The following is a 55,095-nucleotide window of genomic DNA, read 5'->3' as shown; positions in this document are numbered from 1 at the left end:
GAGCATGGCGTCTCTCTGACAGCGCCGTTCGGCTGGAGGCTGCCAGCTTGGCAGGCCATTCGCGGAACGACGGCGCGATGAGTATCACGGGCAAAATGACGATGAAATTCACAAGCTCTGTAACCAGCCAGAACCAGAATCCGGAAAAATAGGTTTGCCCAAGCGAAAATCCTGCAGCAAAGCCGCCGACAAGCCCGCTGGCGAGGGCCGCAACGCTGCAGATCGCGAACATGATGATGACGGACTGAGGCTCGCGAAGGCGCTGGTGACCACGGCCGGCGAGACGATAGAGCAGACTGCCGGCAAAGACACCGGTAACGTTGGCGCCGGTAAGCCAAAGGGTCTTGGTCAGGGTGCCGCCGGTTATCATGTCGGCGGCAATGTAACCGGCAATGGCTCCCGCCCAGCCAAACGCGGTAGCAAAACCGGGGCGCCGGACCATCACGCCCAACAGGACGGCGTTTGCGGGCCACAACAGGGCAAGCAGGCCCATCGGACGCGTCAGAATACCGAGGAGAGCCGCGACGAAGACGATACCGGCCAGAATAATTGCATCCCGGGCGGTTCCAGTCAGAGTGCCCTGTGACGATTTCCAGTTCTGGGCGATCAGTGGAGGCATGGCAGCCATATATACGTTGGCATAGTATCGTCGCTCTTGTGCGTATTTGTTGTACGCAACGTCAGTTTAATCAAACAGTACCATTAAATTCTAGGGGTATTCTGCACTCCTGTCGTCACCCGCGATTGGATTGCAGGCATGCACGCAGTGCATGCAATAGTAACTCCCCGCGCTATCCTGCGTCAGGCCGGCGGGCTGGCTTGGTGCTTTTCCGCGTCCATCATCGCCTCGATGTCGGCTGCGTTCTGGATGATCAAGGTTTCAAGCGTGCCCCTGCGGCCCCGGATGGAAATGTTGTAGCTTTCCCGGTCACTGACGTTCAGCCCGGCATATCGGACCAGGTCGGCGGAAACGGCAAGCTGGGCATCATATTCCTTGGCAAAGCCTTCCAGGCGGCTTGCCGCATTGATCGTGTCGCCGACAGCGGTCAGCGACGAGGCCTTGCCATAGCCGATCTGGCCGATAATCGCCGGGCCTGCATGCATCCCCATGGCGATGCGCAACGGCTTGTCCAGTTCGCTCATGAAATTGCGGTTGAGGACATCGATTCCCTTGGCGATGCGTGCGGTCGCGGTCAGCGCCTGTGCGCAGGCCTCCTCGATGCTGTTGTTCAATCCGAAAAGTGCCAGCGCGCCGTCGCCGATGAACTTGTCGATCACGCCGCCCGACTCTTCTACCGCTTCCCCGATAGTCTCGAAATAGCGGTTGAGCAGGAAGACCGTATCGAAGGGCAGCTGCTTTTGGGCAAGCAGCGTGAAATCGCGCAGATCGCAAAACAAGACGGCGATATGGCGTTCACGGCCGGCTGCCTGTTGCTCGGTCGGTTGAGCCTTGAGGCCGATATTGTCGCCCCCAAGAATGGGCGAAATGGACAGATTGTGGCTCGGCCGCAGCTGGCAGGCGAGGCGCACATTGTCGGGCGCGCGGATACGAGTCAGCGTTGCCCGTTCGGCGTCGCCGGCCGGTGGCTGGCGTTCCAGACCTTCGGTTACGCGCACCCGGCAGGTCGAACAGCGGCCGCGGCCGCCGCAGATCGACAGATGCGGGATACCGGCGGCGCGGCTTGCCTCCAGTACGCTGAAGCCTTTTGCCACCGAAATGACCCGGTCGGGATAGGTAACACGGATTTTTCCCCGTACCGGAATGGCGCGCAGGATCAAGGTTCCACCGATCATCGCGAGCAGGCCTGCAACGATGGATGTCCTGATTTGTCCGAGCATTTCGGGTGGGGTGCGGTGAGGCATAAACCAGGTTGTCGATGGTAGGCCCACCTCCAGCGACCGGGCGCTGACGGCAAAGCCCAGGAGAGCCAGCAGTGGAACGAGGATGGCGAAGGAATAGAAAAACAGGAAATAGCGTGGATACCAGCTGCGGCCTCGCATCCAGAACCAGGCACCCAGGCACCCATGCGCCCAGGCGAGAATCAAAGCCAGCGATTGCCGTGTCGCGTTGTAAGAACTCGACCAGAGCGCGGGTAACACTTGATAATAGCCGTCGCCGTAGCCCGTAAGCATCCACTCGACCCGGGTGCTCACTACATGGCTGACGATGAGGAAAGGGAAGGTAAGGCCGAAGATGATTTTCAGCGCCTCGCGCATTGGCATGCGTAAAGTCTGGCGGCGATAGAGGCTTTCAAGCGCAAGCACGAAATGGACGAGCAGGGATCCGTAGAGCAGCACCGTGCCCGGCCAACTGCGCCAAATCATGTTGAAAATCCGGCGCGCGTCTTCCATGGTGTCGATGGAAATAAGGCCGAGGGCGTGGTTGGAGAAATGCGTCAGCAGGAAAAAGCCCAGGCAGGCGCCCGTCAGCAGATGCAGCCTTTTGCGGGTTCGTGAGGAAGCGATCTTCAAGCAGGCATCCGGTGTTGGCGGCCAGGCCGCATCTCGTCATATCCTCTTATTGACGAGTTCGCGGTGAGGGGCAACGCACGTTTTTGTGGACGCAGCGTCGCAATTTCGTGTCCAATCCGGTGCCTGGCGGCACTGCCGTAAAATCCCGCCGTATTTGTCAGGGTTGAACGGCGATCAGCCGCCTCGCATTTCCAGCGAGGCGGCTGATACGTCATGCCCAGAAGGTTTATTCGGCGGCCTGACGGGCCATCGGGTTGTTCGGATGGGTGGTCCAGTTGGCGTAGTTCGGATCGACGGTCTTGCCAGTCCGTTCGTCCAGCACGCCCGGCTCAAGGCCGACCATGGTGATGCAGTCCTGCACGGGACAGACGTTGACGCAGAGATTGCAGCCGACGCATTCGTCTTCCATCACCTCGAAATGTCTCTTGCCATCGACATACTGGGTGATCGCCTGGTGCGAGGTGTCCTCGCAGGCGATGTGGCAGCGGCCGCATTTGATGCAGGCATCCTGGTCGATCCGGGCTTTGGCGATGTAGTTGAGGTTGAGATACTGCCAGTCGGAGACGTTCGGCACGGCCCGGCCGCAGATGTCATCGAGGGTGCGATGGCCCTTGGTATCCATCCAGGCGGAGAGGCCGGTGATCATTTCCTCAACGATCTTGAAACCGTAGGTCATCGCCGCAGTGCAGACCTGCACGTTACCGGCGCCGAGAACGAGGAATTCGGCCGCGTCCCGCCATGTGGTGATGCCGCCGATGCCGGAAATCGGCAGGCCGTAGGTTTCCGGATCACGGGCGATCTCGGCCACCATGTTGAGTGCGATCGGCTTGACCGCCGGGCCGCAATAGCCGCCATGGCTGCCCTTGCCGTCAATCGACGGTTCCGGTGAGAACGTGTCGAGATTGACCGAGGTGATCGAGTTGATCGTATTGATCAGCGACACGGCATCGGTGCCGCCGGATTTTGCCGCACGCGCCGGCTTGCGGACGTCGGTGATGTTCGGCGTCAGCTTTGTGATGACCGGCATGCGGGTGTACTGCTTGCACCAGCGCACCACCATCTCGATATATTCCGGCACCTGTCCGACCGCAGCGCCCATGCCGCGTTCCGACATGCCGTGCGGACAGCCGAAATTGAGTTCGATACCGTCAGCGCCTGTCTCTTCCACCAGCGGCAGGATCGATTTCCAGGCATTTTCCTCGCAGGGCACCATGATCGATGCGATCAGGGCGCGATCCGGCCAGTTCATCTTCACCTGCTTCATTTCGCGCAGGTTGGTGTAGAGGTCGCGGTCGGTGATAAGTTCGATATTGTTCAATCCAAGCAGGCGGCGGTCGGCGCCCCAGATCGCGCCGTAGCGCGGGCCGTTGACGTTGACGACCGGTGGGCCTTCTTCACCGAGCGTCTTCCAGACCACGCCGCCCCAGCCCGCCTTGAAGGCGCGCTCGACATTGTAGGCCTTGTCGGTCGGCGGTGCCGACGCCAGCCAGAAGGGGTTCGGAGACTTGATGCCGACGAAATTGTTGCGCAGATCAGCCATTGTTCATTCTCCCCTTCACGCGACGGCAACGGCCGGCTGCGAAGCAGCGGCGAGCACGTGGTTGATCGATTCGGCGGCGTCGCGGCCTTGTGCCACGGCGGAAACCGTCAGGTCTTCGCCGCCAAGAACGCAGTCGCCACCCGCCCAGACGCGGTCGAGCGATGTGCGGCCTTCAGCATCGACGACGATGCGGCCGGACTGCAGGGTGATGATGCCGAGGCCGTCAGCCTCGAAGGTCTGGCCGATGGCTTTGAGAACATGATCGGCTGTGAGGACGCCGGTTTCACCGGTGGTCGTCAGGCGGCCGTCGGTGATGCTCGTATAATCGAGTTCGATGCCGGCAACCTTGCCGTCGCGGGCAATGATCCGCTTGGGCTGCAGCCAGTGGCGGATTGTGACACCCTTGGCGGCGGCGAGATCCTGCTCGAATTCGGAAGCGTTCATGTGCTCCTTGCCGCGGCGATAACAGATGGTCACTTCCTCAGCACCGAGCAACTTGGCCTGTACGGCCGCATCGACGGCCGTCATGCCGCCGCCGAGCACGACGACACGGCGGCCGATGGCGATGTCGGCCTTGGTTGCTGATTGCCGCAGCGCTGCGATGAAATCGACGGCATCCTCGACGCCTTCTGCGGTTTCACCTTCCGCCCTGAGCGCATTGACGCCGGCAAGGCCGAGGCCGAGGAAGACGGCATCATGCTTGGAGAGCAGGTCGCTCAGCGAAAAATCGCGCCCGAGCATCTGGTTGTTGCGGATTTCGATGCCGCCAATGGCAAGCACATAGTCGACCTCGGCCTGGGCGAAATCATCGACCGCCTTGTAGGTGGCGATACCGTATTCGTTGAGGCCGCCGGCTTTTTCGCGGGCATCGTAGATGACGACGTCATGACCCTTGACGGCCAGACGGTGGGCGCAGGCAAGGCCAGCCGGACCGGCACCGATCACGGCAATGGATTTACCCGTCGGTTCGGCGCGCTGGTAGAATTGGCGGTTTTCGCGCATGGCAATATCGGTGGCATAACGCTGCAGTCGGCCGATCTCGACCGGCCGGTGCTCGGCCTCGTTGCGCACGCAGGCCTGCTCGCAGAGCGTTTCGGTGGGACAGACCCGGGCGCACATGCCGCCGAGAATGTTCTGGTCGAAGATGGTGTTTGCCGACCCGATCGGGTTTCCAGTCGATATCTGCCGGATGAACAGCGGGATATCGATGGAGGTGGGACAGGCCGTCATGCACGGCGCATCGTAGCAGAAATAACAGCGGTCGGAGGCGACCAGTGCTTCATGCTCATCCAGCGGTGGGTGCAGATCGGAAAAATTTCTCTCGTATTCGACGGGAGACAGGCGCCCGCTCAGTATTCCAGTTTCAGTCGTTCCCATTGTTTGCTCCCAAATGTCGTGCCTCAGGATGTCGAAACGGTAACACGCTTTATTTTTTTATCAAACGGTAAAATTTTAAAATGAAAATAGCAGGAATCCCAGCGCCGTAGGGGTTTGAAAGGGTCTGTCAGGGAAGGTGCCAAGGTCTGTGTTTGACAGACGCCGGGAAAAAATGTCAGCACATCGCACAGGGAGTACGGACAATGGCGCGCAGACCGGACGGCAATAACAGGCTCGATGACGCCGCGCGTGCGGGCTGGCTCTATTACGTTGCCGGGCGCACACAGGACGAAATCGCGGCCACGATGGGTATCTCGCGCCAGTCGGCGCAGCGGCTCGTTTCGCTGGCCATGGCCGAACGCCTGATCAAGGTCCGCCTTGATCATCCGATCGCTGCCTGCCTCGAGCTCGGGCTTCGCCTCAAGGAGAAATTCGATCTGCGGCAAGTGGATATCGTGCCGAGTGATCCCGGTTCTTCATCGACGACGGTCGGCATTGCCGAGGCGGGGGCGGCCGAGATCGAGCGCTGGCTGAAATCGGCCGATCCGATCATTCTGGCAATCGGCACGGGCCGAACGTTGAAGGCGGCGATTGATCAGTTGCCGGCGATGGAATGTCCGCAGCATCGCATCGTGTCCTTGACCGGCAATATCGGCCTCGATGGATCGGCTGCCTATTACAACGTCATCTTCTCGATGGCGGATGCGGTGAAGGCGCGGCATTTTCCGATGCCGCTGCCGGTTCTGGTCTCTTCACCGGAGGAGCGTGCGCTGTTGCACAATCAGGCGCTGGTCAAATCGGCATTGCAGCTGGGCTCGGAAGCCAATGTCGCCTTTGTCGGCGTCGGCGAACTCGGCCAGCAGGCGCCTCTGTGCGAGGACGGTTTTCTTGCGCCGGACGAAATGGCGCGGCTGATGGAAGAAGAAGGGGCCGCAGGCGAGATCTGTGGCTGGATGTTTGACCGCGACGGACAGCTCTTGCCTGGCAGCATCAACAAGCGCGTCGCCAGCGTGCCGTTGCCGTCGCGCGATTCGGCGACCGTCATCGGTATTGCCAAGGGGCAACGGAAGTACGTGGCGCTCAGGGCGGCACTCCGGGGGCGCGTGATCAACGGTTTGATTACGGACGAGTCGACTGCTGAGTTTTTGCTCGCCAACTGAGCGAATAAACAGAAATTTTCCTGAACAAAATCAAGTGAGCCATCGGACGTTTCTGCACTGCAGCAACGAATGCCGATTGACATTTTTCGTAGTTGTGTGAGTAATTGCCCACGAGCAAGGCAAATGCTCACAACTCTTCTGGGAGGAAGATATATGAACTTGAAAACTTTCCTGCTGGGCACATGCTCGGCAATCGTCATCGCGGGTTTCGCCCAGGCTGAAACCCTCACCATTGCCACGGTGAACAATGGCGACATGGTCCGCATGCAGACGCTGACGGACGATTTCACCAAGGCCAATCCGGACATTCAGCTGGAATGGGTCACGCTCGAAGAAAACGTGCTGCGCGAGCGCGTCACCACCGATATCGCCACCAAGGGCGGCCAGTACGACGTGCTGACGATCGGCACCTATGAAGTCCCGATCTGGGCCAAGCAGGGCTGGCTTCTGCCGCTCGACAATCTCGGAGCCGATTACGATGTCGATGACTTGCTTCCGGCCATCCGTTCGGGCCTGACCGCGGACGGCAAGCTCTATGCGGCACCGTTCTATGGCGAAAGCTCGATGGTCATGTACCGCAAGGACCTGATGGAAAAGGCGGGGCTCACCATGCCTGATGCTCCGACCTGGGAGTTCATCGGCGATGCTGCCCGCAAGATGACCGACCGTGCTGCCGGCATCAATGGCATCTGCCTTCGCGGCAAGGCTGGCTGGGGTGAGAACATGGCGTTCCTGACCGCTACGTCGAATGCTTTTGGCGCACGCTGGTTCGATGAAAACTGGAAGCCGCAGTTCGATCAGCCGGAGTGGAAGAACACGCTCGACATGTATGTCAAGCTGATGAACGATGCCGGCCCGCAAGGCGCTTCGTCCAACGGCTTCAACGAAAACCTGGCGTTGTTCCAGCAGGGCAAGTGCGGCATGTGGATCGATGCCACGGTGGCTGCTTCGTTCGTGACCAACCCGAAGGACTCGACCGTTGCCGACAAGGTCGGTTTCGCTCTTGCTCCCGATACGGGTCTTGGCAAGCGCGGCAACTGGCTGTGGGCCTGGAACCTGGCCATCCCGGCAGGCACTCAGAAGGCGGAAGCGGCCGAGAAGTTCGTGTCCTGGGCAACCAGCAAGCACTATCTCGACATCGTTGCCGCCAAGGAAGGCTGGGCAAACGTTCCTCCGGGCACGCGCACCTCGCTTTACAACAACCCCGAGTACCAGAAGGCGGCTCCATTCGCCAAGATGACGCTCGACAGCATCAACGCTGCCGACCCGAAGAACCCATCCGTGAAGCCCGTGCCTTACGTTGGTGTTCAGTTTGTCGCCATCCCGGAATTCCAGGGGCTTGGCACGACGGTTGGGCAGCTCTTCTCGGCGGCTCTGGCCGGCCAGATGACGGTTGATGATGCGCTGGCGCAGGCTCAGCAGGTAACCACCCGCGAAATGACACGCGGCGGCTACATCAAGTAGGTTCCTTCCCAAGGACAGGCGGCCCGGACTACCATCCGGGTTGCCAACTTAAACCTGGCGTTATTCGCTGCGAGGCCTGTTGTCGCCGCGCATGACGCCAGGCTTTTCTTAAAAGACGACCAAGGCGGCCGGATTGCTGCCCTCCCGGCGGGGCGGGTGTCCGTACCGGCATCAGAGGGAGGGTGTTGAAATGGCAACGCAGAACACGCGTGCGCTTGCGCGCTGGATGATGGCCCCGTCCGTTGGGCTTCTGCTGATCTGGATGATCGTGCCTTTGGCGATGACGCTGTGGTTCTCGTTCCAGAATTACAATCTGCTCAACCCCGGCAATGTCAGTTTCGCTGGCCTGTTCAACTACCAGTATTTTTATACGGATCCGGCTTTTTTCCAGTCCATCTGGAACACGCTGCTTATCGTGTGCGGCGTGCTTTTTATCACGGTCATCGGCGGCATCGCCATCGCCCTGATGCTCGATCAGCCGATGTGGGGGCAGGGGCTTGTCCGCATCCTGGTGATCTCGCCGTTCTTCGTCATGCCGCCGGTTGCGGCACTGGTCTGGAAGAACATGATCATGCACCCGCAATATGGGGTGTTTGCCGATATCAGCCGGTTCTTCGGGCTGCAGCCGGTCGATTGGTTCGGGCAGTATCCGCTGTTTTCGATCATCATCATCGTCGCCTGGCAATGGCTGCCGTTTGCAACGCTGATCCTGCTCACCGCGCTGCAGTCGCTGGATGGCGAACAGAAGGAAGCGGCCGAGATGGATGGTGCGGGTTTCGTCAACCGCTTCATCTACCTGACGGTGCCGCATCTCGCCCGCTCGATCACGGTTGTCATCCTGATCCAGACGATCTTCCTTCTGGGCGTCTATGCCGAAATCCTCGTCACCACTAATGGCGGCCCGGGCTACGCATCGACCAACCTGCCGTTCCTGATCTACCGCACGGCCCTTCTTGGCTACGATGTCGGCGGCGCTTCGGCAGGCGGCATCATCGCCGTCATCCTCGCCAATATCGTCGCCTTCTTCCTGATGCGCGCCGTTGGCAAGAACCTCGACAAGTAAGGGAGGCAAGACCATGGCCCGTGCCGTTTCGACCAGAAGAACCGTCGTCTTCACCATCGCCGCCTGGATCATCGCGCTGGTGATCTTCTTCCCGATCCTTTACACGATCATCACCTCGTTCAAATCCGAAACGGAGGCGATTCAAGGCTTTAACCTCATTCCTTCGGGCACGGTGGAAAGCTATCAGGCCGTTCAGGCGCAGAGCAACTACTTCAAGTTCTTCCTGAACTCGGTGATCATCTCGGTGGGCTCGACGCTGATCGCGCTGTTGATCTCTGTGCCGGCCGCCTGGTCGATGGCGTTTTCGCCGACCAATCGGACCAAGGATATCCTGATGTGGATGCTGTCCACCAAGATGATGCCGGCCGCAGCCGTGATGGTGCCGATCTACCTTCTGTTCCGCGACTTTGGCCTGCTCGACAGCCGCTTCGGTCTGACGATCATGCTGACAATGATCAACCTGCCGATCGTCGTCTGGATGCTCTACACATACTTTCGCGAAATTCCGGGCGAAATCCTCGAAGCCTCGCGGATGGACGGGGCGTCGCTGTGGGGCGAGATCTGGTACGTGCTGACGCCGATGGCGGTGCCGGGCATTGCCTCGACCATGCTGCTCAACATCATCCTCGCCTGGAATGAAGCGTTCTGGACGATCCGGTTGACCACCACCAATGCAGCGCCGTTGACCGCCTTCATCGCCTCCTTCTCCTCACCGCAGGGCCTGTTCTGGGCAAAGCTGTCGGCTGCCTCGACGCTGGCGATCGCGCCGATCCTGATCATGGGCTGGTTCAGCCAGAAACAACTTGTCCGCGGCCTGACTTTTGGCGCCGTGAAGTAACGCACAGAAAAGACTTGGGAGGCACGCATGGGCAATATCACTCTGAAAAAGGTCAACAAGAGCTTTGGCGCGACGCAGGTCATTCCAGGTATCGACCTGACGATCAACGAGGGCGAGTTCGTCGTCTTCGTCGGCCCCTCGGGCTGCGGGAAATCGACGCTGCTGCGGCTGATCGCCGGCCTTGAAGATACCACGTCCGGCACGATCGAGATCGATGGCCGTGATGTGACCGGTGCAGCCCCTGCCAAGCGGGGGCTTGCCATGGTGTTCCAGTCCTACGCGCTCTATCCGCACATGACGGTGCGCAACAATATCGCCTTTCCCTTGAAGATGGCGAAGATGGATCAAGGGGCGATCGACAAGAAGGTGACGGAGGCGGCCCGCGTCCTCAACCTTACCAACTATCTCGACCGGCGCCCCGGCCAGCTGTCCGGCGGCCAGCGCCAGCGCGTTGCCATCGGCCGGGCCATCGTGCGCGAGCCCTCGGCCTTCCTGTTCGACGAACCGCTGTCCAATCTCGATGCCGCCCTGCGTGGCACGATGCGGCTGGAGATCAGCGAGCTTCATCATCAGTTGAAGACGACGATGATCTATGTGACCCACGATCAGGTCGAAGCCATGACCATGGCCGACAAGATCGTCGTGTTGAGCGCCGGCAATATCGAGCAGGTCGGTTCGCCGCTTGACCTCTATCACCGGCCCGACAACATCTTCGTTGCCGGCTTCATCGGCTCGCCACGCATGAACTTTGCCACGGGTGAATTTGCCAAGCCGCACGACGCCCATACGATCGGCGTTCGTCCGGAACATCTCAAGCTCTCGACCGAGACCGGCACCTGGCGCGGTACCGTCGGTGTCGCCGAACATCTGGGGTCCGACACGTTCCTGCACATCCACGTCGATGGCATCGGCCTCGTCACGGCCCGCGTCGGCGGCGATTTCGCCGTCAAACACGGCGACAAGGTCTTCCTCACGCCCGAAGACGGCCGGGTGCACAAATTCAACGACAAGGGACTGGCAATTCGATGACACGGCTTTTGGGAAAAAACGCGCTGATCACGGGATCGGCGCGTGGTATCGGACGCGCGTTCGCGGAAGCCTATATCCGCGAAGGGGCTACCGTTGCCATTGCCGATATCAATCTTGAACGGGCCAAAGTGACGGCCGGCGAGCTTGGACCTTCGGCCTATGCCGTTGAGATGGACGTGACCAGCCAAGCGTCAATCGATGCAGCGATTGCGGCAGTGGTCGCAAAGGCCGGTGGTATCGACATTCTGGTCAACAACGCGGCCCTGTTCGATCTCGCACCGATCGTCGAGATTACGCGGGACAGTTACGACAGGCTGTTTACGATCAATGTCTCCGGCACGCTGTTCACCATGCAGGCCGCTGCAAAACAGATGATTGCGCAGGGACGCGGCGGCAAGATCATCAATATGGCCAGCCAGGCGGGGCGCCGGGGTGAAGCGCTTGTGGCCGTTTATTGCGCCACCAAGGCCGCGGTCATCAGCCTCACGCAATCGGCCGGGCTCGATCTCATCAAGCACGGCATCAACGTCAATGCGATCGCGCCCGGTGTCGTCGATGGTGAACATTGGGATGGCGTCGATGCGATGTTCGCCAAGTACGAGAACCGGCCGCTTGGCGAAAAGAAAAGGCTTGTCGGCGCCGAAGTCCCCTTCGGCCGCATGGGTACGGCTGAAGACCTGACGGGGATGGCGGTCTTTCTCGCCTCTGCAGACAGCAACTATGTCGTTTCGCAAACCTACAATGTCGACGGCGGCAACTGGATGAGCTGAGCTAAAGCTCGTCGAAAGGAATGAACATGACGACCAAACTCTCGCTCGCCAACCTGAATGCCATCAAGGCGACAGCGGCGACCCCAGCCTATGACCGATCCTCGTTGAAGGCTGGCATCGTCCACTTTGGTGTCGGCAATTTCCATCGCGCTCATCAGGCAATCTATCTCGACGACTTGTTCAACAGCGGCAGCGATCATGACTGGGCGATTGTCGGGGCAGGGGTCTTGCCGTCCGACGAGGCGATGCGGGCAAAGCTCGAAGCGCAGGACTTTCTGACGACGGTGGTCGAGCAGGACAACGACAAGAGTTCGGCCCGCGTCACCGCGCCAATGATCGATTATCTGCGGCCGGGCAACGCGGCAGCGACCATTGCTGCTCTATCGGACCCGGCGATCCGCATCGTGTCGCTGACGATCACCGAGGGCGGCTATTTCATCGACCCGGCATCCGGCGTGTTCAACCCGAGCCATCCGGCCATCGTCGCCGACAGCCAGAGCCCTGGCGATCCGAAGACCGTCTTCGGTCTGATCATTGCCGGGTTGAAGGCCCGCAAGGACAAGGGCATCGTGCCGTTTACGGTGATGTCCTGCGATAACATTCCGGGCAATGGTGAAGTGACGCATGCAGCGGTGTCAGGTCTTGCACGTCTGTCCGATCCGGGGCTCGCCGAGTGGATTGAGGCCAATGTCGCCTTCCCGAACGGCATGGTGGATCGCATCACGCCGGCGACCGGTCAGCGTGAAGTCGGTATCGTCGCTGACGTCTACGGTATCGACGACAACTGGCCGGTATTTTGTGAAGAGTTCAAGCAATGGGTGCTGGAGGATCATTTTCCGGCCGGACGTCCGGCCCTTGAAAAGGTTGGGGTTCAGTTTGTGCCGGATGTTGCGCCCTACGAGCATATGAAGATTCGTATCCTCAACGGCGGCCATGCGGCAATCGCCTATCCGGCAGCGCTTCTCGATATCCACTTCGTCCACGAAGCGATGGAGGACAAGACTGTCTGCGCTTTCCTCGCCAAGCTGGAGGAAGACGAGATCATCCCGGTCATCCCGCCGGTGCCCAACACCGATCTGAATGCCTATTTCAAAAAGGTCGAATCGCGGCTGTTCAATCCAAAAATCGCCGACACCATTCCGCGTCTGGCGCAGGACGGTTCCAACCGCCAGCCGAAATTCATTCTGCCGACGACGGCAGACCGGCTGCGGCTCGGCGAGGATGTCATCGGCCTGGCACTGGTCTCGGCGCTCTGGTGCCGGTATTTTGCGGGTACCACCGATAGCGGCAAGCCGATCACCTTCAACGACGGCAGTGCCGACCGGCTTCATGCGGCGGCAATCAAAGCCAAGGACGATCCACAGGCCTTTCTTGCGCTTTCGGACATCTTCGGCGATGTTGCGCAATCAACGCTGTTCCAGAAGCGGTTTGCGCATGCTCTGCGGACGCTCTGGGACAAGGGCACGCGGGCAACGCTGCAGCTCTATCTCGACGGAAAACTTGGAGAATGACCTCATGACGCTTCAGCCCCCGGGTAACGTCGTGGCCGCATACTGCGGCCACTCTGGCGGGCAAGCTGTGGTTTGACGGACATGATTAAGCATCCGGCAAAACTGGTGATTTTCGATTGCGATGGGGTTCTGGTCGATAGCGAACCCTTGTCGCTTGACGTGCTGGTTCGTGTCCTTCGCAACGCTGGCGTCGATATGGACGCCGAAGAGGCAACCGAGCGCTTTCTTGGTAAAAGCCTGAAGACCATGTCGGATATACTGCACGAGGATTACGGTCTTGCAGTCGATGATCATTTTCTGGAGCAGATGCGGCTTGATCTCTACCAGCGGTTTCGTCAGGAATTGCAGCCGGTTGCCGGAATCGCCACGGCGCTTGATCAGCTTGATTTACCGCGCTGTGTAGCCTCGTCGAGCCAAATGGAACGCATCCGGCTCTCGCTCACGATCACCGGGCTGATCGGCAAGCTCGAGCCCCATCTGTTCAGCTCCAGCATGGTCAAGCACGGCAAACCAGCGCCGGATCTCTTCCTGCACACCGCTGCCGCGATGGCCACGCCGCCGGAAAACTGCGTCGTTGTTGAAGACAGCCCCGCCGGGATCGAGGCGGCCAAGGCTGCAGGCATGCGAGTGTTTGCCTTCGCCGGTGCCTCCCATGCAAAATCCGAGCGGCATCTGGAATCATTACGGCGGCTTTCGCCCGACGTGCTGTTTGACGACATGCGTGAATTGATCCATTTTGTCCGTAAAGAACAAAGGGATGGGAACGCAGGGCTCTGATGGCGGATTTGATCGTTGCTGTCGATGTCGGAACCGGCAGCGCTCGCGCTGGCATTTTCGATCGGCATGGCAAGCAATTGGCCCGCGCGGATTATCCGATCGCCATGAACCGGCCGGAAGAAAATCACGCCGAGCATGATTCAGAAAATATCTGGGCTGCCGTCTGCATCGCCGTGAAGACGGCCCGTGCAAAGGCTGGGGTGACCGCCGAATCGATCGCCGCAATCGGTTTCGATGCGACATGCTCGCTGGTCGTCCGGGACAAGGACGGTGCTCCCTTGTCGGTCAATCGCAAGGGCGAGCCCCGTTGGGACACGATCGTCTGGCTCGATCATCGGGCGCTCAAGCAGGCTGATTTCTGCACGGCCACCGAACATCCGGTGTTGAACCATTCCGGCCGCGTCATGTCTCCGGAAATGGAAATGCCGAAGCTGATGTGGCTGAAGCAGAACCTGCCGCAGCAATGGGAAAAGACGGGCTATTTCTTCGACCTCGCCGATTTCATGTCTTGGCGGGCAACCGGCAATGCCGCCCGGTCGCGTTGCACGCTGACGGCCAAGTGGAATTATCTTTCGCACAAGGACCACGGCTGGCAGGATGAGTTTCTCCAGGAGATCGGGCTCGAGGATTTGCGCGAGCGAGGCGGCGTGCCGGAAAAGACGCTGTCCGTCGGGCAATCGGTCGGACACCTGACGGCGGCCGCTGCGGCGGAGCTGGGCCTGCATGAGGGCTGCGCCGTGGCGACGGGGCTGATCGACGCTTATGCCGGCGCGATCGGCGTGCTTGGCGGATTTGCTGGCGAGCCGGACAGGCTGGAACGGCAACTCGCTTTGATCGCCGGCACCTCCAGCTGCATCGTCGCCTTTTCCAAGGACATGAAGCCGGGTTTCGGCATGTGGGGGCCTTATTACGAGGCGGCGTTTCCAGACAGCTGGCTGATCGAGGGCGGGCAATCGGCAACCGGCGCGCTGCTTGATCACGTGGTGCGCAGCCATAGCGCCGGTGGCGAGCCGGACGCGGAGGTTCATGCGCGGATCGTGCTGCGTATTCAGGAATTGCGTGCAGCCTACGGGAGCGAATTTGCAGCGCGCCTGCACGTTCTGCCGGATTTTCACGGTAACCGCTCACCGCTTGCCGATCCGCATGCGCTCGGTGTCATCAGCGGCTTGACGCTCGACAGTTCGTTCGATGCGCTCTGCCGCCTGTATTGGCGGACCTGCGTCGCAATAGCGCTCGGCATTCGCCATATTCTCGAAATGATGAAGGAGGCGGGGTACGATCTCGATACCCTGCACATCACCGGCGGTCACGTCCGCAATGTGCTGCTGATGGAACTCTATTCCGATGTGACCGGTTGCACGGTCGTTGTTCCGGAAACCAATGATGCCGTGCTGCTTGGTACGGCCATGGTTGCGGCGGTTGCTGGCGGTGTTTATCCGGACCTGCGCGCTGCCGGACCGGCCATGTCTCCCGGTGGTCATGCGCAACACCCGAATGCGGATATGCGGGAAACCTACGATCGCGATTACCGCAAGTTCTTGAGCCTCTACAGGCACCGCGCCGAGCTGGAAACGCTGTAGGCAACGGAGTTTTCAGGCTTCAAAAAAAATCGCAACTGGACGGAACCTTTTCTTTGTGCGTCCGTTTCCATGATGTCTGGATAGAGGTTCACATCGCCCCCAATGGGAACCCCAATAATTATATCCAGCAATCAACTCACACGCCCCCTCGGTGAGTTGTCAATATCAGCCAGTGCCATCCCCCGGCGCTGGCTGTTTTTTTGACCTGTTTTCTGAGGTCAGGATTTGCCGCGGGCCGCTCAGCCTTGCGGTATCATGCTTCGGCGATAATTTCGTATTCCCGGGATGGAATGATCAGGCGGTATTCGATGCGATCGGGTGCCGTCAGGTACGTCGCCTTGCCACCGATCGCCACCGGCACGACACGCTCGAGCACCGTGCGCGCAAATGTATGTTCCTCTACTTCCTGCTGGACGACTGACAGCGGCACATGTTCGACCCAGGCCATCTCGATGGCCGCATTATCATCAAACAGGGTCTCGAAACAGTCGATCGTCAGGGAGTTCACGCCCGCAGAGATGGCACCGTAGGATGCCGAATTGACGATCAGTTCGTGCAGCGCAAGGCCAATGTGCAGCGTCGCATTTGGCGACAGATGGGCATTGATGCCGGTGATCGCGATCGGCACTTGGGAATCGGGCCAATAGGCGCTGACCTGGCGCTCGGTCAACGCAAACAGATAAGCCCCCCGCCAGCTGGAATCGGTGACGAGGTCCTGTGAATAGGATAGTGACTGGATACGCCCGCGAAACTTGGTCAGGAAATAGTCGAGTGATAGGGCCTGGCGTGCAGTCTGCGTGGCAATCCCTTGAATAATGGCGAGCAGGTTCTTGGAGCGATGGCTGAGTTCGCGCAGCAGTGTCTTCAGGATACGTTCGCGATGCCGAGTTTCCGAGATGTCGGTGATCACGGAGAGAATTCCAGTCATGTCTGAAGTCTCGACGCGTTCGATATCGAGCCGGTAGGTCAGCATTCCAGTGGGCGATGGGACGTCGATTTCGGTCGATGCGGGGATTTTGGTTCCGGCAACGCCGCGTTTCAGAGCGGTCAGGCGGGCGCCGTCGTCTGCGCCAAAAACGGTTTCATCTGCGTCGGGCGCGGTTGCCAGCAGCTGCAATTCTTCAGGCAGGTTTCCGGAAAGAACAGTATCGAAATTGTCCGACTGGTAGACATAACCCGAGCCTGATTTTTTTAAAACCAGCTCCATCAGGACCTTGCTAACGCTGGCGCCGGTCTTGATCGGGGCGGGATTGCCTGCAGTGACCACACGAAGCGCCTTCCATTCTCTGATCGGCTCTGTGTGGACTTCCCTGGTTCGGGAAAGCGGCAGATTCGATCGGCTTTCTGACCGGAAATGAAACCGGCTCTATGCCAATAGATGTAGACGGGGTGCCTATTTGCCCCCCGTGAACCTTTTCAGCGAGACTGTTAACCGTGCTTTTTCAGGCGGAACCAGGCTCAGGCCGCAGCCTTGGTGGATTCATTGAAGAACAATGCCTGGCTGATCAACGCTTTGACCATGTCCGGGTTAAACGGCTTTGTGACCAGGAAGGTTGGCTCAGGACGTTCGCCGGTCAACAGTCGTTCGGGAAATGCAGTGATGAAAATCACCGGAATGGCGGTGTTCTTCAGGATGTCATTGACCGCATCGATACCGGAGCTGCCATCGGCGAGCTGGATATCGGCAAGCACCATGCTTGGCCGCGTCGCATTGAACAGTGCAACTGCCTCGTCACGCGTGCGGGCGATGCCGGTAACGGTATGCCCAAGGCTTTCGACCATCTGCTCGATATCGATCGCAATCAGCGGCTCGTCCTCGATGATCATGATGTCGGTTGCCACCTGCCGCGAAATCTCTTCGGACGCGCGCTCAAGCAACTGGTTCATCCCACTTTCGGTAGTATCGAGAACTTCGGCGGCCTCGCTGGTGCGGAACCCTTCAACCGAAACGAGGAGAAAGGCCTGGCGCGCGAGCGGCGAGACCGAAGCGAGATTGATCGAAGCACGCTTTTCCCAGGCAAAGGGTGAAACCGGTTCCGGGATGAGGACCGAGGACGAGCCGAACAACTTGGTATAAAGTTGAAACAGGGCAACCCTGTCATTGCTGGCTTCGGGAAAAATGCTGACATCGGTGATCAACGCTTCCAGAACGGCTGCGACATAGGCGTCGCCCGATGTCTGCGATCCCGTCAATGCGCGGGAATACCGGCGCAGATAGGGCAGGAACGGAGCGATCCGGGTGGAAAGTGACATGTAAAAACTCCCTCAATCTGGCCGAGGTAATGGCCATGACAGCTCGAAAACGCCAGGCGGAAAAAAAGGTTCCTTATCGGCGGAACATTTTTTTTCGCCGCGCATTATGCTGCCAGATGAATATTGAAGGTATTTGGCATTGATGACCGACAAACTTGGGGCAGGGCGCGAGACTACCAGGCCTGCGCGCACCGACAATCCAAACGCACAGATTGCAACAAAGCTTCGTGCGCTTTATCTTTCTGTACAGGAAGAAGCCATTCCGGACCGCTTTCTTGACCTGCTTGAGAAGCTCGACGCCGTCGAGCGCCAGTCGATGCCGGATGTGGCAGAATGAGTGGCGGCATGAAGTCTGAGGAGCCCAGTTTCAAGCGTGAAATGCTCGCGGCCCTTCCGAGTCTGCGTGCTTTTGCCATGTCGCTGATCGGCAGGCATGATCGTGCCGACGATTTGGTTCAGGATACCATCATGAAGGCGTGGGCCAAGCAGGACCATTTCGAGATGGGAACCAACATGAAGGCATGGCTGTTCACCATCCTTCGCAACGAACTCTATAGTCAGATGCGCAAACGCGGCCGGGAGGTTCAGGACAGCGACGGTTACTTTACCGAGTCGCTTGCCCAGCATCCCGCGCAGTACGGCTCGCTTGATCTGCAGGATTTCAAGCGGGCGCTGGAAACGCTGCCGCCGGATCAACGCGAGGCTATCATCCTCGTCGGTGCCTCCGGCTTTTCCTATGAGGAGGCGGCGGAAATTTGTGGTTGTGCGCTCGGCACGATCAAGAGCCGCGTCAATCGTGCGCGTCAGCGATTGCAGGATATCCTCAACGTGACCGGTGTAAACGAATACGGTCCGGATGCTACATCAGCGCCCATGACGTCGCGCGCTTTCATCTCCTGATTTCTGCATCGTCCGCCTGAAAAAAACCTTACCTCCAAAGTTTGGCGGGGCGGGCGATGCACAGTGTCATACGGCATGATTGCGTCGCGGGCAGCAATCGTGCAGAAACTGTGGCGGGCGCGTTGCAGCGCTAGGGCGGTACAGGATTGTGGTGCTGCCTGAGCTGGATATGGAATTCATGAACAAAGAGACGAGCCATCTGCAGCCGGCTGTGGCAGCTGCTCTGACATCAGCCGAAAGGCTTGATGTTCTGCGCGCGGTCGTACCAGATATGGCTGAATCGGATGCTGATTTCAGCGACCTTGCGGAAATCGCTGCCAATCTCTTCGATGCACCCGTCGCATTGGTGACCCTTGTCGATGCTGAAAACCAGTGGTTCAAGGCAGCCAGTGGCGTGAGCGAGACGCAGGCACCTGCGGCTGATTCCTTCTGTGTGCACACGGTCGCCGGGGCAGTGGATGGCGCATTGGTGGTTGCAGATGCAACTGCAGACGTTCGCTTCTCTAATCAGCCGCGCGTTACCGGTGAACCCTTCCTGCGGTTTTACGCAGGGGTTCCGCTGGTCATCAACGACCAATCAGTCGGCACGATCTGTGTATTCGATGTCAAGCCACGCGCCGATCTCGCACCCCATCTTGTTGTTCAGTTGCAACGGCTGTCCCGCATCGCGTCTTCTCTCTTCACCCTGAAGCACGAAGCTCGGCAGCGCGCCTTGAAGGAAGCCGTGCTGTCCCGCGAGGAGCAGCGGCATGCAATGGCGCTGGATGCGGCAAATGTCGGCAGCTGGCTGTGGGATATCCGCTCGGGCAATGTTTCCTGCAACGGGCCAATGCTGCGGATGTTCGGCATGCCATCCGCCAAAAATGTCCAGGCCCGCGATATTTTTAGTGCCATTCACCCCGAGGACCGCGTGGCGACCCTGTCGAAGTTCCGGTCCGCCATGACGCACGACCAGGAATATGACGGCACCTTCCGGGTTGCATCGACGGGACGCTGGCTGCTTGGCCGCGGCCGTGTTCACGAGCGCGATGCCGAGGGCAAGGCGACTGTTTTTCTCGGAATCAATGTCGATGTGACTGAGGAACAGGGAGCGACCCAGCGGACCCGGCTTTTGCTGCGCGAACTCAATCACCGCGTCAAGAATACGTTGGCCATGCTGCAATCCCTGGCGCGCCAGACGCTGCGGCAGACAAGTGACCCGCAAGAATTCATGATCGCCTTTGCCGGGCGGCTGCAGGCAATTTCCGAAGCGCATGGGCTGCTTTCGGACCATGAATGGGGTGAAATCCGCCTGTCGGCTTTGTTGGCCAAACAACTGGCGCCGCATGTCCGGGATTATGCGAAACAGATCGAGGTCCACAAGGACGAGATCCTGCTTGGACCGGATCAGGCTGTTGGACTGGGGCTCGTCCTGCACGAACTGGCAACCAATGCGGCGAAATACGGATCGCTGTCGGTTTATGGCGGCCGGGTGGTTTTAACCGCCCGTAGTGTCGATGAAGAGGGCCGCCGTGTCCTGCATATGACCTGGACGGAGGTCGATGGGCCGCCAGTCGAGGAGCCGAAACGGCGCGGTTTTGGCTCTATCCTGATCGAACGCAGCCTGGACAAGGTGATGGGCAGTTCGGTGAAGGTCGAGTATCTACCGGCAGGCTTGACCGCGATTGTCCGCCTGCCGCTCTGAAAAAATCTTTTGCTCTTTCTCAAGACTGGTCACTGTCGCCAGACTTTCGCATCAGTCCAAGGACTGTACCCACGCCGACCGCAAGACCTGCGGCCAGAAGCGGCTGCTTGCGGAACAGTGTCAACGCTGTGGCAATCGCAAAAGTGGTTTGCGCCTGCGATCGGCGGCGCTTTTCGGCGGCGACGCGCTTATCGCGTGCATTGAGCGCATAGATGAGGCCGATAATGATGAGGCCGATAACGATGGAGATCGCTGCCAGGATGATGGTGGCTTTCAAGGGCGTGTAGAGTGCACTCAAATAAATCGCGCCTGCGACGAGTGCGAAGATGTAGGCAGTGAGGAAGAACAGCGACGCCACAGCCCACATCGCGCCATTGCGCCTGTAGCGCGAGACGGTAGCGCTCACATCCGTCACGACAAGCGCCGAAAGCATTGCGGCCAGAGGACCCATTTTTTTCTCCAGGAGGGAGTTCACAAAGGCAGGATGACAACCGTATTGTTTCGCCAGCCTCTGACAGGAAAGCAGGCGGCCTTTTGGACTGCCGCCTGTCTCAATCGCTTTGTTTATCGGCGGATCATGGAAGCAACCAGCAGGCCGAGGGCCGCAGCGGCGCCCAAAGTTGCAACAGGGTGCTGGCGGACGGTCCGGCGAACCTGTTTCTCTGTCACCGAGTAGCGGCTGCGCAATTCGGCAAACAGCGCTTCGGCATTTTCCAAAAGATCCTGGAGCCCGGCTTCCGCTTGGTCACGTGCATCATGAGCCCGCTCGCGAACGTCCTTGGATGCTTCAGAGGCCCTTGAACGCACATCTCTCGAAGCGTCGGCGCCGCGTTGGGACAGAAGCTTGGCCAGTGAAGCGATCTCGTCACGGATTTCGCTGATCTGATCTTCAATCGGGGCATCGAGAAGGCTGCCATTGCGCTTCCTTGCGCCGGAAAAGAGACCTGTGGCCATGAATAAACTCCTTCGTGCGTCGGAACCGGAGGTTCAAGCCGTATCCCGATGTGCTGTCGTGCCGGCAAGTGACATCGTCACCGTGTCAGCGGTTCGCCACATCAACGCGCAAGTTGGAATTTGGTTCCATAGTTCGAAGTGATCTAGGCTGCCGTATGGGGCAGCACGAACGGGACATTGCCCGGCGGTGTTGCGTTGACCCGCATTGCGCAACCGAACACCGCTTCCATCACCGCATCTGTCATCACCTCGTTCGGATGCCCCGTCGCATGGACCCGTCCGGCCTTCATCATGATCATCCTGTCGGCAAACATCGCCGTCAGATTGAGGTCGTGCATGATGGCGATGACGCCGCCGCCGCGTTCGCAAAAATCCTTGGCCAGCCGCATGATGGTCAACTGATGGCGGATATCGAGGTTCGATACCGGCTCATCCAGCAACAGGAAGGCGGGTTCGCCATGCTGGACCGGTTCCCAGATCTGGCAGAGCGCCCGCGCCAGCTGAACACGCTGCTGCTCGCCGCCGGAAAGCTCTTGGTAGAAGCGACCGGCAAAACCGGACAGGTCGACGGCTTCAAGCGCATCGCGGGCAATCCGGTCGGTATCGGCGGCATCCGCTTTTGCTCCGACCGACAGGCCCATGCGGACGATTTCTCGCACGGTGAACGGAAAGGAAATGACGGTGGATTGCGGCAGTACGGCCCGTTTCAATGCCAGTTCCCAGGGCTTCAACGTCGTGATGTTATGACCGTTGATGCTGACGGTGCCGTCATAGGGGATTTCACCGGCAATGGCCTTGAGGCTGGTGGTCTTGCCGGAGCCGTTCGGCCCGACGATCGCCGTCAACTGTCCGGCCGTAGCCTCGATATTGACGCCGTGCAGCACCTGCGTGCCGGAAAGCCGGACGGAGAGATTACTGGCCTTGATCATGGTCTAAAGCCCCATATGGGAGCGGCCGCGCAGCAGGATCCATAGGAAGAACGGCGCGCCGGCAAAAGCGGTGATGATGCCGATCGGCAATTCGGCCGGCGGAACGATGGTGCGGGCGATCATATCGGCAAAGATCAGCAATGTGCCGCCGAGCAGCGCCGATGCGGGCAAAAGATACCGGTGGTCAGGCCCGATCACCATTCTCAGCACGTGCGGAACGACAATGCCGACAAAGCCGATACCGCCGCTGACGGCAACCGAAGCGCCGGTGGAGGCCGCGACGCTGACGATGGCGATGTTCTTCAGCCGCTGAACCGGAATGCCCATGTGGAAGGCCGCGGCTTCTCCAAGCGTCAGGGCGTTGAGGCCGCGCGCCAAAAAGGGAACAACTGCGAGCGATACAAGAATGATCGGACCGGCCGACAGGATTTTCATCCAGTTGGCGCCGGCCAACGAACCGAGACCCCAAAATGTCAGGTCGCGCAACTGCTTGTCGTCGGCCATGAAAATCAGAACGCCGGTGACGGCACCGGCCAGAGCGCCGAGTGCGATACCGGCGAGCAGCATGGTTGCCACCGATGTCTGGCCGCTGCGGGTAGCAATCTTGTAGAGCAGCAACGTGGTGATGAGACCGCCGACGAAGGCCGCAACCGGCAGTGCATAGAAGCCGAAGATTGCAAACAGCGGGCCGAAAAACGAACTGCCAAGCACGATCAGCAACACGGCACCAAGGCTGGCACCAGAAGAAACGCCGACCAGACCCGGGTCCGCCAGCGGATTGCGGAAGAGGCCCTGCATCACGGCGCCAGAGACGGCCAGCGACGCGCCGACCATCAGACCGAGTACGGCGCGCGGCAGGCGAATATCGAGAATGATGATACGATCGCGCACGCTTAAAGCCTGCTCGGCGCCCTCCATACCCAGGAGCCAACGCAGGACGTTACTGAGTGAGGCATCGGCTGCCCCGGTCATGATCGATGCTGCGAACATCGCTGCAGCGACCACCATGAGCACAAAGATGAGCAACTGGGCGAGCCGTGAACGGTCGCCCAGTTGCCAATCGGATTTCAAGCGTGCCGCAAAAGACTGCGACCGGCCGTCACCCATTACCATTTCACTGCGAGGCATTCGGCTTTTTTCCGTAGATGGCTGCATTGAGTTCGCGCACCGTGCTTGCGGTGCGCGGACCGAAGCCCAGCATATGCAGGCCGTCCATACGGATGACCGTCCTGGTCTTTGCCGCAGGGGTCAGGCTCAGGGCCGGATGGCCAAACAATTCATCGTCGCTGGCGGCATGGCCGCCGCTGCGGGTCATCATCAAGACAACATCGGGCTTTGCTTCGATGATCGCTTCGTCGGTCAGCGGCTTGTAGCCCTGGAATGTGCCGGTGGCGTTGATGGCGCCGGAGAGAGCGATGATGCCATCGGCAGCCGTTCCCGTACCGGATGCCATGATCTTGCCGCCCTGCGTGCTGAGGATGAAGATCACGCGCTTGCGTTCGCCTTCCGGACGCTTGGCGGCGTCGGTCACGGCTGCGTCGAGATCCACCTTCACCTGACCGGAAAGGGCGGCTGCCTTCTCCGGCACGCCGAGGAAGTCGCCGACAGCGCGGATTTTCAGGAGAATGCCTTCACGGTCATAGGTTTCCGGAACGGTCTGGAAGGGAATATTGGCGTCTTTCAGAACAGCCAGTGTTTCGGCGGGGCCACTGCCTTCGACAGCGATGATGGCGCTCGGATTGATGGCGATCACGCCTTCCGGGGATAGTTGCCGCATGTAGCCGACATCGGGAAGCTTGGTAGCCGCTTCCGGATAGAGACTGGTCGAGTCGCGGCCGACGAGCTTTCCTTCTTCACCAAGCGCGTAGATGATCTCGGTGATGGCGCCCCCGACGGAAACGAGCCGGGACGTGTCGGCCTTCTGCATTTCCTGTGCGACGGCGGTACGGACGAACGATGCACCATCCGGCAGGACTGCCGGCAGTACGAAGGGGGTGGAGACCGCGAAAATCGCCAGCGCCAGCTCCCAGGAACGCAGCCGGCGGAAATCATAGAGAGCTTTCATGACCGTTCCTTCAGGCCGCTTCGGTGATGTCGAGCCGTGCGAGATTTTCCATGACGGCGCGCCATTCCTCGCGTTCGGCAAAGCCTTCCTTACGCTTGCCAAAGAACTGGATGACCATGTCGCCCTTGGCATCGAGTGCTTCGAGCGAGGTTACATGGCCGTCGGCGGTCGGCTTGCGAACCGCCCAGACTTCGGCCAGGTGATCGCTGCGCAGGTGCAGATGCAATGTCGGATCCATGATGTTGAGCCACGGCCCCATCGTCTGGATATTGGCGACCGGTCCCGAATGGATCTGGATGATGCCGTGATTGCCGACGAAACACATGATCGGAACTTCGATCCTGGCCGCTTCGCGCAGCATCGCTTCGACAGCTTCGGGCTGCAGCTTCCAGGCATAGTCTTCGCCAACCGATTGCAGCGCCTCGCGGCGGCCGACTTTCAGCTTGCGCAGCAATCCATGAAACTGATGCGTATCGGTCATCTTGCTCCACTCGTCACGCAGCGCCGCCACATCGACTGGCGTTGTTTCGCTTTCGGCAATGCTCTCGACCTTGGCCTCAGGGATAAAATTCTGTGACTGATCCTCAAGCCGGAATGCTTCGACGATGCTGTGATAGGCGTCGAGATTGGAAGCCGGGCGCAGGTGTATCTTGTGGACGGCTGTTCCCTGCTTGTCGAAGAACTGCAGGCTGCGGCGCACGTCGTCACCATCGGTCTTGGTCACGGCAAAGCCATGGGCCCAGGCGCCCGGAAAAATGCGCAGGTCGATATTTTCGCCAAGTACGATCGAGGCGTGTTTGCCGGGGGTGATGTTTTCAAAGACGCCGATCTTTTCGTGAACCGCACTTTCGTTGCGGGTAAGCGCCATCACTTCACCAAGTTCCGCCGCCCGTTCCAGAAAGCGATTGGCGCTGCCATCGATGCGAATGCTGGTCAGGCCGCATTCCGCGGCGACGAGGGCTGCTTCCGAAATGCCAAGCTGAGCCGCGATGTCGCGCTCGCGCATCTTCGGATTGGCGGCCCGGTAGGCGCGGATTTCGGATGGAGTCGAGCGGGATGTCTGGGTCATGTGTCTGGCCTATTTGTTCAGAATAAGTTTGCCCTGGCGGGTGATCTTCATGCGGTAGATCGCGCCTTCATGTGCAATGAGGATTTCGTTTGCGCCCCGGAAAAGCTCCCGGCTTTCAACGATGCGCTGCGTCTGGCCTGCCGGCACGACGGCCGGCGCGGCATCTGATTCATTCGGTGTCACAGGTTTCCGGTCCTGATCATGCGGCCGAAAAACAAGGGTTTTCCTTCTTCTTTAGCCGGGGCATTGTGATTAGTATCTTGACTTCATTACTCACCTTTTATTATGGACGCAATACAGGATTTTTTTAGTCCAGTTTAATCGCCGGGCCGAAATGCGCGGTCGGAGGATCGGGCTGACAGGGGCTGATGGCCGGTTGCGGTACGCCACTCTGTGAGGATGGATAAACGATGATGAAATTTGTTAGACTGCTCTCTCTGGCTATTTTGGCGGCTTCGTGTTCTGCCGCGGCGGCTTTAGCGCAGGATGCGGGCACGTCCGGCAATCTGTCGATCGAGATCAATGATCTTGCGCCATCCGAAAAAGGCTGCAAGTTGACATTCGTGGCAGCGAACGAGCTGCCGCAAGCGCTGTCGAAAGTCTCCTTCGAATTCGTGCTCTTCGATGAAAAGGGCTTGGTGGAGCGGATGGCCGTCCTCGACTTCCGCGATCTGCCCGCTGGCAAGACGAAGGTTAGGCAGTTTGATCTGCCCGGAACGAAATGCGAGGCTGTGAAGAGCCTGCTGATCAACGATGCCCCGGTCTGCGCTGGTGACGGTGTTGCCAAGGACGCCTGCATGAAGGCGTTGAAGACAGGGTCGAAATCCGCTGTTGAGTTGAAGGGCTGATGCGGATTCTGCGTCGGTATCTGTGATGAACAATACGATTAAATGGACCGGAGCGATCTTGCTGTCGCTATTGGCGCATGCCGGCGCGACGCAGCTGTTTGAGCCCAACGAAAAACCGCCAGAGCAGGCACTGATCGCAGGTGGGGAGGCCATGGAAATAGCCGTCCTCGGCAACGCGTTCGAAGAGACCGTCCTGGCAGGTGATCCCAGCGAAGCGATCGAACCGGAAGAGGTGGAACCTGAGCCGGTCGAGCCGGAGCCGATGGAAGTGGCGGAGATAATGCCCGTTCAATCCGAGGTGACTGCGGAGACGCCGACCGATATCGTTCCCACCGAAGCTGACGTCATTCTTCCGGCCGAGGAAATAGTGCCGGCCACTGCCGAGCAGCCGGAGATCACGGCAACCGTTGCGCCGGTGGAGACCGTCATTCCGGAGGAAAAGCCGGAAATAAAGCCTGAACCTGAAAAGAAGCCGGAGCCGAAGAAGGAACCGGACGAGGAAAAACCGAAGAAGAAGCCTGTCCGCAAGAAGGCGGGCGATGCCGGCAAGCAGGTCGAAACGGTGACCAAGGGGCAGGCGGATGGGGTCGAAGGTGCTGCCGCCACCGCCAGTACCGGCAAGAAGGGCAAGGCTGCCCAAGAATTCGGAAATGCGGCTGAGAGCAATTACAAGGGCAAGGTCCGCTCGAAAGTACAGCGGCACTTTCGTTATCCCAAATCGGCAAATCGTGAAGGTTTGGGCGGAACGGTGACGGTGAGCTTTACGGTATCTGCGAGCGGAGGTGTATCCAGCGTCAGGATTGTCAAGGGATCCGGATCACCGGTGCTTGATGACGCTGCGGTGAGTGCGGTGAAAAAGGCGGAACCATTTCCTAAAATTCCCGAGGCCGCCAATCGCGGCAGCTGGCCTTTTGTGATCCCGCTCCAGTTCGGCCGTTAGTGCCACGTAAGCCCGTTTTGTCTGGAACATCACGGGCCTACGCCACATCTGGAATACTGCGGCAAAACGCCCGCGGATAATATGACAAAAAAACTCATCTTTATACTTTACTCTTTTTATCAAGTTAAATAGGGTTCCTGCACGATCAGCCGGACGGCCGATTCCGAAACACGCGGAGACTGACATGGGTGACAAGCGGCAGCAGCTCAAGCCGAAGCAGAAGCAGAGCCGGGAGGCAGGAGCGCGCAACGCGCCGGTTTCCGCCAAGACGCAGGAAACACGGCTTGAAGGCCGCAGCTTTCTTTATGTCGGTGGCCGCGATTGCCAGGTGGCGCATCTGCGCCAGATCGCCAGTTCCCATGGTGCAGAACTGATCCATCATGATGGCGGCCTGCGCGAGGCGGTGTCCCGCATCGACAATATCCTTCCGTCCGTCGACTGCGTCTTCTGCCCGATCGACTGTATCAGCCATGATGCGTGTCTGCGGGTAAAGACCGGCTGCAAGAAGTGGGGCAAGGCCTTCGTACCGCTTCGCAACGGCAGCAAGTCGAGCCTGGAACGCGCTTTCCTGGACCTGAAGGCGAGCCGCAGCAACGCCAGTTGATTTGCGGTTCAGGTCGATATCCGGGCGCATTTTCCTCGCCCGACTCTCTGGAGATTAGACATGAACAACGAGCGTCCCGATCAGTTCACGATGATCGGACTGCACAAACTGGCCTCGCAATTCGGCGACGGGTTGGTTCCGGAACTGTACGAGCTTCTGTCACGCCGTGCGCGCATGATTGAAGACAATCCAAACGTCACGGAATTTCCGGCCTGGCAGGCGCGCCCGCCGGTGCGCTCCGCATTGGGGCTTGCGCCTGAGCCGAGAGACAATATCCTGCCGTTTCCGTCCGGTACGGTGCAGACCAAGGATCAAGCTTGAGGATTCTCGCATGTATTTCGCCATGAACCGCTTTCGGATCGCGATCGGCCACGAGACGGCGTTCGAAGACGTGTGGAAGAACCGGGATTCCAGCCTTGCGGACAATGCGGGCTTCAAGGAGTTCAAGCTGTTGCGAGGCGATACCGTGGCCGATGAAGGCTATACGTTGTTCATCTCCAGTTCGATCTGGGAAAGCCGTGAAGCCTTTATTGCCTGGACCAAATCTGAGAATTTCCGGGCAGCCCATAAAAGTGCCGGCGATAACCGGGCGATGTATCTCGGCCCGCCGAAGTTTGAAGGTTTCTCGGCCGTCGAGGGCGCTTAAAGCAGTTCCAGCAAGAGTGCGGGATGAGTTTGCCGGAATGGCTCAAAAACAGAGGTAGAGCGTTTTGGCACGCACGCGAAGCTCAGCTCACCTTGCGCATGAAGAATGCGCCGGCGGCGACGGAAAGCCAGCCGAGCATCATCAACACGCCGCCCGATGGTGCCGACATCGGGAACAGTCCTTGACCCAGGAAATGGCGTGCCGTCAGGTCGGCGGCGAACAGGGCCGTCCCTGCTGACAGTAGCAAGGCTGCAATCGGGGCCGTCCGCATGAAGGGCCAGGCGGCATAAAGCGCGATCAGGGCAGGGGCGTGCGCCAGACACATCGCAGAAGCGCCGCCCAGCAGGCGCGGATCGGCGCCATGGGATGCGGCAGCGGCGCTGATGACGCCGAAAAGCCCCATCAAGCCAGCGATGAAAAGGGTAACCGGCCGCAATTGCCCGTTCTGCATGTCTATTCGTCCTTGTTCTGCATATGGTGGGCGAGCCGTGTCACCGGCTCCAGAATGATCGTCCGTAATTGCGGATGTTGCACTGTCTCTTCCAGCGCCCGGGTAAAACAGAGCAACCATTCATCGCGTTCCTCGGCACCGATCGCCGCACCGAAATGGCGGCTTCTCAGGCGTGGATGGCCGCGTTTGTCGGTATACAGCGGCGGTCCGCCGAGCCAGCCGGTCAGGTATTCGTAAAACTTCTCCTCGCTGCCGGAGAGGTCGGCCGGATGGATTGCACGGCAGCGGGCAGCTTCCGGCAACGTATCCATCAGTTCGTAGAAGCGGTGGGTGAGCGCGCGGACAGTCCTGTCGCCGCCGATTGCGTTGTATAGTGTCTCGGTCTGGCCGTCCGTCATCATCGTGTCCCTGATTACTGGTGGTTCTAGCGTGCCGTGTTTCGCCGTTCCAACCATTTTTCATGAGGGGGATGGGGTTGCGTCGATTGACCGCGCCGTTTGCGCGCAAACCGATCGAACTTGACAAACCGTCCAGACGGTATGATTATTTATTGATGTCTATCGCTCACCATCGCCGCAAGCAACCGGAACTGGTCCGTCAGCAATTGCTGGAGGTCGCCGCGCGTTTGTCGCTTGAGCAGGGGGCTGCAGGCGTGACACTCGACGCCGTGTCGCAGGCAGCCGGTGTCAGCAAGGGCGGGCTGCTGCATCATTTCCCTAACAAAATGGCGCTTCTGAACGGCCTCTTCGATGATCTCACCGGCAAAATGGAGCGCGCGATCGAGGAAGAAATGCGCAACGATCCGGTCGCTCACGGCCGTTTCACCCGCGCCTATCTGTCGGTCGTTTTTGCGTTGGGGGAGGATCCGGATGCGCAGGGTTGGCAGGTCCTGACCATCGCGCTCTTGTCGGAGCCGCAGCTGCGCGAGCGCTGGCGATTGTGGGTGGCTGATCATGCCGATGAATTCGTCGGCACCGATTCGTCACCGGGTTGCCTTTTGGCGCGGTTTGCCGCCGATGGCTTGTGGCTGGCGGATACTCTCAAGAGCCACGATATCGACCAGCCGTTGCGCCAGGCGATGCGGGCGCAACTCATCGCACTTTCCTTGCAGTAACCGGCTACCGGAGCCTCGAATGAATCCCGTCATGCTTTACGCCGTCCTCGTTGGCGCCATCGTTTTCGAAGTGCTCGGCACCTCGGCCATGCAGGCCGCCCAGCACTTCAGCAAACTGGTGCCGACGCTGATCATGGTGGTCTGCTATGCCATCGCTTTTTACTTGCTCTCCTATACGTTGCGGGTCATTCCGGTCGGGATCGCCTATGCGATCTGGAGTGGTCTCGGCATCGTGTTGATCTCGCTCGTCGGCTATTTCGTCTTCGGTCAGAAGCTTGATCTTGCTGCCATTCTCGGTCTCGGATTGATCATTGCTGGTGTCGTCGTCCTCAACGTCTTCTCCAAATCCACCTTCCATTAAACGTATCGCGTCACCAGATTTTCACTTGCAAAAGTGCTGGACGGATTCTATCGCTTCAAATTGAAAGCGGTTTCAATTTTATCGAGCGCTGATGAACGCTGCGCTGAAGGAAGGATTGGTCATGACCATCAAGGCAGTTGTCTGGGGCGAAAACATCCACGAACAGACCAACGCGATCGTCAGGAGCATCTATCCGAACGGCATGCACAACACGATTGCCGCAGCGCTGAACACCGATCCGGCGATCGAGGCGACGACAGCGACATTGCAGGAGCCGGAACACGGCCTGAGCGTCGAGCGTCTGGCAAAGACCGATGTTCTGCTCTGGTGGGGACATAAGGATCATGGCGCGGTGTCGGACGAAGTCGTCGAGCGCGTTGCCAAGCGGGTCTGGGAAGGCATGGGCCTGATCGTCCTGCATTCCGGCCATTTCTCAAAACCGTTCAAGCGGCTGATGGGCACGCCCTGCGCGCTGAAATGGCGCGAGGCGGGCGAGCGGGAACGCCTGTGGGTGATCAACCCGCGCCATCCGATCGCCGAAGGCCTGGACGAGAATTTCGTGCTCGAAAACGAAGAAATGTACGGCGAGCAGTTCTCCGTGCCGGAACCGCTGGAAACCGTGTTCATCTCCTGGTTTGCCGGTGGAGAAGTGTTCCGCTCCGGTCTCACCTGGCGCCGTGGTGCGGGCAACATCTTCTATTTCCGCCCCGGTCATGAGACCTATCCGACCTATCATGACGCCAACGTCCACAAAGTCCTGCGCAATTCGGTGAAGTGGGCCTACAATCCGCAGGGTACTTACAGCGCCATCCATGATGCGCCGAACGTTCCCGTCGAAAAGGCGCTGGAGCCGATCGTCGAACGCGGCCCGCGCCTGCATCAGGCGGGTGAGCAGGGGTACAAGTGATGAAAACCATCCGTCTTCTCGTTCTCGGTACCGGCGGCATGGCCAATACCCATGCCATGAACTTCGCCGCCATTGATGGCGTCGAACTTGTGGCGGCTGTCGATGTCGATCAGGTTCGGGTCGATGCGTTTGCCTCGCGTCACAAGATCGCCAAGACATTCACCTCGCTCGACGAGGCGATTGCTTGGGGCGAATTCGATGCGGTCACCAACGTGACGCCCGACAAGATTCATTATCCGACGACGCTCAAGCTTTTGGCTGCCGGCAAGCATGTGCTCTGCGAAAAGCCATTGGCCGAGGATTATGCCAAGGCCGACGAGATGGCGTCAGCTGCGGAAAAATCCGGTCTGGTGACAATGGTCAACCTCACCTACCGCAATGTCGCCGAAGTGCAGAAGGCCCGCCAGATGGTTCTCGCCGGTGAGATTGGCAAGGTCCGCCATATCGAGGCGTCCTACCTGCAGAGCTGGCTGGTTTCCAAGGCGTGGGGTGATTGGGCAACGGAATCGCAGTGGCTCTGGCGGCTATCGACCAAGCATGGCTCCAATGGCGTACTCGGTGATGTCGGCATTCATATCCTCGATTTTGCTGGATATGGTGCGGCAACCGACGTGGAGCACATTTTCGCCCGGTTGAAGACCTTCGACAAGGCGCCTGGCAACCGGATCGGCGAATACGATCTCGACGCCAATGACAGTTTCACCATGACGGCAGAGTTCGATAACGGCGCGATGGGCGTGATCCACGCCAGCCGCTGGGCTGTCGGCCATCTCAATGAACTGCGCCTGCGCATGCATGGTGACAAGGGAGCGATCGAGGTCATCCATACGCCGGATGGTTCGACGCTCAAGGCCTGCCTGGGTGAGGACATCGAAAAGGGCATCTGGAAAGATATCGATGCCGGAACCGAGCTGACCAACTACCAGCGCTTCATCGATGCGGTGCGCGCCGGAAAGACCGTCGAGCCGGGCTTCCGCCATGCTGCCGATCTGCAGAAGGTTCTTGATCTCGCCATGGTCACCGAGAAGGAACGCCGCGAACTCGCGGTTTAAGTCCTCTTCACCGCAGCCGTCGAGTTGCGGATGACCAGTTCCACCGGCCAGACCTCGCGCAGGTTTTCGGCCGGTGTTCCCTGCAGCATTTCCAACACCATTTCGCCGATCCGCGCGCCCGCCGCGCGGATCGATGATCGTGTCGTCGACAGCGTCGGCACGAGGTGGTCCGGGCTGATATAGGGAAAGACGTCGTCATGCGCGATCAGCGAGATGTCCTCGCCGACCGTCAGGCCGGCAATGCGGATCGCCCGCATGGCGCCCAGCGCCGACATCATCGATCCGGCGACGACGGCGGTTGGTCTGTCCTTGAGTTTCAGGAAACCCTGCATCAGGCGGAAGCCCATCTCGTCGGTGAACTCGCCATGTCCACAGAGGTCCGGATCGATCGTGACGCCACGGGCGCTCAGCGCCGTCTGATAGCCATCCTGCCGGTGTTCGGCAAAAATCCGGCCGCGATAACCGTTGAGCAGGGCGATGCGGCGATGGCCGAGATCGAGCAGATGGCTGGTTGACTGGCGTACCGCGCCGAAATTGTCGATGTCCAGCCAGCCGAAATTGCCGTCTGAATTGGTTCGACCATGCACGATGAACGGCAGGCGCAACGAATTCAGCAGGGCAATGCGCGGGTCGTCGAGAAACGGCGAGTGCAGGATAATGGCATCGACGCGCTTGCTGGCGGCAAGGCGGCGATAAGTGGCCAATTCCGCCTCGGGTGAATCCACCGTCGAGACGAGAATGTCAATTTCCTCCTGCTGCAGCCGCCCGCCAAGCCCGCCCATGAATTCGCTGGTATGTGGCCCGAATTCGCCGCCGCCCTTCAGTACGATGCCGATGACACCGACCCGGCCGGTCGCAAGTCCGAGCGCGCTGGTATTCGGCCGGTAGCCATATTCGAGCGCTGCCTTCAACACCCGTTCGCGGGTTGCCTGCTTGACCTCGGGATAGCCGCTCAAGGCGCGGCTGACCGTCGTCTGCGACAGTTCCAGCCGGTTTGCGAACTCCTTGAGGTTCATGCGGAATTTCCTGTTGCTTGCGTCTCAGTGTAGGCGGCTTTACGGCTGTGGCAAAGGGGCTATACCGGGCACGCCCTCGCGAACTCGGCGGGAAAAATCCGGGGCGTTGTCTGCTGCCTGCGCTCGCGTACTGATGGCGCCACCCCTCTGGAGTTGCTCCAGCGTAAAGCCGGGTGTGAACCCGTTCACGCCGATAATATAAGAGGGAAGGTAACCGGAAAGGATCAGCCGGTAATCCAGCGGCAGCGCGCCGGAAGCGATGTGATTGATCATTGCGAAAACGATCGTCGTGCAGTTGGCGGTGATCGTGTTGTAATATTGCGGGGTCTCGTTGAGGCCGTTGGCGATATCGACATAGGACAGGAAAAGCGACCGCATTGCCGGCTTTGGAATGTTGAGGCGGTAGAGATAGACGTCTTCCTTGCGGACATTGGTCCGCACCCTGACGATATCGCGCTCGTCGGCGGCAATGATGCTCATCTCGAACTCTTTGAAGAATCCGCCGATTTCCGAAAAGCTCTCCGTCCGCTCCTTGCGGATTTCCACTGAAAACGTGACGAACTGGCCGTCCTCGAAACCGAAGGACACCAGCGTATGGGCAATCGCCGGGCTCGACCAATAGGACAGGAGCAGATCTACGGAGGCCAGCTTGTCGAGGTTGTAGGTGCGGTTTTCCCAGCGCGCCGTGTAGTCCGTCGATGTCCGCCAGTCGAAATTGCGGACATTGGCAAGCGTGACCTCGGGACTGTTGACGACGCCTGCGACGATATGGGCCACCTCGTCTGCCCAGTCTCGGCTGTTGCTGGCCGGAATGGCGTTCCACCAAAACAGGAGAGCGGCGATCAGCAGCGGATAGAGCAGAGATGCAAGACGCGGATGCCAGCGCAGATAGGCGTAGAGTGCGAAAAGCGAAACGAAGGCCCAAACTGCAGCGATGAGTATTCTCACAGGGGCTGGCCCGGGCGCCTGATAGAAGAGCGCCATCGCGCCCCAGATTGCAAAACCAAGAATGGCGAGGGTTGAAATCACCCGGATGATGAAGCTCAAGAGGTGAAAGCGGGGGCGTTGAACAGGTTCGCTCATTGTGCGCCAACTGTCATGGAGGCCTGCATTGCAAGCCCTTTGTGCCATTTCATGTCCATGACAGCCCCCTTCGTTTCCCTGTTCTGCAATGCCAGATTTTCCCGCAAACAGACATCGTTTTTTTATTTTTCCGCATTTTCCGGCGATGCAAGCGCGCATGTCGGCCGTTTCTGCGATGGCGACAGCCTCACCGGATGCGGGCAGTTAAGCTGTTATACCACCATTGTTTTTTGCCTGTTGAATTTTGCAAGAGCCGCATTGTTATTTGTCATATGTTTGAATAGCATCGCGTTCTTGACCAATCGGACAAAAATTGGCTGACGCCGATAAATCTATCACGCAGGACGGGATTTTTTTTAATGCAGGCGGTTTTCGACGGTCACAATGATGTGTTGCTGAGACTGTGGAGCAATGCCAAGACTGGCGCTGATCCGGTCATCGAGTTTTCCGAAGGAACGGCGGAAGGTCATATCGACGGCCCGCGCGCCCGGAAGGGCGGCCTCATCGGCGGATTGTCGGCGATCTATATCCCGTCCGATCACCTCGTCCTGAAGACGCCCGACGAGAACGGTCATTATGCGACCGAGCTGTCCGAGCCGCTGGGGCGGCAGCCGTCTCTCGACATCGCCTTGGAATTTGCCGCCATCGCACTCCGGCTTGATCGGGCCGGTGCCTGGAAGCTTTGCCGTTCGACCGCTGATATCCGCGCCGCGATGGAAAACGACATCTTTGCCGCCGTGCTGCATATGGAAGGCTGCGAGGCGATCGGTGCCGATCTCACCGCGCTTGAAACATTTCATGCTGCCGGGTTGCGTTCGCTTGGTCCCGTGTGGAGCCGCAACAACATCTTTGGCCATGGCGTGCCGTTCGCCTATCCGATGGGGCCGGACACCGGCCCAGGCCTGACGGACGCCGGTTTTGATCTGGTGCGCGAGTGCAATCGTCTCGGCATTCTCATCGATCTGGCCCATATCACGGAAAAAGGCTTCTGGGACGTGGCGAAAACCACCGACCAGCCGTTGATCGCCAGCCATTCCAATGCCCATTCCCTAACCGCCGTTGCCCGCAACCTGACAGATCGTCAGCTGGATGCGATCCGTGACAGCAAGGGGCTGGCCGGCCTGAACTATGCGACGACCATGTTGCGGCCCGACGGGCTGGAAAATGCCGATACGCCGATCTCCGACATGGTCCGGCATATCGATTACATGGTCGAGCGCATGGGCATCGATTGCGTGGCACTTGGATCCGATTTTGACGGCGCAACCATTCCGGAAGGCGTAACCGATGCGGCTGGCAACCAGAACCTGATTGCTGCTCTCAGAGGCGCCGGATATGGTGACGCCGAACTGACAAAAATATGCCGGGAAAACTGGTTGAGGGTTTTGGCTCAGGCCTGGCACGAAGCCGCCTGAACCAAGAAGAGAAAGCCCAGCACGGGCTCCAAAAAGGGAACAGAAAGATGATGCATTCATTGAACAAGCATGTCCGCATGTTGACGGCCGGTGCCGCCATGTCGCTGATCTTGATGGCGGGTGCGCCCGCATTCGCCGAAACACCGGCCGATACGCTGGTCGAAGGTTGGGCGATCGACGACATCATCAGCATGGATCCGGGCGAAGCGTTCGAGTTGTCGACCGCTGAAGTGACCGCCAATACCTATAGCTATCTCGTCCGCCTCGATATCAACGATACGTCGAAGGTTGTTGGGGATCTCGCCGAAAGCTGGACGGTTTCGGATGATGGCCTGACCTACACGTTCAAGCTGAAGCCCGACACGAAATTTGCCTCCGGCAATCCGGTAACTGCCGAGGATGTTGCCTATTCTATCGAACGCGTCGTCAAACTCGACAAGAGCCCGGCCTTCATTCTCACCCAGTTTGGCCTGACCGGCGACAATGTTGCGGAAAAGGCGAAGGCGACGGATGCGAGCACGTTCACGTTCACCGTCGACAAGGCCTACGCGCCAAGCTTCGTGCTCAACTGCCTGACCGCGACGGTCGGCGCCGTCGTCGACAAGAAGCTGGTGTTGGAGCATGTGGCTGCGGTCACTCCGTCGGCCGAATACAAGTACGACAACGATTTCGGCAATGAATGGCTGAAGACTGGTTATGCCGGTTCGGGTGCCTTCAAGCTGCGCGAATGGCGCGCCAACGAAGTCGTTGTCATGGAACGCAACGACAACTACTACGGCGAAAAGACGCCGCTTGCGCGCGTCATCTACCGCCACATGAAGGAAAGCTCCGGTCAGCGTCTGGCGCTAGAAGCCGGTGACATCGACGTGGCGCGCAACCTCGAGCCGGGCGATTTCGATGCCGTTTCGAAGAATGCCGAGCTCGCCACCACCAACGCGCCGAAGGGCACCGTCTATTACTTCAGCCTCAACCAGAAGAATGCCAATTTGGCCAAGCCGGAAGTGGCAGAAGCCTTCAAATATCTGGTCGACTATGATGCGATCGGCTCGACCCTGATCAAGGGTATCGGCGAAATCCATCAGACATTCCTGCCGAAGGGCGTTCTCGGCGAACTGCCGGAAAACCCCTACAAGCTCGACGTCGCCAAGGCCAAGGAACTGCTGGCCAAGGCCGGTCTTGCCGATGGTTTCTCGGTAACCATGGACGTGCGCAATACGCAGCCGATCACGGGTATCGCCGAATCCATCCAGCAGACGCTGGCTCAGGCCAACATCAAGATGGAAATCGTCCCCGGCGACGGCAAGCAGACGCTGACCAAATACCGCGCCCGCACGCACGACATCTATATCGGCCAGTGGGGCCAGGATTATTTCGATCCGAATTCGAACGCTGAAACCTTCACCGTCAACCCGGACAATTCCGACGAGGGCAAGAACAAGACGCTCGCCTGGCGCAATGCCTGGGATGTTCCGGCAGAGTGGACAGCGGAGAGCAAGGCTGCGCTCCTCGAAAAGGACGCAACCAAGCGCGCCGACATGTACAAGGACCTGCAGAAGAAGGTCTTGGAAAAGAGCCCGTTCGTGGTCATCTTTCAGCAGACCGAAGTTGCAGGTGTCCGTGGTAACGTGAAGGGTTTCAAGCTCGGTCCGAGCTTCGATACCAACTACGTCTTCACGGTCTCCAAGGATTGAGCCCGAGATAGACGGTGAGCATTCCTGAAACAGCACCAACGGCCGGGCGCTCACGCGCCCGTGCCAACGGCTGGGTAAAGAGCGTCCTGCGCTTCCTGGTCGTCATCGTCACGACCTATCTCGGCCTTCTCGCCGTGACCTTTTTCATCGGCCGCGTCATCCCGATCGATCCGGTTCTCGCCGTTCTCGGTGACCGGGCGCCGGCGCATGTCGTCGAGCGAACCCGCGAGCTGATGGGCTTCAACAAGCCGCTCTATGAACAGTTCTATATCTATGTCCGTGATGCGCTGACCGGCAACTTCGGCACATCGGTACTAACAACCAATCCGGTCATGGCCGATATTCGCCGCGTGTTTCCTGCCACGCTGGAGCTTGCAACGCTTGGCACCATCATCGGCAGCCTGATCGGCGTTCCGCTCGGTGTGCTTGCTGCCGTCAAGCGCGGCTCGATCGCCGACCAGATCGTTCGTGTCGTCGGGCTCGTCGGCTATTCTGTGCCGATCTTCTGGCTGGCGCTGCTGTCGCTGCTGTTCTTCTATGCCAAGCTGCGCTGGGTCGCCTATCCGGGCCGTATCGATATCGTCTACGAATACAGTTTCACGCCGATTACCGGGCTTTATCTGGTGGATTCGCTTTGGCAGGGGCAGTGGGATGTGTTCCGCGATGTGTTCCGCCACATCATCCTGCCGGCCAGCCTGCTCGGTTATTTCTCGCTTGCCTATATCAGCCGCATGACCCGCAGTTTCATGCTCAACGAACTCAGCCAGGAATATATCGTTGCGGCGCGTGCCAAGGGCCTGTCGGAAACCCGGATCATCTGGGGCCATGCGCTTCGCAACGCGGCAGTGCCGCTGGTGACGGTGATTGCGCTCTCCTATGCCGGGCTTCTCGAAGGCTCGGTGCTGACCGAAACGGTGTTCGCATGGCCGGGGCTTGGGCTCTACATCACCAATTCGCTGCAGAATGCCGACATGAACGCGGTTCTGGGCGGCACCATCGTCATCGGTTCCGTCTTCATCGCCATCAATATCCTGTCCGATCTTCTCTACCGGACACTTGACCCGAGGACGCGCGCGCGATGAGCCAGTCGAGCCTCCAGACCACGCCCATGACCCGCCGCCAATGGCTGATGTCCGACAGGCCGCAATCGCGCCTACAGGCGCGTCTTGGCCGGGCCTACATGACCTGGCAGCGGTTTTCCGCCAACAAGCTGGCCGTTGCCGGTCTCTGCATCATCCTGTTGCTCATTCTCGTCGCCATCTTTGCCGACGTCCTGGCGCCGCACTCGCCAGTCATCGGCGATCTCGGCGGGGCACGGCTTTTGCCGCCGGGAAGCCCCGGCTATCTGCTTGGCACCGACGATCAGGGCCGGGATATCCTCTCGCGCCTGCTGCACGGATCGCGGCTGACGCTGCTGGTCATCGTGCTCGTGGCAATCATTGCGGCCCCGATCGGCCTTCTGGTTGGCGCCATCTCCGGCTATGCCGGTGGCTGGGTCGATGCCGTCTTGATGCGGATCACCGACATTTTCCTCGCGTTTCCGAAGCTGGTGCTGGCGCTCGCCTTTGTCGCCGCCATGGGGCCGGGTATCCAGAATGCCATCATCGCCATCGCCATTACATCGTGGCCGCCCTATGCCCGTATCGCCCGGGCCGAAACGCTGAGCGTGCGCAATTCCGATTATATCGCTGCCGTCCGGCTGATGGGCGCTTCGCCATTCCGCATCGTGCTCCGGCACGTCATGCCGATGTGCACGTCGTCGCTGATCGTGCGTGTGACGCTTGACATGGCCGGCATCATCCTGACCGCCGCCGGCCTCGGTTTCCTCGGCCTCGGCGCACAGCCGCCGCTGCCGGAATGGGGCGCGATGATTGCGTCCGGCCGCCGCTTCATTCTCGACCAGTGGTGGGTTGCCACCATGCCCGGCATCGCCATCCTGATCGTCAGCCTCGGCTTCAATCTGCTGGGCGATGGCCTGCGCGACGCGCTCGACCCACGGGAGAGTGGCCAATGAGCACGATGCTGACGGTTGATGATCTCAGGGTCTCGTTTCCCACCCGCACCGGTGTGATCGAGGCGGTGCGCGGTGTGTCGTTTACGCTTGGGCGCGAACGGCTGGGCATTGTCGGCGAAAGCGGCTCCGGGAAATCACAAACGGGCAGGGCGATCATGGGCCTGACGCCGGCGCATGCGAAGATTTCGGCAAAGACGTTGAACTTCGACGGCATCGACCTGTTGACGGCTCCGCCGAAGGTCCGCCGAAATCTGCGCGGCAACCGCGTCGCGATGATCCTGCAGGATCCGAAGTACTCACTTAACCCGGTGATGAGCATCGGCCGCCAGATCGTCGAGACGCTGCGCACACATGAAAATGTCAGCAAGCGCGAGGCTCGCGACCGGGCTATCGCCATGCTCGAGGCCGTTCAGATCCGTGATGCGGGTCGGGTCTTCGATCTTCATCCGCACGAGGTGTCCGGTGGCATGGGCCAGCGAGCGATGATCGCGATGATGCTGATTGCCGGTCCCGAACTGCTGGTTGCCGACGAACCGACCTCGGCGCTCGATGTGACTGTGCAGCTGGAGGTGCTCGGTATTCTCGACAAGCTCGTTGCCGAACGCGGCATGGGCCTGATCTTCATTTCGCATGACCTTCGGCTGGTCTCGTCCTTCTGCGACCGCGTCATCGTCATGTATGCGGGCAAGATCGTCGAGGAACTGGCAGCGTCCGATCTCGGCAATGCCAAGCATCCCTATACGCAGGGGCTACTCAACTGCATGCCGGCGCTCGGCACCAACCGACATCCGCTGCCCGTGCTCGACCGCCAGCCGGAGTGGGCACTATGACCGCGATCGTTTCCGCTGAAAACCTGACCGTCGCCTATGACGATTTTCTGGCGCTCGACGCTGTCAGCATCGATGTCGCGCCGGGCGAATCCTTCGGTCTTGTCGGTGAATCCGGCTCCGGAAAATCGACGCTGTTGCGCGCTATCGCAGGGCTTTCGCCGGTGGCGTCGGGGCGGATCGTGCTTGACGGCAAGCCGCTTGACGTCAAGCGCCGCGACAAGACGTTCTATCGACAGGTTCAGATGGTGTTTCAGGACCCCTACGGCTCGCTGCATCCGCGCCAGACGGTTGACCGGCTGTTGCAGGAACCGCTGGCCGTTCACGGTATTGCCGATGCCGAAAAGCGCATTTTGCGGGCGCTGGATGAAGTCGGTCTCGGCTCGTCGTTCCGCTTCCGCTATTCGCACCAGTTGTCCGGCGGCCAACGCCAGCGTATTGCGATTGCAAGGGCATTGATCATCGAACCGCAGATTATGCTGCTTGATGAGCCGACCTCGGCGCTCGATGCGTCCGTTCAGGCCGAAGTCCTCAACCTCCTTGAACAGGTCCGCCGCGATCGCAAGCTCACCTACATCATGGTCAGCCACGACCTCGGCGTCGTCACGCATATGTGCGAGCGGTTGGCCGTGATGAAGAACGGCAAAGTCGTCGAGCGGCTGTCGTCTGCCGATCTGGTCGCGGGTCGCCTCAAGGAGGATTACACCAAGAACCTGATGGTGGCGAGCAAGGGGTTTGTGCGCGACGCAAGCATCGCCTGAGTCCCACTCCGGCGCTTGCTGTGCCGGCTCGTGACGCCGCCTCCACACCGGTCGTGCTAGCCTGATGATCTCCGTCTGACCCGCCTTGCGCCGTTTATTAGAAAGGCGCAAAATACCAGTGCTGGGGCATGGTCTACCTTGGAGGGGTATGTCATGAACGATATGAGCCTCATGAATCTGCAGGCAGGAAAGACGACCGTAAGCGCGGCGGCCATTGAAGCGTTTGCGTGGCAGCAGCGCGGAGACGTGCTGGATGCCGGCGACGCGTCCTACGACGACGTACGGGCCATCTGGAATGGCATGATCGACCGTAAACCGGCCCTGATCGTGCGATGCGCCGGCGCTGCGGACGTTGTACGGGCCGTACGCTTTGCCCGCGACAATCAGCTGCTTGTCGCAGTGCGCGGCGGTGGGCACAATATTGCCGGCAACGCCGTCTGTGACGGTGGCCTGATGATCGACCTGTCGCCGATGCAGTCCGTACGCGTCGATGCTGCGGCAAAACGGGCCTGGGTCGAGCCCGGAGCAACGCTGGCTGATGTCGATAGCGAAACCCAGTCCTTCGGGCTTGTGATACCGACCGGGATCAATTCCACGACGGGCATTGCCGGACTGACGCTTGGCGGTGGTTTCGGCTGGATCACGCGCAAGTTCGGCCTGACGATCGACAGTTTTGTTTCTGCCGATGTGGTGACCGCGGACGGCAATCTGGTGCGTGCAAGTGCGACGGAAAACAGTGATCTGTTCTGGGCATTGAGAGGTGGCGGCGGTAATTTCGGTATTGTCACGGCTTTCGAATTTAAGCTCCATCAACTTGGCCCGCAGGTGACCGCCGGTCTCGTCGTTCATCCATTCGCCGACGCGAAAACAGTGCTCGAGCAGTACCGGCAAGCGCTGCAAACCGCGCCAGACGAACTGACCTGCTGGGTAGTGATGCGGCAGGCGCCGCCGCTGCCATTTTTGCCCGAGGAGTGGCATGGCAAGGAGGTGCTGGTCCTTGCCATATGCTACTGCGGCGACGCTGCATCAGCCGATGCGGCCACCGCCCGGTTACGCTCGATTGGCAAGCCGATCGCCGACGTCGTCGGCCCCAGTCCGTTTACCGGCTGGCAGCAGGCATTCGATCCGCTGCTGACACCCGGCGCCCGTAACTATTGGAAGAGCCATGATTTCATCGAGCTTTCCGATGCAGCGATTGCTGTTCTGCTCGATGCCGTCCGCAAGCTTCCGGGTCCGGAATGCGAAATCTTCATCGGCCATGTCGGTGGTGCTGCTGGCCGCATCGCGGCTGATGCCACCGCTTTCCCGCAGCGGAACTCACATTTCGTCATGAATGTGCATGCCCGCTGGCGCGAACCGGCGATGGACGCGGCCTGCATTGGCTGGGCGCGCCAGCTCTTCGAGGCGGCAAAACCCCATTCTGCCGGGACGGCCTATATCAACTTCATGCCGGAAGACGAGGGCGACCGCGTCGCTGCCGCCTATGGCGGCAACTATCAGCGGCTCGGCGAGATCAAACGGCGATACGATCCCGACAATCTGTTTCGTCTGAACCAGAATGTGAAGCCGAAAGGGCAGGCGGGGTAGTCTGAAGGAGACACTCCCTTCTTGAAGTGGATGCGCCAGCTCATCCGACCAACCGGCAGCCTGCATTCTTCGACGGCTGCCGTGCTGTCCGCTCTTTGCGCCTGCCGTCCGTTAACGGCAGTTCTGACACGGCAATTCCCTGTTAAAATTCGAGATAGAAATATCTTTTCAAGAGTGAAGGAAAGATGTTGCAACTATTGCAGGTCTCAATATCTTCTGCGGTTAGGTCTTAGGTTTTGACCGCGTTCACTACAGACAGCCGGCCAAGGGCAATAAACGGAGCTTTGCATTCATCGTGCCAGGCGTTGAATGATACAGGGAAGGCCAGCCCGTCTAATCTTTGAGAGAAGTCCGACATATACAAGGGATTGCCATTATGCCTCGACCTTATGGAGTGCTCCTTGCAGCGGGCGTATGCCTGATCGCTCTTACTGGATTGTCTTTTTCGCCCATCATCATGTCCGTCGCCCTGGCACAGGAGGCTGCCTCTGCGGACACTGCGGCAGCGGCAGACGATACGCCGGCGCCCTTGAGTGAAGATGAGCTTGAGGTACTGGTTGCCCGCATCGCGCTTTACCCCGATGAACTCGTCGCAGTGATATCATCCGCCTCGCTCTATCCGTTGCAGGTCATCGAAGCGGCACGTTACCTCGATGACCTCAAGAAGGATGCCAAGCTCAAGCCGAAGGCGAGTTGGGACGGCAGTATCGTCTCGCTGCTGAATTATCCCGATATCGTCAAGATGATGAGCGAAGATCTGGACTGGACACAGTCGTTGGGCGGGGCGCTGTCCTATCAGCAGAAGGATGTGCTGATCGCCATCCAGCAACTACGCGACAAGGCGGTCGCTAACGGCATCATCAAGAGTGACGACAAGATCAAGGTGAGTGAGGAGAATGACAAAGTCGTTATCGTCTCCGCCAACCCGGAAAAGGTCTACGTCCCGCAATATGCGCCCGAGATGCTGTATGAGCCGGGCTATGCCGCAGCTCCCATCAGTTATTATCCCGATCCCTATCCGAACTACTACTACCCGACAGCCACTTTTTTCGCAGGTGCTGTTACGGGGGCAATCTGGGCCTCCGTGGTCGACTGGGACGACTGGGGTGTCTGGGGCGGCCGTTGGAAAGGTGACGTCGACATTGATTGCAACCAATGCTTCAACAACATCAATGGCCGGGTGAACATCAACGACGTCGATTGGAAGAATGTCGACCGCAGCAAGATCAAGTTCGACAAAAACCAGTTCAACAAATTGGATAACACCTCCTTCAGGAACAGCATCAAGGCGGATGGCGGCAACGACCTCAAGGCAAAGGCCAATGTGATCGGCAACGATCGTGCCGCAAATATCCGCAACAAGCCGGGAAACATTAGCGTTAAGGATGTCCGCAACAGCAAGATCGATGCAGACAGGATCAATCGCGACAAGATCGGCAACCCGGCAGGCAACCGGCCGGGCCAGGCGGTTCAGAACCGCAAGCCGGATGGCGGCAAGCTGAACAAGCCTGCGGGCGACATCAAGAATAAGGCCAATTTCGACCGCCCGGTCTCGCGGCCGAAGCCTGCGGCGCGGGCTGACAATCGGGCGGCGAAACCATCCGCGCTCGGCCAAGTCGACAATGGTCGGCGCACGCAGATGCAGTCCGATCGCGGCAGGCAGGCCATGGGTGGCGGTAACCGTGGCGGCGGCGGGCATCGGCAAATGCCCCGCGGCGGCGGACGTCATCGCTAAATCCCAGGGACAAGGAAGACCGTTATGACCAAGTCAGTCAAAAGCATGCTCCTGGGTTCGGTGTTTGCCGCACTGCTCATGGGGGACGCATCTATTGCTGTTTCAGCTTTCGCCGCAGAACCGTCCGAGGCAAGTATCATTGCGAGCTTTGCCTCTCCGAATGATCCGCCTGTCTTCGATACGCCGGAGCAGGCAGTCGATGCCTTCAAGGCCGCGCTCGCGGCGGATGATTTCGGCAAGCTTGCAACGCTGCTCGGCCTTGATCCGGCAAAGGCAAAGGCGGGTGAAGGGGTGATGGACACCTACGCCGAGATCCGCGATGGGGCAAAGAAACAAGTCGTCATCCAGGATATCGACGGCCGCAAGATCCTCGATATCGGTGAGAGGCTGTGGCCGCTGCCATTCCCCATTGTCAAGGGAACGGACGGCAAGTGGTCGTTCGACACCTATGCCGGGTTTGAAGAAATCATTAACCGCCGTGTCGGAGAGAATGAACTGCAGGCCATTGCGACGATGCGTGCCTATGTTGATGCCCAGCATGAATATTCTTCCGTCGATCATGATGATGACGGCGTTCTCGAATACGCCCAGAAACTGATCAGCAGTGATGGCAAGACCGACGGGCTGTATTGGGCACCGGATGTCGGCGTTGGTGATAGCCCGGCAGGCGACGCGTTTAAAAGTGAGGCGGTGCTGAGCAAGGCGAAAGCGGGCGCAGGATATTTCGGCTATTACTACAAGATTTTGACCAGCCAAGGCCCGAACATTGCCGGCGGTAAATTCGACTACATCATCAATGGCAACATGATCGCCGGGTTTGCGTTGATTGCGTGGCCGATCCGCTATGGCGAGACGGGTATCCATACGTTCGAGGTCAATGCCAATGGCATCGTCTATCAGGCAGACCTGGGGGCTGACACTGCGAAGATGGCTGCAGGGATCAACACGTTCAATCCGGATGACAACTGGACCGTAACGTCAGACTGAACTCCCTGAACCCGATGGCAGACATGCGCGGAGAGACTGTCTCGATGAATGATGTGCAGGTTGACCACCAACCGGAAACGGTCGCTGATTTCCTCGCCTCCCGTGGCGGTCCCTTTTATGAGCTGCAGTCGAGGCTCGGTCTTTTGCAAGAGCGCACCTTGCAAGTTGGCAGACGTGCCGTGATCTTTATCGGGCTCGCCTGGTTGGTGCCGCTTCTGCTCGGCCTGCCGCACAGTCTGTCGTTTGATGCCGCAAACGGCCTGCCATATCTATTGGATGCGGGCGCCTGGGCGAAATTTTTCGTCGCGATCGGTGCGTTCATGCTGGCTGAGCAACAGGTTGAGCAACGCTTGCGGGCGAAGCTGCAGCAGGTGACGGTGGCGCCGATCGTTGCGCCGTCTTCCCTTTCGCAAGCAGCACAAGCCGTCAATCAGGCGCTGAAGCGGCGCGATTCCCGCGTCGCGGAAGCTGTCTGCCTCGTCAATGCAATCATCGCTGCGGGCATTGCGCTTCGGCACCTGCTGACGGTCGACACGTCAAGCTGGGCTGTCGCAGCAGCGCCGGGAGCAAACTCGATCACCCTGGCGGGCTGGTGGTTCGTCATTGTCAGCATGCCCCTGTTCTGGTTTCTCGTCATGCGCGGGCTTTGGCGTCATTTCGTCTGGTCGCTGCTCCTGCGGAAACTGGCGCGACTGGAATTGCGGCTGGTCTCGACGCATCCGGACGGCCGCGCCGGTCTGGGATTTCTGGGGGATTATCCAAACGCCTATGCCACGTTCATCTTCGGCATGAGCTGCGCCGTTGCCGCCGCAGTTGGCCAGAACCTGTTGCATGAAACAGCATCGATGACGAACATCACCATTTTGATGGTTAGCTGGCTGCTGATCGTATTGGCGCTGTTCGCTTTTCCGCTTTCTGCCTTTTCCAAGCCTCTCAGCGATCTCAAGAAGGCGACGCTGGTTGTTCTCGGCGCCCAGGCAACGCAGTATCATCGGCTGTCGGAGCGCAAGCTTACAGGCTTCAACGTTGTTGCCAACAACGTAGCCGAAGCCGAGCAATTTCAGGACGTCGTGGATCCTTCAAAGCAGTTCGATACCACGCGCAAGCTATCAACCTTGCTGATGAACCGCGCCGCAGTGATCCCTGTTTCAGCGGCGGCACTTCTCCCGTTCGCGATCGTCGCATCGACGCGGGTACCGTTCAAGGATGTGTTCGACCTGGTAAAGAAGTTGCTGCTGCTGTGATCATCAAAATTTTAGAGCGGCACATAAGTCCGGATTTCCGCCAATTGATTTAATTGAAGAAAGTCTCCGAGAGCATGTCCGAAGTTCGGACGCGATTAGCGTAAGTGCGGACTGAAGGCGGGGTGACCCCCATATCCAGCGCAAAAGCGTGGAAGTTGAGGTCGAGCCCGGCGATTTCGATGTCGGTGTTCTTGCCGCGGCCAGTTTCCTGATGTTCGATAGTCATGGTCTGTGATTCCTAGTTGATAGAGTTTGGGAGGACACGTTCGTCCACATTGGTTGCGTGCGACGCCGACGATTCCGACACGAAAAAAGTTTTGTCGGAATCTACGTGGCCGCGCGCAAACAGAGTGAAGATCAAGGAGGAGGTCGACACATGAGCAAGAATAAGCGGAGGAGCAGGTGGGACAGCCTGACGAAGAGCATTACTCCCCGGAAGAAGCCCTTGCGGTCTTCCGGAACCTTTCCGAAGTCGAGCTGGATAAGCTTGGCCGGATAGCAAGCTTCATTGCGGGCTCAGGCGGCTATCCGGGCGGCGCTCGTACTCGTTGACCGCGAACTCGATTTCCGCTTCCGGGATCAGGTTAGGGCCTTTGATGACGAGAAGGCCGAATCCTCGATCGAGTCGGTGCTGGACATGCTGCAGAACACGAAGACGATCATCCTCTTCAAGTCGGCAGAAGCAGTCCCGTCAGATCTCCGACACTCTCTCGACGCAATCGTCCAGGTGCCGCCGCCCGACAGTCGCTTGGTGCGTGGCGTGGTTCGCTGGGCATACGGCATCGGTGTCACCGAGCAGCAGGCGGAGTCCCTCGCAAAATCCAACTGGAAGCGCCTGAAGCTTGCAATGACACGCGGTCGGCCAATCTCGCGGGTGTTCGCAATTCTGGAAAAGATGTCGCAGGAGGAGCCGTCAGCACCAAGGCAGACGAAGGATCCCGAAGCGCTCTCGGATATCCGTCTCGAAGAAATGGAGGGCTACGGCGAAGCCAAGGAGTGGGGCCTTGAACTTGCGCACGATCTCGCCGACTGGCGCGCGGGTGCGATCACCTGGGAGGACGTCGACAAGGGAGTGCTTCTGTCCGGACCGCCCGGAACGGGCAAGACGATGTTCGCCCGGGCCCTCGCTGCTTCATGCCGGGTCAAGCTGATCGCCACCTCGTACGCCAAGTGGCAGGCGAAGGGATACCTCAACGACTTCCTGAAGGCGATGCAGAAGAATTTCAAGGAAGCCAGAGATGCGGCGCCGGCAATCCTGTTCATCGACGAGGTCGACGCTTTCGGGTCTCGCGACGATGCTCATGCGAGCGATTCTGGGCTAGTGTCACCTCTTCCGTCGAACACCACTTGCATGCGGTCTGGCTTGTCAGCATAAGACTTCTCGACGTGATATCGCGGGGAACATAACGAGCATGGACGGTTCTGCCAATGCGCCAGTGGATCGCAGCAAGCCCGCCGCCTTCTTCGGTGGCGCGGTCATCGGTGCGTTGGGCGGTCTCATCGGACTGGGCGGAGCCGAATTCCGCCTTCCTCTCCTGATCGGCATCTTCAATTTCGCCGCTCTGGAGGCAGTCATCCTCAACAAGGCCATGAGCCTGGTCGTCGTTGCGACTGCGCTGCCGTTTCGTGCCGAGACTGTTCCGTTCAGCGAGATCGGCTCCCACTGGGAGATCGTGGTCAATCTGCTTGCCGGCAGTCTCGCGGGCGCCTGGTTAGGCGCAGGATGGGCGACCCGCCTTCGCTCGGAGACCCTTTACAAGGTGATCTCCGCGCTGTTGGTCGCGATCGCGATCATTCTCATCGTCGGCCACGACGCGACCTCGGGGCAGCCGCTGCTGACGGGCGTTGCCCAACTGATCGCGGGCATCGCAGCCGGTTTCGGAATTGGCATCGTCGCTGCGTTGCTCGGAGTGGCGGGCGGGGAACTGTTGATCCCGACCCTCGTGCTTCTGTTCGGAGTCGACATAAAGCTGGCAGGATCGCTGTCGCTTGCCGTCAGCCTGCCGACGATGCTTGTGGGGTTCACCCGATACAGCCAGGATCAGAGCTTCTCCGTGCTCGGACGTAACAAGGCGTTCTTGATCGTCATGGCCGCTGGCTCGATCGTGGGAACCTTCATCGGGGGGCGGCTGCTTGGCATCGTGCCCAACGCGTTTCTGCTTCCGGCTTTGGCGGTGATCCTTCTGCTGTCCGCCGTGAAGGTCTGGCGACACAAGTAGACATCAGATCGACTTCAACTGCACTCGCTTCTCGATCTTTACGGCGTCTTCCTTCCTCTCGCCGTAGCGGTCGGTCAGTTAGGTCGTTACGCCACGGCCCGATGCTCTTCGTGCGCCGCCACCCAAACTTCCTTCGCTGCATCCAGGTTCATCCAAGCTATACCGAAGCCCACAATGAGGTCTGGCCACGGCGAGCGCCATAGGTAGAACGTGACCGCTCCCGCCGCGATGATCGCGACGTTGGCGAACGCATCGTTGCGAGCGGATAGAAACGCGGCCTTGGTTAGCGATCCTCCGGCATTGCGGTAAGCCGCCAGAAGATAGGCGCACGATACGTTAACGACGAGTGCCCCGAGCCCTGTCAGACCCAGTGCGAACGGTTCTGGAGGAATAGGGACTTCGAACTTATTCCACGCTGTCCACAGGAACGCGACCGCCGGAAGGAGCAGGATGACCGCCATGGCCATGCCAGCACGCGCCCTATTTCTTGCCGACCAGGCCATGGCCACGAAAATCAACAGATTGACGGACGCGTCCTCGAAGAAGTCAGCGCTGTCCGCAAAAAGCGATGCAGATCCAATTCTGAGTGCAACAACGAATTCGATGCTGAAATATGCCAGGTTCGCCAGCGCGACGATTAGTACGATCCGCCGAATTCCTTGATCCATAACCCGTTGCTCCTGCTACTGCGTCGGTCAGGTTCTGCTTCCCGCTCTGACCGCAGTCAAGGGGTGCAGCACAAGGAAGCGTCAGATGGACTTCAACTTCACCCGCTGCTCCAGCTTGGCGGCGTCCTCCTTCCGTTCGCTGTAGCGGTCGGTCAGATACGACGAGGCGTCGCGGGTCAGCAGCGTGAACTTCACGAGCTCCTCGCAGACGTCGACGACGCGGTCGTAGTAGGACGACGGCTTCATCCGCCCGTCCGCGTCGAACTCCTGAAACGCCTTGGCGACCGACGACTGGTTCGGGATGGTGATCATCCGCATCCAGCGACCGAGGATTCGAAGCTGGCCGATGGCGTTGAACGACTGGCTGCCGCCCGATACCTGCATCACCGCAAGCGTCTTGCTTTGCGTCGGGCGAACCGACCCGACCGCCAAGGGAATCCAGTCGATCTGGGACTTCATAACGCCGGTCATCGCGCCGTGGCGCTCCGGGCTGACCCAGACCTGCCCCTCGGACCATTCTGACAGCTCCCTGAGTTCCTGAACCTTGGGGTGGCTGACGGGTGCATCGTCCGGCAGCGGAAGCCCCTTCGGATCGAATACTCTGACTTCGCATCCGAGACGCTCCAGCAGGCGACGGGATTCGTGGGCGAGCAGCCGGCTGTACGAGACCTCACGGATCGATCCATAGAGGATCAGGATCCGAGGCTTGTGCGCGGAGAACGACGGACGAAGGGTGTCGAGATCGGGCTGGCGGAGATGACTTTCATCGAGAGCCGGGAATCCTTCAGACAATGCGCTTTCCCTCCTTGTCGAGAACCCGCTCGCCATCTTCCTTCGTGAAGGCGCCCTTGTGGGTGTCGGGCAGGATGTCGAGCACGACTTCCGACGGGCGGCTGAGGCGAGTGCCGAGCGGCGTGACGACGAACGGCCGGTTGATGAGGATCGGATGCTTCAGCATGGCATCGAGCAACTGGTCATCCGTGAGCGCCGGGTCGTCGAGACCAAGCTCTTCGTATGGCGTTCCCTTCTCCCGGATCGCCTCTCGAACAGAAAGGCCGGCATCGGAGATCATCTTCGCCAGCTCCTCGCGCGACGGCGGGGTTTTGAGATACTCGATCACCGTCGGCTCGATGCCAGCGTTGCGGATCATCTCCAGCGTGTTCCTTGAAGTCCCGCAGGCGGGATTGTGGTAGATCTTGACGTCCATCGTCAGGTCCTTTCGGTTGCGGTGTTCTTGGCGACGGCAGGCGCTGCCTCGTACCAGCCCTTCGTACGGTTCACGATCCACACGACCGACAGCATCACCGGAACCTCGATGAGAACGCCGACGACGGTGGCGAGGGCTGCACCTGACTGGAAGCCGAACAGGCTGATTGCCGCGGCGACTGCGAGTTCGAAGAAATTGCTGGCCCCGATGAGCGCCGACGGACCAGCGACACAATGCTGTTCGCCCGACATCCGGTTCAGCAGGTAGGCCAGTCCTGAGTTGAAGTAGACCTGGATCAGGATCGGAACCGCCAGCAGGCCGATAATCGTCGGCTGTGCGATGATCTGCTCGCCCTGGAAACCAAACAGCAGGATCAGGGTCGCGAGCAGTGCGAGCAGGGAGAGCGGCTGCAGTCGACCGAGAAGACGGTCGAGCGATCTCGTGGTGCCGTCGGCGGTGAGCAGCTTGCGCACGCCCTGGGCGATGGCGACAGGGATCAGGATGTAGAGGACAACCGAGATCGTCAGCGTGTCCCACGGGACGGTGATCGCCGACAGTCCCAGAAGAAGCCCGACGATCGGAGCGAAGGCGACGATCATGATTGCGTCGTTCAGCGCGACCTGAGACAGGGTGAAGTGCGGTTCGCCCTTGGTGAGGTTCGACCAGACGAACACCATGGCCGTGCATGGTGCGGCGGCAAGGATGATCAGACCCGCGATGTAGGAATCGATCTGATCGGCCGGGAGCAGGGGGCGGAAGAGCCATCCGACGAAAAGCCATCCGAGCAGTGCCATTGAGAACGGCTTGACCGCCCAGTTGACGAAGAGCGTGACGCCAATCCCGCGCCAATAGCTGCCGACCTTGGCCAGAGAGCCGAAGTCGATCTTCAACAGCATCGGGATGACCATCAGCCAGATCAGCACCGCGACTGGGATGTTCACCTTCGCCACCTCGGCGCCGCCGATGAGGTGGAAGACGCCAGGCATCATGTGGCCGAGGGCGATCCCGACGACGATGCAGAGAAAGACCCAGACGGTCAGGTATCGTTCGAACGTGGACATCTCATTAGGCCTTTGCGGATTTCACGGATGCGCCCTCGAGCGTACCGATCTGGCGAACCTGCTGCTGGAGCGCCAGGCGGTCGATGGAGGCCAGCGGAAGATTGATGAAAGCGGAGATGCGGTTCTTCAGGAAGCGGGCCGCCTGTGCGAAGGCGCGCTGGATTTCAACTTCGGAACCGACGACCGCTGCTGGATCTTCGACACCCCAGTGGGCAGTCATCGGATGGCCGATCCAGACCGGACACGCTTCGCCTGCGGCGCTATCGCAGACGGTGAAGATGAAGTCCATTTCGGGAGCGTCGGGCGTGGCGAACACGTCCCAGCTCTTCGAAGCGAAGCCCATCGACGGATAGCCCAGAGCGTCCAGCTCCTTCAGCGCGTGCGGGTTCACTTCCCCCTTGGGCTGGCTGCCCGCGGAGAACGCCTTGAAGCGTCCGCCGCCCACCTTATTCAGAATGGATTCGGCGAGGATTGAGCGTGCGGAATTGCCCGTGCACAGGAAGAGCACGTTGTAGGTTTTGTCGGTCATGGTCGTGTTCCGTGGTTAGGTCGGAGGCCGTTCCAGTTTCATGATCGTCGCAGAGGCGGGGCAGAGTCCCGAGAGCTGGCGGGTTGAAAGGATCGCCGGCGGCACCTGGTCGCGTTGGACGGAGGCGAAGCCAATGGGCTCGAAGAAGGATGCCGCGGTCGTCGTGGCGAGGTAGACCTCGGCCGAGGGGGATGTCTTGGCGAGGGTCAACTCAACCAGATGCCGCCCGTATCCTTTCGATCGGTACTCGGGAAGAACCACTACCGAGCGAAGAAGAACGGCCTCGTCATCGCACGTCTCGACCCCGGAGTAGCCGACCACGCGACGATCAGCGGCGACCAAAGCGAAATAGCTGCGATCCGAACCGTCCAGATCGTCGACCAGCAGTCCAGCCGATGTCAGGGCCACTCGAAGGTCATCGGAAACCAGAACGGGTTCTAGCTTCAATTCACGCATGGTTGCGAGCTCCCCGGCAGGTAGCAGGATGTGAGATCGGCAATCAGAGGAGCGCATAGTTCCGCATTCCCGCCGCAGCAGTCCTTGAGCAGAAACAGCGTAAGCTCGCGGAAACCTTCGAGATCCGCCCGGTAGATAATGGAGCGGCTCTGCCTTTCACTCTTGACGATGCCAGCCCGCGCCAATGTCGCGAGGTGGGCGGACATGGTGTTCTGCGGGATGTCCATCCTGCGCGCCAGTTCGCCCGCCGGAATGCCGTCCGGTTCGGCTTTGACAAGCAGACGGAAGGTTTCAAGCCTCGTTGTCTGCGCCAGGGCGGCCAGCGCCGCGATTGCGTTTTTCGATTCCATGTATCCAGAATAACGGATATATAATCGCTGTCAAGCATCAACGGCCATCAGGGCGATCGATGTGATGCATCCACCTGAAGGATGCCTGTAAATCCTTGCAATATCCGCTCGGCATGTAGCCCGCCGCGACCGGGCGCATAGGTGAAGGCTACCTCCGGCGGCGCACCTCCGTCCCACGGTCGGTCATCACGGGCCAGCGCCCAGAAGTATCCGGTCTTGGTTTTACGGTAACCAGGATCAAGCACCGGCGCACGGGTCTCGTCCATGAACAGCTTCGTCGACCGCTTCAAGTCGGCAAGCAAGGCGTCGAAGACTGGGCGCAGTTCGAAAGCAGCCCGACCGACCAGTCGGCGAGTGTTGAGCGGTCGAGATCAACGCCCTGGCGGCTCATGATCTGCGCCTGGCGGGGGCAGGAAGTTCTGGATGCGCTCGATGCCGATCTTATTGGCAGTAACGTTCCAGTGGTAACGTATCCCAGCCGTACCGATTGAAGTCGATGCAGATAGGATTCATCATCTATGTCAGGGAGAGTGTTTCATGCCATCAGACAACATCAGGAACGACGGATCACAGCGAAGTGACGGGATCCAAAGCCACGAGCGAGAGCACTATGCGCATTTCGCAAAGAATTCTCTCTCCGAACAGTCACTACGAAAGATATACGTGAGCATGGTCGGTCCGAGCAAGGAATCCCATCTCGTCCGGTTCGTCGAGAGTGTTGATCGGCTGATGTCTGGTCGGGCCTCTGCTTGCACGGAGAGTGTGATATTAGAGGGACTATCACGCCTCAGGATGTCGTTCTGAAGTATCTGATAGGATTGAAAATTGCGATCCTGCTCCCTGCACTTGAAGCTGGTGCCTCCAGGAGGTCGGAAGACGTGAACCTGGAAGAAAGCGTCTTTTTGCTTCGAAGGCTGAAATCAATGATCAACGTCATCGATCTTCGCAACGCCACCATTCATTAATGCCTTCATGGCAAACGGGAACACTATCCTCCAGCACCAGCTCAACCGTGCGAAAGAGCTCCTTGAGCGGAATCGGAGCGCTTGCGAACACTTGGCGGCGAGCCTGATGGAACGGTCTGAGCTATCAGGGCGGGAAGTGATGGAGGCGTTGAATGACAGGATTCAGCCTCGAAAAGATCCAGAATAGAGGCGGAGCAAGAGCTACCGAGGTGTGGGTCCAGGATTCTCGTCCATCTCGATTCCCTGCATCGTCCGGTGCCGGGCGCGCGAGATGCTACGCTTCTTTCAATGGCGCGTTCATCCATCCATCCGTCCCTCCCGAAGTTTCGCTTATAAGAGATCGAGACGACATCGGAGAGCCTGCTGGCATGGCCTACTCGTGATCGTTGCTGAGGCGATGAGATTCCCAACCTGCCAACATTCGGTCGATCGTCCGCAGATCGTATCCCCGCACGATCAGACGTCGTATACGCTCTGCTCGAAGGTTGGCCCGCCATTGGTGAATGGTCATTCCCGCACTCAGTTCGAAGGATGCAGCTAGATCAAGCGGCGACATGCTGACCTCCGTCGATAGTTCGGAAAGGGACAGGTCGCCGTCGAGATGCTCCGCGATGCGATCCTTCGTTCGAGCTTCCTGACCACGTGACAGACGTTGTATCGTTGTTGTCCCGATCCTGCATCCAGCATAAGTCTTGATCGCATGAGCCGTGGCTGCAATGCTGACGTGGTCCACCAGCAGACGGTTCGAATCCCGCGGAGCCCGGAAACACGGAAGGATCGCCCGCGCCAGATTGTGGAGGATGACATCCTTCACGCCCAGTCCCGGATGTTGATCGAAACTGTCTACGTCTGGCAGGCCTTCTCGTTCTGCAACTTCCAGAAGAGCCTCGCGCGGCAGGTAGAAGCTCAGGTGATGAAACGT

At 59.4% G+C, this 55,095-nt stretch carries 61 protein-coding genes and 1 pseudogene (2 of these 62 cut by a window edge); 35 read left to right on the top strand and 27 right to left on the bottom strand.

What is annotated here, in order from left to right:
* The 4 genes from ACSQ3J_RS16010 to ACSQ3J_RS15995 all read right to left on the bottom strand — a co-directional run.
* Positions 1-628, bottom strand: partial view of a GGDEF domain-containing protein gene (locus ACSQ3J_RS16010; protein ID WP_060505894.1) — the start only. The gene continues 809 nt to the left of window position 1, outside the view; only the first 628 of its 1,437 coding nucleotides appear in the window; it begins with the start codon at positions 626-628; the stop codon falls past the left edge of the window.
* Positions 629-801: 173 nt separating this feature from the next.
* Complete coding sequence (locus ACSQ3J_RS16005; protein ID WP_060505893.1) at positions 802-2,472, bottom strand: adenylate/guanylate cyclase domain-containing protein; 1,671 nt, start codon at positions 2,470-2,472, stop codon at positions 802-804.
* Positions 2,473-2,698: 226 nt separating this feature from the next.
* Positions 2,699-4,012 carry an NAD-dependent dihydropyrimidine dehydrogenase subunit PreA gene (preA, locus tag ACSQ3J_RS16000; protein WP_037099036.1) on the bottom strand — a complete coding sequence of 438 codons (1,314 nt, stop codon included), beginning with the start codon at positions 4,010-4,012 and terminating at the stop codon, positions 2,699-2,701.
* Between the two features lie 15 nt (positions 4,013-4,027).
* On the bottom strand, positions 4,028-5,389 hold the full coding sequence (locus tag ACSQ3J_RS15995) for an NAD(P)-dependent oxidoreductase (protein ID WP_037099033.1): 1,362 nt from the start codon (positions 5,387-5,389) through the stop codon (positions 4,028-4,030).
* A gap of 203 nt (positions 5,390-5,592) precedes the next feature.
* On the opposite strand from ACSQ3J_RS15995, the gene ACSQ3J_RS15990 reads away from it, so the two are divergent.
* From ACSQ3J_RS15990 to ACSQ3J_RS15950, 9 genes are all read left to right on the top strand, one after another.
* Positions 5,593-6,549, top strand: coding sequence for a sugar-binding transcriptional regulator (locus tag ACSQ3J_RS15990; RefSeq protein ID WP_060505892.1), 957 nt, complete (start codon positions 5,593-5,595; stop codon positions 6,547-6,549).
* 153 nt (positions 6,550-6,702) lie between these two features.
* A complete protein-coding gene (locus tag ACSQ3J_RS15985) occupies positions 6,703-8,013 on the top strand; it encodes an ABC transporter substrate-binding protein (protein WP_037099029.1) in 1,311 nt (436 codons plus the stop codon).
* 190 nt (positions 8,014-8,203) lie between these two features.
* The gene (locus ACSQ3J_RS15980) at positions 8,204-9,076 is read left to right on the top strand and encodes a carbohydrate ABC transporter permease (RefSeq protein WP_060505891.1); all 873 of its coding nucleotides are present in this window, start codon (positions 8,204-8,206) and stop codon (positions 9,074-9,076) included.
* A 13-nt stretch (positions 9,077-9,089) separates the two neighbouring features.
* Positions 9,090-9,914 carry a carbohydrate ABC transporter permease gene (locus tag ACSQ3J_RS15975; RefSeq protein ID WP_037099024.1) on the top strand — a complete coding sequence of 275 codons (825 nt, stop codon included), beginning with the start codon at positions 9,090-9,092 and terminating at the stop codon, positions 9,912-9,914.
* A gap of 27 nt (positions 9,915-9,941) precedes the next feature.
* Positions 9,942-10,943 (top strand): ABC transporter ATP-binding protein, encoded by a 1,002-nt coding sequence (locus ACSQ3J_RS15970; RefSeq protein ID WP_060505890.1) that lies wholly within the window; start codon positions 9,942-9,944, stop codon positions 10,941-10,943.
* On the top strand, positions 10,940-11,713 hold the full coding sequence (locus ACSQ3J_RS15965) for an L-iditol 2-dehydrogenase (protein ID WP_436039537.1): 774 nt from the start codon (positions 10,940-10,942) through the stop codon (positions 11,711-11,713). The genes ACSQ3J_RS15970 and ACSQ3J_RS15965 overlap by 4 nt, the downstream gene beginning before the upstream one ends.
* A gap of 26 nt (positions 11,714-11,739) precedes the next feature.
* The gene (locus ACSQ3J_RS15960; protein WP_436039536.1) at positions 11,740-13,224 is read left to right on the top strand and encodes a mannitol dehydrogenase family protein; all 1,485 of its coding nucleotides are present in this window, start codon (positions 11,740-11,742) and stop codon (positions 13,222-13,224) included.
* A gap of 81 nt (positions 13,225-13,305) precedes the next feature.
* On the top strand, positions 13,306-14,001 hold the full coding sequence (locus ACSQ3J_RS15955) for an HAD family hydrolase (protein WP_436039602.1): 696 nt from the start codon (positions 13,306-13,308) through the stop codon (positions 13,999-14,001).
* Positions 14,001-15,581 (top strand): FGGY-family carbohydrate kinase, encoded by a 1,581-nt coding sequence (locus tag ACSQ3J_RS15950; RefSeq protein WP_436039535.1) that lies wholly within the window; start codon positions 14,001-14,003, stop codon positions 15,579-15,581. The genes ACSQ3J_RS15955 and ACSQ3J_RS15950 overlap by 1 nt, the downstream gene beginning before the upstream one ends.
* Before the next feature lie 253 nt (positions 15,582-15,834).
* Here the strand turns inward: ACSQ3J_RS15950 and ACSQ3J_RS15945 are convergent, their stop codons facing one another.
* Positions 15,835-16,788: a sensor histidine kinase gene (locus tag ACSQ3J_RS15945; protein ID WP_060506078.1), complete on the bottom strand. Its 954-nt coding sequence runs from the start codon at positions 16,786-16,788 to the stop codon at positions 15,835-15,837.
* 251 nt (positions 16,789-17,039) lie between these two features.
* Complete coding sequence (locus tag ACSQ3J_RS15940; protein ID WP_060505886.1) at positions 17,040-17,834, bottom strand: response regulator; 795 nt, start codon at positions 17,832-17,834, stop codon at positions 17,040-17,042.
* A 142-nt stretch (positions 17,835-17,976) separates the two neighbouring features.
* Between ACSQ3J_RS15940 and ACSQ3J_RS15935 the strand changes: the two genes are divergently transcribed.
* The 3 genes from ACSQ3J_RS15935 to ACSQ3J_RS15925 all read left to right on the top strand — a co-directional run bounded on the left by ACSQ3J_RS15935 (position 17,977) and on the right by ACSQ3J_RS15925 (position 20,418).
* Positions 17,977-18,171 carry a NepR family anti-sigma factor gene (locus ACSQ3J_RS15935; protein ID WP_060505885.1) on the top strand — a complete coding sequence of 65 codons (195 nt, stop codon included), beginning with the start codon at positions 17,977-17,979 and terminating at the stop codon, positions 18,169-18,171.
* An 8-nt stretch (positions 18,172-18,179) separates the two neighbouring features.
* Entirely contained in the window at positions 18,180-18,734 is a 555-nt protein-coding gene (locus ACSQ3J_RS15930; protein ID WP_060505884.1) for an RNA polymerase sigma factor, read from the top strand.
* 178 nt (positions 18,735-18,912) lie between these two features.
* Positions 18,913-20,418: a sensor histidine kinase gene (locus ACSQ3J_RS15925; RefSeq protein WP_060506077.1), complete on the top strand. Its 1,506-nt coding sequence runs from the start codon at positions 18,913-18,915 to the stop codon at positions 20,416-20,418.
* Positions 20,419-20,437: 19 nt separating this feature from the next.
* On the opposite strand, the gene ACSQ3J_RS15920 is transcribed toward ACSQ3J_RS15925, so the two are convergent.
* The 7 genes from ACSQ3J_RS15920 to hemP form a co-directional block, all read right to left on the bottom strand.
* The gene (locus tag ACSQ3J_RS15920) at positions 20,438-20,869 is read right to left on the bottom strand and encodes a hypothetical protein (protein WP_060505883.1); all 432 of its coding nucleotides are present in this window, start codon (positions 20,867-20,869) and stop codon (positions 20,438-20,440) included.
* Between the two features lie 113 nt (positions 20,870-20,982).
* On the bottom strand, positions 20,983-21,372 hold the full coding sequence (locus ACSQ3J_RS15915; RefSeq protein ID WP_060505882.1) for a DUF883 family protein: 390 nt from the start codon (positions 21,370-21,372) through the stop codon (positions 20,983-20,985).
* 143 nt (positions 21,373-21,515) lie between these two features.
* Positions 21,516-22,301 (bottom strand): heme ABC transporter ATP-binding protein, encoded by a 786-nt coding sequence (locus ACSQ3J_RS15910; RefSeq protein ID WP_060505881.1) that lies wholly within the window; start codon positions 22,299-22,301, stop codon positions 21,516-21,518.
* Positions 22,302-22,304: 3 nt separating this feature from the next.
* Positions 22,305-23,429, bottom strand: coding sequence for a FecCD family ABC transporter permease (locus ACSQ3J_RS15905; RefSeq protein ID WP_060505880.1), 1,125 nt, complete (start codon positions 23,427-23,429; stop codon positions 22,305-22,307).
* Positions 23,416-24,366: a heme/hemin ABC transporter substrate-binding protein gene (locus tag ACSQ3J_RS15900; RefSeq protein WP_060505879.1), complete on the bottom strand. Its 951-nt coding sequence runs from the start codon at positions 24,364-24,366 to the stop codon at positions 23,416-23,418. The genes ACSQ3J_RS15905 and ACSQ3J_RS15900 overlap by 14 nt, the downstream gene beginning before the upstream one ends.
* Before the next feature lie 10 nt (positions 24,367-24,376).
* Complete coding sequence (locus ACSQ3J_RS15895; protein ID WP_060505878.1) at positions 24,377-25,435, bottom strand: hemin-degrading factor; 1,059 nt, start codon at positions 25,433-25,435, stop codon at positions 24,377-24,379.
* A 9-nt stretch (positions 25,436-25,444) separates the two neighbouring features.
* Complete coding sequence (hemP, locus tag ACSQ3J_RS15890; protein WP_244482329.1) at positions 25,445-25,582, bottom strand: hemin uptake protein HemP; 138 nt, start codon at positions 25,580-25,582, stop codon at positions 25,445-25,447.
* 266 nt (positions 25,583-25,848) lie between these two features.
* Between hemP and ACSQ3J_RS15885 the strand changes: the two genes are divergently transcribed.
* From ACSQ3J_RS15885 to ACSQ3J_RS15865, 5 genes are all read left to right on the top strand, one after another.
* A complete protein-coding gene (locus tag ACSQ3J_RS15885; RefSeq protein WP_060506076.1) occupies positions 25,849-26,283 on the top strand; it encodes a hypothetical protein in 435 nt (144 codons plus the stop codon).
* Positions 26,284-26,308: 25 nt separating this feature from the next.
* Positions 26,309-27,223: an energy transducer TonB family protein gene (locus ACSQ3J_RS15880; RefSeq protein ID WP_060505876.1), complete on the top strand. Its 915-nt coding sequence runs from the start codon at positions 26,309-26,311 to the stop codon at positions 27,221-27,223.
* Between the two features lie 184 nt (positions 27,224-27,407).
* A complete protein-coding gene (locus tag ACSQ3J_RS15875) occupies positions 27,408-27,827 on the top strand; it encodes a DUF2325 domain-containing protein (RefSeq protein WP_060505875.1) in 420 nt (139 codons plus the stop codon).
* A gap of 60 nt (positions 27,828-27,887) precedes the next feature.
* On the top strand, positions 27,888-28,148 hold the full coding sequence (locus tag ACSQ3J_RS15870) for a hypothetical protein (protein ID WP_436039533.1): 261 nt from the start codon (positions 27,888-27,890) through the stop codon (positions 28,146-28,148).
* A gap of 10 nt (positions 28,149-28,158) precedes the next feature.
* Entirely contained in the window at positions 28,159-28,473 is a 315-nt protein-coding gene (locus tag ACSQ3J_RS15865; RefSeq protein WP_436039532.1) for an antibiotic biosynthesis monooxygenase family protein, read from the top strand.
* 82 nt (positions 28,474-28,555) lie between these two features.
* Here ACSQ3J_RS15865 and ACSQ3J_RS15860 read toward each other — a convergent pair whose 3' ends face one another.
* Both ACSQ3J_RS15860 and ACSQ3J_RS15855 read right to left on the bottom strand, forming a co-directional pair.
* Positions 28,556-28,924 (bottom strand): DUF423 domain-containing protein, encoded by a 369-nt coding sequence (locus ACSQ3J_RS15860; protein WP_436039531.1) that lies wholly within the window; start codon positions 28,922-28,924, stop codon positions 28,556-28,558.
* 2 nt (positions 28,925-28,926) lie between these two features.
* Positions 28,927-29,322, bottom strand: coding sequence for a group II truncated hemoglobin (locus tag ACSQ3J_RS15855; RefSeq protein WP_436039530.1), 396 nt, complete (start codon positions 29,320-29,322; stop codon positions 28,927-28,929).
* Positions 29,323-29,477: 155 nt separating this feature from the next.
* On the opposite strand from ACSQ3J_RS15855, the gene ACSQ3J_RS15850 reads away from it, so the two are divergent.
* The 4 genes from ACSQ3J_RS15850 (at position 29,478) to ACSQ3J_RS15835 (ending at position 32,358) form a co-directional block, all read left to right on the top strand.
* On the top strand, positions 29,478-30,038 hold the full coding sequence (locus ACSQ3J_RS15850; protein WP_060505871.1) for a TetR/AcrR family transcriptional regulator: 561 nt from the start codon (positions 29,478-29,480) through the stop codon (positions 30,036-30,038).
* A 19-nt stretch (positions 30,039-30,057) separates the two neighbouring features.
* Positions 30,058-30,399: a DMT family transporter gene (locus tag ACSQ3J_RS15845; RefSeq protein ID WP_436039529.1), complete on the top strand. Its 342-nt coding sequence runs from the start codon at positions 30,058-30,060 to the stop codon at positions 30,397-30,399.
* A gap of 121 nt (positions 30,400-30,520) precedes the next feature.
* Complete coding sequence (locus ACSQ3J_RS15840; RefSeq protein ID WP_436039528.1) at positions 30,521-31,306, top strand: ThuA domain-containing protein; 786 nt, start codon at positions 30,521-30,523, stop codon at positions 31,304-31,306.
* A gap of 8 nt (positions 31,307-31,314) precedes the next feature.
* Positions 31,315-32,358 (top strand): Gfo/Idh/MocA family protein, encoded by a 1,044-nt coding sequence (locus ACSQ3J_RS15835; RefSeq protein ID WP_436039599.1) that lies wholly within the window; start codon positions 31,315-31,317, stop codon positions 32,356-32,358.
* Here the strand turns inward: ACSQ3J_RS15835 and ACSQ3J_RS15830 are convergent.
* Positions 32,355-33,374, bottom strand: coding sequence for a substrate-binding domain-containing protein (locus ACSQ3J_RS15830; protein WP_436039527.1), 1,020 nt, complete (start codon positions 33,372-33,374; stop codon positions 32,355-32,357). The two genes, ACSQ3J_RS15835 and ACSQ3J_RS15830, sit on opposite strands and share 4 nt — an antisense overlap.
* 39 nt (positions 33,375-33,413) lie before the next feature.
* Positions 33,414-34,457 (bottom strand): lipoprotein N-acyltransferase Lnb domain-containing protein, encoded by a 1,044-nt coding sequence (locus tag ACSQ3J_RS15825; RefSeq protein ID WP_436039526.1) that lies wholly within the window; start codon positions 34,455-34,457, stop codon positions 33,414-33,416.
* A gap of 51 nt (positions 34,458-34,508) precedes the next feature.
* Here ACSQ3J_RS15825 and ACSQ3J_RS15820 point away from each other — a divergent pair, with 51 nt between their 5' ends.
* The 11 genes from ACSQ3J_RS15820 (at position 34,509) to ACSQ3J_RS15770 (ending at position 46,718) form a co-directional block, all read left to right on the top strand.
* Positions 34,509-34,778: a hypothetical protein gene (locus ACSQ3J_RS15820; RefSeq protein ID WP_436039525.1), complete on the top strand. Its 270-nt coding sequence runs from the start codon at positions 34,509-34,511 to the stop codon at positions 34,776-34,778.
* 38 nt (positions 34,779-34,816) lie between these two features.
* Positions 34,817-35,872, top strand: coding sequence for a dipeptidase (locus ACSQ3J_RS15815; protein WP_436039523.1), 1,056 nt, complete (start codon positions 34,817-34,819; stop codon positions 35,870-35,872).
* 47 nt (positions 35,873-35,919) lie between these two features.
* Positions 35,920-37,563 (top strand): ABC transporter substrate-binding protein, encoded by a 1,644-nt coding sequence (locus tag ACSQ3J_RS15810; RefSeq protein ID WP_060505866.1) that lies wholly within the window; start codon positions 35,920-35,922, stop codon positions 37,561-37,563.
* Positions 37,564-37,577: 14 nt separating this feature from the next.
* Positions 37,578-38,645 carry an ABC transporter permease gene (locus ACSQ3J_RS15805; RefSeq protein WP_436039522.1) on the top strand — a complete coding sequence of 356 codons (1,068 nt, stop codon included), beginning with the start codon at positions 37,578-37,580 and terminating at the stop codon, positions 38,643-38,645.
* A complete protein-coding gene (locus tag ACSQ3J_RS15800; protein WP_060505865.1) occupies positions 38,642-39,577 on the top strand; it encodes an ABC transporter permease in 936 nt (311 codons plus the stop codon). Before ACSQ3J_RS15805 ends, ACSQ3J_RS15800 begins: the two co-directional genes overlap by 4 nt.
* The gene (locus ACSQ3J_RS15795; protein ID WP_060505864.1) at positions 39,574-40,407 is read left to right on the top strand and encodes an ABC transporter ATP-binding protein; all 834 of its coding nucleotides are present in this window, start codon (positions 39,574-39,576) and stop codon (positions 40,405-40,407) included. Before ACSQ3J_RS15800 ends, ACSQ3J_RS15795 begins: the two co-directional genes overlap by 4 nt.
* Positions 40,404-41,165 (top strand): ABC transporter ATP-binding protein, encoded by a 762-nt coding sequence (locus ACSQ3J_RS15790; RefSeq protein WP_060505863.1) that lies wholly within the window; start codon positions 40,404-40,406, stop codon positions 41,163-41,165. The genes ACSQ3J_RS15795 and ACSQ3J_RS15790 overlap by 4 nt, the downstream gene beginning before the upstream one ends.
* 153 nt (positions 41,166-41,318) lie before the next feature.
* Positions 41,319-42,752: an FAD-binding oxidoreductase gene (locus tag ACSQ3J_RS15785; RefSeq protein WP_060505862.1), complete on the top strand. Its 1,434-nt coding sequence runs from the start codon at positions 41,319-41,321 to the stop codon at positions 42,750-42,752.
* Positions 42,753-43,128: 376 nt separating this feature from the next.
* Positions 43,129-44,487 carry a DUF3300 domain-containing protein gene (locus ACSQ3J_RS15780; protein WP_060505861.1) on the top strand — a complete coding sequence of 453 codons (1,359 nt, stop codon included), beginning with the start codon at positions 43,129-43,131 and terminating at the stop codon, positions 44,485-44,487.
* 24 nt (positions 44,488-44,511) lie between these two features.
* On the top strand, positions 44,512-45,474 hold the full coding sequence (locus tag ACSQ3J_RS15775) for a DUF2950 domain-containing protein (protein WP_060505860.1): 963 nt from the start codon (positions 44,512-44,514) through the stop codon (positions 45,472-45,474).
* 44 nt (positions 45,475-45,518) lie between these two features.
* Positions 45,519-46,718: a hypothetical protein gene (locus ACSQ3J_RS15770; RefSeq protein ID WP_244482314.1), complete on the top strand. Its 1,200-nt coding sequence runs from the start codon at positions 45,519-45,521 to the stop codon at positions 46,716-46,718.
* 49 nt (positions 46,719-46,767) lie between these two features.
* Here ACSQ3J_RS15770 and ACSQ3J_RS15765 read toward each other — a convergent pair whose 3' ends face one another.
* On the bottom strand, positions 46,768-46,944 hold the full coding sequence (locus tag ACSQ3J_RS15765; RefSeq protein WP_156393889.1) for a hypothetical protein: 177 nt from the start codon (positions 46,942-46,944) through the stop codon (positions 46,768-46,770).
* A gap of 176 nt (positions 46,945-47,120) precedes the next feature.
* Between ACSQ3J_RS15765 and ACSQ3J_RS15760 the strand changes: the two genes are divergently transcribed.
* From ACSQ3J_RS15760 to ACSQ3J_RS15750, 3 genes are read left to right on the top strand one after another with little or no spacing between them, the layout of a single operon-like run.
* The gene (locus ACSQ3J_RS15760; protein WP_156407483.1) at positions 47,121-47,270 is read left to right on the top strand and encodes a hypothetical protein; all 150 of its coding nucleotides are present in this window, start codon (positions 47,121-47,123) and stop codon (positions 47,268-47,270) included.
* Positions 47,227-48,093 (top strand): ATP-binding protein, encoded by an 867-nt coding sequence (locus ACSQ3J_RS15755; RefSeq protein ID WP_060505859.1) that lies wholly within the window; start codon positions 47,227-47,229, stop codon positions 48,091-48,093. Before ACSQ3J_RS15760 ends, ACSQ3J_RS15755 begins: the two co-directional genes overlap by 44 nt.
* Before the next feature lie 37 nt (positions 48,094-48,130).
* Positions 48,131-48,937, top strand: coding sequence for a sulfite exporter TauE/SafE family protein (locus ACSQ3J_RS15750; protein ID WP_060505858.1), 807 nt, complete (start codon positions 48,131-48,133; stop codon positions 48,935-48,937).
* An 86-nt stretch (positions 48,938-49,023) separates the two neighbouring features.
* Here ACSQ3J_RS15750 and ACSQ3J_RS15745 read toward each other — a convergent pair whose 3' ends face one another.
* The 9 genes and pseudogenes from ACSQ3J_RS15745 to ACSQ3J_RS15705 form a co-directional block, all read right to left on the bottom strand.
* Positions 49,024-49,605, bottom strand: a complete 582-nt coding sequence (locus ACSQ3J_RS15745) for a cation transporter (protein WP_060505857.1) — start codon at positions 49,603-49,605, stop codon at positions 49,024-49,026.
* 81 nt (positions 49,606-49,686) lie between these two features.
* Positions 49,687-50,433 (bottom strand): arsenical resistance protein ArsH, encoded by a 747-nt coding sequence (gene arsH, locus ACSQ3J_RS15740; protein ID WP_060505856.1) that lies wholly within the window; start codon positions 50,431-50,433, stop codon positions 49,687-49,689.
* The gene (gene arsC / locus ACSQ3J_RS15735; RefSeq protein WP_060505855.1) at positions 50,390-50,812 is read right to left on the bottom strand and encodes an arsenate reductase (glutaredoxin); all 423 of its coding nucleotides are present in this window, start codon (positions 50,810-50,812) and stop codon (positions 50,390-50,392) included. The genes arsH and arsC overlap by 44 nt, the downstream gene beginning before the upstream one ends.
* Before the next feature lie 2 nt (positions 50,813-50,814).
* Positions 50,815-51,873: an ACR3 family arsenite efflux transporter gene (gene arsB / locus ACSQ3J_RS15730; RefSeq protein ID WP_060505854.1), complete on the bottom strand. Its 1,059-nt coding sequence runs from the start codon at positions 51,871-51,873 to the stop codon at positions 50,815-50,817.
* Between the two features lie 4 nt (positions 51,874-51,877).
* Positions 51,878-52,402 carry an arsenate reductase ArsC gene (locus tag ACSQ3J_RS15725; protein WP_060505853.1) on the bottom strand — a complete coding sequence of 175 codons (525 nt, stop codon included), beginning with the start codon at positions 52,400-52,402 and terminating at the stop codon, positions 51,878-51,880.
* A gap of 15 nt (positions 52,403-52,417) precedes the next feature.
* A complete protein-coding gene (arsN2, locus tag ACSQ3J_RS15720; RefSeq protein WP_060505852.1) occupies positions 52,418-52,858 on the bottom strand; it encodes an arsenic resistance N-acetyltransferase ArsN2 in 441 nt (146 codons plus the stop codon).
* Positions 52,846-53,208, bottom strand: a complete 363-nt coding sequence (locus ACSQ3J_RS15715; RefSeq protein ID WP_060505851.1) for an ArsR/SmtB family transcription factor — start codon at positions 53,206-53,208, stop codon at positions 52,846-52,848. The genes arsN2 and ACSQ3J_RS15715 overlap by 13 nt, the downstream gene beginning before the upstream one ends.
* A gap of 68 nt (positions 53,209-53,276) precedes the next feature.
* Positions 53,277-53,617, bottom strand: a pseudogene (locus tag ACSQ3J_RS15710) (IS66 family transposase); the annotation flags it as partial.
* Positions 53,618-54,546: 929 nt separating this feature from the next.
* Positions 54,547-55,095 carry the 3' portion of a helix-turn-helix domain-containing protein gene (locus ACSQ3J_RS15705; protein ID WP_060505848.1) on the bottom strand. 309 nt of this gene lie beyond the right edge of the window, so 549 of the gene's 858 nt are visible here — the last part of the coding sequence; the start codon falls outside the window, past its right edge; its stop codon occupies positions 54,547-54,549.

The organism is Rhizobium sp. LjRoot98 (assembly GCF_964252935.1).
Lineage (GTDB): Bacteria > Pseudomonadota > Alphaproteobacteria > Rhizobiales > Rhizobiaceae > Pararhizobium.
The sequence above is the reverse complement of the archived record's forward strand: the minus strand, read 5'-3'. Positions and strand labels throughout refer to the sequence as shown.

Coding starts and splice junctions, on each gene's coding strand:
- ACSQ3J_RS15915 (WP_060505882.1), bottom strand. CDS start 21,372: ATGGCCACAGGTCTCTTTTCCGGCGCAAGGAAGCGCAATGGCAGCCTT.
- ACSQ3J_RS15810 (WP_060505866.1), top strand. CDS start 35,920: ATGATGCATTCATTGAACAAGCATGTCCGCATGTTGACGGCCGGTGCC.
- ACSQ3J_RS15900 (WP_060505879.1), bottom strand. CDS start 24,366: ATGAAAGCTCTCTATGATTTCCGCCGGCTGCGTTCCTGGGAGCTGGCG.
- ACSQ3J_RS15995 (WP_037099033.1), bottom strand. CDS start 5,389: ATGGGAACGACTGAAACTGGAATACTGAGCGGGCGCCTGTCTCCCGTC.
- ACSQ3J_RS15970 (WP_060505890.1), top strand. CDS start 9,942: ATGGGCAATATCACTCTGAAAAAGGTCAACAAGAGCTTTGGCGCGACG.
- ACSQ3J_RS15930 (WP_060505884.1), top strand. CDS start 18,180: ATGAAGTCTGAGGAGCCCAGTTTCAAGCGTGAAATGCTCGCGGCCCTT.
- arsC (WP_060505855.1), bottom strand. CDS start 50,812: ATGGACGTCAAGATCTACCACAATCCCGCCTGCGGGACTTCAAGGAAC.
- arsH (WP_060505856.1), bottom strand. CDS start 50,433: ATGGCGAGCGGGTTCTCGACAAGGAGGGAAAGCGCATTGTCTGAAGGA.
- ACSQ3J_RS15935 (WP_060505885.1), top strand. CDS start 17,977: ATGACCGACAAACTTGGGGCAGGGCGCGAGACTACCAGGCCTGCGCGC.
- ACSQ3J_RS15940 (WP_060505886.1), bottom strand. CDS start 17,834: ATGTCACTTTCCACCCGGATCGCTCCGTTCCTGCCCTATCTGCGCCGG.
- ACSQ3J_RS15750 (WP_060505858.1), top strand. CDS start 48,131: ATGGACGGTTCTGCCAATGCGCCAGTGGATCGCAGCAAGCCCGCCGCC.
- ACSQ3J_RS15960 (WP_436039536.1), top strand. CDS start 11,740: ATGACGACCAAACTCTCGCTCGCCAACCTGAATGCCATCAAGGCGACA.
- ACSQ3J_RS15910 (WP_060505881.1), bottom strand. CDS start 22,301: ATGATCAAGGCCAGTAATCTCTCCGTCCGGCTTTCCGGCACGCAGGTG.
- ACSQ3J_RS15840 (WP_436039528.1), top strand. CDS start 30,521: ATGACCATCAAGGCAGTTGTCTGGGGCGAAAACATCCACGAACAGACC.
- ACSQ3J_RS15945 (WP_060506078.1), bottom strand. CDS start 16,788: ATGGAGCTGGTTTTAAAAAAATCAGGCTCGGGTTATGTCTACCAGTCG.
- ACSQ3J_RS15880 (WP_060505876.1), top strand. CDS start 26,309: ATGAACAATACGATTAAATGGACCGGAGCGATCTTGCTGTCGCTATTG.
- ACSQ3J_RS15925 (WP_060506077.1), top strand. CDS start 18,913: ATGAACAAAGAGACGAGCCATCTGCAGCCGGCTGTGGCAGCTGCTCTG.
- ACSQ3J_RS15790 (WP_060505863.1), top strand. CDS start 40,404: ATGACCGCGATCGTTTCCGCTGAAAACCTGACCGTCGCCTATGACGAT.
- ACSQ3J_RS15955 (WP_436039602.1), top strand. CDS start 13,306: ATGATTAAGCATCCGGCAAAACTGGTGATTTTCGATTGCGATGGGGTT.
- ACSQ3J_RS15875 (WP_060505875.1), top strand. CDS start 27,408: ATGGGTGACAAGCGGCAGCAGCTCAAGCCGAAGCAGAAGCAGAGCCGG.
- ACSQ3J_RS15860 (WP_436039531.1), bottom strand. CDS start 28,924: ATGCAGAACGGGCAATTGCGGCCGGTTACCCTTTTCATCGCTGGCTTG.
- ACSQ3J_RS15990 (WP_060505892.1), top strand. CDS start 5,593: ATGGCGCGCAGACCGGACGGCAATAACAGGCTCGATGACGCCGCGCGT.
- ACSQ3J_RS15855 (WP_436039530.1), bottom strand. CDS start 29,322: ATGACGGACGGCCAGACCGAGACACTATACAACGCAATCGGCGGCGAC.
- arsN2 (WP_060505852.1), bottom strand. CDS start 52,858: ATGCGTGAATTGAAGCTAGAACCCGTTCTGGTTTCCGATGACCTTCGA.
- ACSQ3J_RS15985 (WP_037099029.1), top strand. CDS start 6,703: ATGAACTTGAAAACTTTCCTGCTGGGCACATGCTCGGCAATCGTCATC.
- ACSQ3J_RS15895 (WP_060505878.1), bottom strand. CDS start 25,435: ATGACCCAGACATCCCGCTCGACTCCATCCGAAATCCGCGCCTACCGG.
- ACSQ3J_RS15800 (WP_060505865.1), top strand. CDS start 38,642: ATGAGCCAGTCGAGCCTCCAGACCACGCCCATGACCCGCCGCCAATGG.
- ACSQ3J_RS15865 (WP_436039532.1), top strand. CDS start 28,159: ATGTATTTCGCCATGAACCGCTTTCGGATCGCGATCGGCCACGAGACG.
- ACSQ3J_RS15780 (WP_060505861.1), top strand. CDS start 43,129: ATGCCTCGACCTTATGGAGTGCTCCTTGCAGCGGGCGTATGCCTGATC.
- ACSQ3J_RS15725 (WP_060505853.1), bottom strand. CDS start 52,402: ATGACCGACAAAACCTACAACGTGCTCTTCCTGTGCACGGGCAATTCC.
- arsB (WP_060505854.1), bottom strand. CDS start 51,873: ATGTCCACGTTCGAACGATACCTGACCGTCTGGGTCTTTCTCTGCATC.
- ACSQ3J_RS15795 (WP_060505864.1), top strand. CDS start 39,574: ATGAGCACGATGCTGACGGTTGATGATCTCAGGGTCTCGTTTCCCACC.
- ACSQ3J_RS15920 (WP_060505883.1), bottom strand. CDS start 20,869: ATGGGTCCTCTGGCCGCAATGCTTTCGGCGCTTGTCGTGACGGATGTG.
- ACSQ3J_RS15885 (WP_060506076.1), top strand. CDS start 25,849: ATGAAATTTGTTAGACTGCTCTCTCTGGCTATTTTGGCGGCTTCGTGT.
- preA (WP_037099036.1), bottom strand. CDS start 4,012: ATGGCTGATCTGCGCAACAATTTCGTCGGCATCAAGTCTCCGAACCCC.
- ACSQ3J_RS15785 (WP_060505862.1), top strand. CDS start 41,319: ATGAACGATATGAGCCTCATGAATCTGCAGGCAGGAAAGACGACCGTA.
- ACSQ3J_RS15830 (WP_436039527.1), bottom strand. CDS start 33,374: ATGAACCTCAAGGAGTTCGCAAACCGGCTGGAACTGTCGCAGACGACG.
- ACSQ3J_RS15975 (WP_037099024.1), top strand. CDS start 9,090: ATGGCCCGTGCCGTTTCGACCAGAAGAACCGTCGTCTTCACCATCGCC.
- ACSQ3J_RS15715 (WP_060505851.1), bottom strand. CDS start 53,208: ATGGAATCGAAAAACGCAATCGCGGCGCTGGCCGCCCTGGCGCAGACA.
- ACSQ3J_RS15745 (WP_060505857.1), bottom strand. CDS start 49,605: ATGGATCAAGGAATTCGGCGGATCGTACTAATCGTCGCGCTGGCGAAC.
- ACSQ3J_RS15905 (WP_060505880.1), bottom strand. CDS start 23,429: ATGCCTCGCAGTGAAATGGTAATGGGTGACGGCCGGTCGCAGTCTTTT.
- ACSQ3J_RS15770 (WP_244482314.1), top strand. CDS start 45,519: ATGAATGATGTGCAGGTTGACCACCAACCGGAAACGGTCGCTGATTTC.
- ACSQ3J_RS15950 (WP_436039535.1), top strand. CDS start 14,001: ATGGCGGATTTGATCGTTGCTGTCGATGTCGGAACCGGCAGCGCTCGC.
- ACSQ3J_RS15775 (WP_060505860.1), top strand. CDS start 44,512: ATGACCAAGTCAGTCAAAAGCATGCTCCTGGGTTCGGTGTTTGCCGCA.
- ACSQ3J_RS15825 (WP_436039526.1), bottom strand. CDS start 34,457: ATGAGCGAACCTGTTCAACGCCCCCGCTTTCACCTCTTGAGCTTCATC.
- ACSQ3J_RS15815 (WP_436039523.1), top strand. CDS start 34,817: ATGCAGGCGGTTTTCGACGGTCACAATGATGTGTTGCTGAGACTGTGG.
- ACSQ3J_RS15965 (WP_436039537.1), top strand. CDS start 10,940: ATGACACGGCTTTTGGGAAAAAACGCGCTGATCACGGGATCGGCGCGT.
- ACSQ3J_RS15850 (WP_060505871.1), top strand. CDS start 29,478: ATGTCTATCGCTCACCATCGCCGCAAGCAACCGGAACTGGTCCGTCAG.
- ACSQ3J_RS15765 (WP_156393889.1), bottom strand. CDS start 46,944: ATGACTATCGAACATCAGGAAACTGGCCGCGGCAAGAACACCGACATC.
- ACSQ3J_RS15980 (WP_060505891.1), top strand. CDS start 8,204: ATGGCAACGCAGAACACGCGTGCGCTTGCGCGCTGGATGATGGCCCCG.
- ACSQ3J_RS15870 (WP_436039533.1), top strand. CDS start 27,888: ATGAACAACGAGCGTCCCGATCAGTTCACGATGATCGGACTGCACAAA.
- ACSQ3J_RS15820 (WP_436039525.1), top strand. CDS start 34,509: ATGTCCATGACAGCCCCCTTCGTTTCCCTGTTCTGCAATGCCAGATTT.
- ACSQ3J_RS15845 (WP_436039529.1), top strand. CDS start 30,058: ATGAATCCCGTCATGCTTTACGCCGTCCTCGTTGGCGCCATCGTTTTC.